Annotated in this window: 39 protein-coding genes, 1 pseudogene and 1 riboswitch; of the genes and pseudogenes, 23 read left to right on the plus strand and 17 right to left on the minus strand. The window is 63.8% G+C overall.

Annotation, left to right across the window (positions count from 1 at the left end; genetic code table 11):
* Positions 1-601: 601 nt before the first annotated feature.
* The 6 genes from M9890_05615 to M9890_05640 all read left to right on the plus strand — a co-directional run bounded on the left by M9890_05615 (position 602) and on the right by M9890_05640 (position 5,863).
* Positions 602-1,141: an LPXTG cell wall anchor domain-containing protein gene (locus M9890_05615; protein MCO5176434.1), complete on the plus strand. Its 540-nt coding sequence runs from the start codon at positions 602-604 to the stop codon at positions 1,139-1,141.
* Between the two features lie 153 nt (positions 1,142-1,294).
* Positions 1,295-1,789, plus strand: a complete 495-nt coding sequence (locus tag M9890_05620) for a cupredoxin domain-containing protein (protein MCO5176435.1) — start codon at positions 1,295-1,297, stop codon at positions 1,787-1,789.
* Between the two features lie 26 nt (positions 1,790-1,815).
* Positions 1,816-2,607 (plus strand): sortase, encoded by a 792-nt coding sequence (locus tag M9890_05625; GenBank protein MCO5176436.1) that lies wholly within the window; start codon positions 1,816-1,818, stop codon positions 2,605-2,607.
* Positions 2,608-2,830: 223 nt separating this feature from the next.
* Complete coding sequence (locus M9890_05630) at positions 2,831-4,057, plus strand: M20 family metallopeptidase (GenBank protein MCO5176437.1); 1,227 nt, start codon at positions 2,831-2,833, stop codon at positions 4,055-4,057.
* 9 nt (positions 4,058-4,066) lie between these two features.
* The gene (locus M9890_05635; protein ID MCO5176438.1) at positions 4,067-5,287 is read left to right on the plus strand and encodes a M20 family metallopeptidase; all 1,221 of its coding nucleotides are present in this window, start codon (positions 4,067-4,069) and stop codon (positions 5,285-5,287) included.
* 57 nt (positions 5,288-5,344) lie between these two features.
* A complete protein-coding gene (locus M9890_05640) occupies positions 5,345-5,863 on the plus strand; it encodes a ClbS/DfsB family four-helix bundle protein (GenBank protein ID MCO5176439.1) in 519 nt (172 codons plus the stop codon).
* Here M9890_05640 and M9890_05645 read toward each other — a convergent pair.
* From M9890_05645 to M9890_05655, 3 genes are all read right to left on the minus strand, one after another.
* On the minus strand, positions 5,860-8,094 hold the full coding sequence (locus M9890_05645; protein MCO5176440.1) for an MMPL family transporter: 2,235 nt from the start codon (positions 8,092-8,094) through the stop codon (positions 5,860-5,862). The two genes, M9890_05640 and M9890_05645, sit on opposite strands and share 4 nt — an antisense overlap.
* Positions 8,095-8,271: 177 nt before the next feature.
* Positions 8,272-9,387, minus strand: a complete 1,116-nt coding sequence (locus M9890_05650; GenBank protein MCO5176441.1) for a TIGR04053 family radical SAM/SPASM domain-containing protein — start codon at positions 9,385-9,387, stop codon at positions 8,272-8,274.
* 127 nt (positions 9,388-9,514) lie between these two features.
* Positions 9,515-14,239, minus strand: a complete 4,725-nt coding sequence (locus tag M9890_05655; protein MCO5176442.1) for a DUF3320 domain-containing protein — start codon at positions 14,237-14,239, stop codon at positions 9,515-9,517.
* 337 nt (positions 14,240-14,576) lie between these two features.
* On the opposite strand from M9890_05655, the gene M9890_05660 reads away from it, so the two are divergent.
* From M9890_05660 to thiS, 6 genes and pseudogenes are all read left to right on the plus strand, one after another.
* On the plus strand, positions 14,577-14,957 hold the full coding sequence (locus tag M9890_05660; GenBank protein MCO5176443.1) for a hypothetical protein: 381 nt from the start codon (positions 14,577-14,579) through the stop codon (positions 14,955-14,957).
* Between the two features lie 31 nt (positions 14,958-14,988).
* A riboswitch (TPP riboswitch) is annotated at positions 14,989-15,099 on the plus strand.
* Between the two features lie 187 nt (positions 15,100-15,286).
* A pseudogene (gene thiD, locus M9890_05665) lies at positions 15,287-16,086 on the plus strand (bifunctional hydroxymethylpyrimidine kinase/phosphomethylpyrimidine kinase).
* A complete protein-coding gene (locus M9890_05670; GenBank protein MCO5176444.1) occupies positions 16,083-16,883 on the plus strand; it encodes a thiazole synthase in 801 nt (266 codons plus the stop codon). Before thiD ends, M9890_05670 begins: the two are co-directional and overlap by 4 nt.
* Positions 16,880-17,512, plus strand: a complete 633-nt coding sequence (gene thiE / locus M9890_05675) for a thiamine phosphate synthase (protein ID MCO5176445.1) — start codon at positions 16,880-16,882, stop codon at positions 17,510-17,512. Before M9890_05670 ends, thiE begins: the two co-directional genes overlap by 4 nt.
* Positions 17,509-18,129 (plus strand): thiamine phosphate synthase, encoded by a 621-nt coding sequence (locus M9890_05680; protein ID MCO5176446.1) that lies wholly within the window; start codon positions 17,509-17,511, stop codon positions 18,127-18,129. The genes thiE and M9890_05680 overlap by 4 nt, the downstream gene beginning before the upstream one ends.
* 10 nt (positions 18,130-18,139) lie before the next feature.
* Complete coding sequence (thiS, locus tag M9890_05685; protein MCO5176447.1) at positions 18,140-18,364, plus strand: sulfur carrier protein ThiS; 225 nt, start codon at positions 18,140-18,142, stop codon at positions 18,362-18,364.
* Positions 18,365-18,409: 45 nt separating this feature from the next.
* Here the strand turns inward: thiS and M9890_05690 are convergent, their stop codons facing one another.
* Entirely contained in the window at positions 18,410-20,041 is a 1,632-nt protein-coding gene (locus tag M9890_05690; protein MCO5176448.1) for a peptide ABC transporter substrate-binding protein, read from the minus strand.
* A 398-nt stretch (positions 20,042-20,439) separates the two neighbouring features.
* Here M9890_05690 and M9890_05695 point away from each other — a divergent pair, with 398 nt between their 5' ends.
* From M9890_05695 to M9890_05720, 6 genes are all read left to right on the plus strand, one after another.
* Positions 20,440-21,165 carry a GntR family transcriptional regulator gene (locus tag M9890_05695; GenBank protein MCO5176449.1) on the plus strand — a complete coding sequence of 242 codons (726 nt, stop codon included), beginning with the start codon at positions 20,440-20,442 and terminating at the stop codon, positions 21,163-21,165.
* The gene (locus M9890_05700) at positions 21,162-22,352 is read left to right on the plus strand and encodes an amidohydrolase family protein (protein ID MCO5176450.1); all 1,191 of its coding nucleotides are present in this window, start codon (positions 21,162-21,164) and stop codon (positions 22,350-22,352) included. The genes M9890_05695 and M9890_05700 overlap by 4 nt, the downstream gene beginning before the upstream one ends.
* Positions 22,353-22,386: 34 nt before the next feature.
* Positions 22,387-23,580, plus strand: coding sequence for an amidohydrolase family protein (locus tag M9890_05705; protein MCO5176451.1), 1,194 nt, complete (start codon positions 22,387-22,389; stop codon positions 23,578-23,580).
* 31 nt (positions 23,581-23,611) lie between these two features.
* Entirely contained in the window at positions 23,612-25,090 is a 1,479-nt protein-coding gene (locus M9890_05710; protein MCO5176452.1) for an amidohydrolase family protein, read from the plus strand.
* A gap of 54 nt (positions 25,091-25,144) precedes the next feature.
* A complete protein-coding gene (locus M9890_05715; protein MCO5176453.1) occupies positions 25,145-27,175 on the plus strand; it encodes a S9 family peptidase in 2,031 nt (676 codons plus the stop codon).
* 89 nt (positions 27,176-27,264) lie between these two features.
* Positions 27,265-28,137 carry a hypothetical protein gene (locus M9890_05720; protein MCO5176454.1) on the plus strand — a complete coding sequence of 291 codons (873 nt, stop codon included), beginning with the start codon at positions 27,265-27,267 and terminating at the stop codon, positions 28,135-28,137.
* Between the two features lie 503 nt (positions 28,138-28,640).
* Here M9890_05720 and M9890_05725 read toward each other — a convergent pair.
* Both M9890_05725 and M9890_05730 read right to left on the minus strand, forming a co-directional pair.
* Positions 28,641-29,564: an aminoglycoside phosphotransferase family protein gene (locus tag M9890_05725; GenBank protein ID MCO5176455.1), complete on the minus strand. Its 924-nt coding sequence runs from the start codon at positions 29,562-29,564 to the stop codon at positions 28,641-28,643.
* Positions 29,564-30,856, minus strand: a complete 1,293-nt coding sequence (locus tag M9890_05730) for an MFS transporter (GenBank protein MCO5176456.1) — start codon at positions 30,854-30,856, stop codon at positions 29,564-29,566. Before M9890_05730 ends, M9890_05725 begins: the two co-directional genes overlap by 1 nt.
* A gap of 196 nt (positions 30,857-31,052) precedes the next feature.
* On the opposite strand from M9890_05730, the gene M9890_05735 reads away from it, so the two are divergent.
* The gene (locus tag M9890_05735) at positions 31,053-32,024 is read left to right on the plus strand and encodes a hypothetical protein (GenBank protein MCO5176457.1); all 972 of its coding nucleotides are present in this window, start codon (positions 31,053-31,055) and stop codon (positions 32,022-32,024) included.
* 53 nt (positions 32,025-32,077) lie between these two features.
* On the opposite strand, the gene M9890_05740 is transcribed toward M9890_05735, so the two are convergent.
* The 3 genes from M9890_05740 to M9890_05750 form a co-directional block, all read right to left on the minus strand.
* Positions 32,078-33,850: an ABC transporter ATP-binding protein/permease gene (locus M9890_05740; protein MCO5176458.1), complete on the minus strand. Its 1,773-nt coding sequence runs from the start codon at positions 33,848-33,850 to the stop codon at positions 32,078-32,080.
* On the minus strand, positions 33,847-35,652 hold the full coding sequence (locus M9890_05745) for an ABC transporter ATP-binding protein/permease (GenBank protein ID MCO5176459.1): 1,806 nt from the start codon (positions 35,650-35,652) through the stop codon (positions 33,847-33,849). The genes M9890_05740 and M9890_05745 overlap by 4 nt, the downstream gene beginning before the upstream one ends.
* A 217-nt stretch (positions 35,653-35,869) precedes the next feature.
* Positions 35,870-36,463 (minus strand): hypothetical protein, encoded by a 594-nt coding sequence (locus M9890_05750; protein MCO5176460.1) that lies wholly within the window; start codon positions 36,461-36,463, stop codon positions 35,870-35,872.
* Positions 36,464-37,526: 1,063 nt separating this feature from the next.
* Between M9890_05750 and M9890_05755 the strand changes: the two genes are divergently transcribed.
* Positions 37,527-38,669 carry a rod shape-determining protein RodA gene (locus tag M9890_05755; protein ID MCO5176461.1) on the plus strand — a complete coding sequence of 381 codons (1,143 nt, stop codon included), beginning with the start codon at positions 37,527-37,529 and terminating at the stop codon, positions 38,667-38,669.
* A gap of 311 nt (positions 38,670-38,980) precedes the next feature.
* Here the strand turns inward: M9890_05755 and M9890_05760 are convergent, their stop codons facing one another.
* Positions 38,981-39,943 (minus strand): NlpC/P60 family protein, encoded by a 963-nt coding sequence (locus M9890_05760; protein MCO5176462.1) that lies wholly within the window; start codon positions 39,941-39,943, stop codon positions 38,981-38,983.
* Between the two features lie 371 nt (positions 39,944-40,314).
* Here M9890_05760 and M9890_05765 point away from each other — a divergent pair, with 371 nt between their 5' ends.
* Positions 40,315-40,938, plus strand: a complete 624-nt coding sequence (locus M9890_05765) for a TetR/AcrR family transcriptional regulator (protein ID MCO5176463.1) — start codon at positions 40,315-40,317, stop codon at positions 40,936-40,938.
* Between the two features lie 161 nt (positions 40,939-41,099).
* Here the strand turns inward: M9890_05765 and cofC are convergent, their stop codons facing one another.
* Both cofC and cofD read right to left on the minus strand, forming a co-directional pair.
* Positions 41,100-41,798 carry a 2-phospho-L-lactate guanylyltransferase gene (gene cofC, locus M9890_05770; GenBank protein MCO5176464.1) on the minus strand — a complete coding sequence of 233 codons (699 nt, stop codon included), beginning with the start codon at positions 41,796-41,798 and terminating at the stop codon, positions 41,100-41,102.
* Positions 41,795-42,757 (minus strand): 2-phospho-L-lactate transferase, encoded by a 963-nt coding sequence (cofD, locus tag M9890_05775; GenBank protein ID MCO5176465.1) that lies wholly within the window; start codon positions 42,755-42,757, stop codon positions 41,795-41,797. Before cofD ends, cofC begins: the two co-directional genes overlap by 4 nt.
* 211 nt (positions 42,758-42,968) lie before the next feature.
* Here cofD and M9890_05780 point away from each other — a divergent pair, with 211 nt between their 5' ends.
* Both M9890_05780 and M9890_05785 read left to right on the plus strand, forming a co-directional pair.
* On the plus strand, positions 42,969-44,099 hold the full coding sequence (locus tag M9890_05780) for an ABC transporter substrate-binding protein (protein ID MCO5176466.1): 1,131 nt from the start codon (positions 42,969-42,971) through the stop codon (positions 44,097-44,099).
* A 106-nt stretch (positions 44,100-44,205) separates the two neighbouring features.
* Positions 44,206-44,505, plus strand: coding sequence for a hypothetical protein (locus M9890_05785; GenBank protein ID MCO5176467.1), 300 nt, complete (start codon positions 44,206-44,208; stop codon positions 44,503-44,505).
* A 64-nt stretch (positions 44,506-44,569) separates the two neighbouring features.
* On the opposite strand, the gene M9890_05790 is transcribed toward M9890_05785, so the two are convergent.
* The 5 genes from M9890_05790 to M9890_05810 all read right to left on the minus strand — a co-directional run.
* Positions 44,570-45,484, minus strand: a complete 915-nt coding sequence (locus tag M9890_05790; protein MCO5176468.1) for an EamA family transporter — start codon at positions 45,482-45,484, stop codon at positions 44,570-44,572.
* Between the two features lie 94 nt (positions 45,485-45,578).
* Positions 45,579-46,253, minus strand: coding sequence for an SCO family protein (locus M9890_05795; protein MCO5176469.1), 675 nt, complete (start codon positions 46,251-46,253; stop codon positions 45,579-45,581).
* A 17-nt stretch (positions 46,254-46,270) separates the two neighbouring features.
* Positions 46,271-46,816, minus strand: a complete 546-nt coding sequence (locus tag M9890_05800; GenBank protein ID MCO5176470.1) for a copper chaperone PCu(A)C — start codon at positions 46,814-46,816, stop codon at positions 46,271-46,273.
* 89 nt (positions 46,817-46,905) lie between these two features.
* Positions 46,906-48,150 (minus strand): iron uptake transporter deferrochelatase/peroxidase subunit, encoded by a 1,245-nt coding sequence (efeB, locus tag M9890_05805; GenBank protein MCO5176471.1) that lies wholly within the window; start codon positions 48,148-48,150, stop codon positions 46,906-46,908.
* 1 nt (position 48,151) lies between these two features.
* A partial coding sequence (locus tag M9890_05810; GenBank protein MCO5176472.1) for an EfeM/EfeO family lipoprotein occupies positions 48,152-48,721 on the minus strand: 570 nt, incomplete at its 5' end.

A 48,721-nucleotide genomic window follows, 5' to 3' on the forward strand; every position in this document is an offset into this window, starting at 1 on the left:
ACTGCTCGCCATTGCTGGCATTGCCGACTCGCTGGACTGGTAACCTCCATGTTCCCCTGTCATCTTGAGGTCGCAACCGAAAGATCTCCCACCCATTCACCGCAGTCCAACGCAGAAGTTCTCACCTGCGCACTCGTAGTGACAGTGGCCACGAGAAGCTGCCGGATGGACACGTTGGCGTTGATCGCCAAGCCCGAGGCCACGCTCAGACTCATCGTCTTACACAATAAGTCAAAGAACTCCTTGACATACTGCGTTCAACGAGCGTACAGTGTCACTATCGGAGAAGGCCAGTGCGCAATCTTCCCGGCCGTCCCCGAAATCGTTTGCAACGTCGATCACGGCTTCATCGCCAAGGCTTCCTGACTCGCGATCACATGCGTGTACAGAGAAGCGCATTGCCCCGGCCGCCGTGAAGATGAGATGGACAGGAGGAGCGTAGAGGGCAAATCGCAGACAACACCAGGTTGGCAGGATGTTTCAAGCGTCCATTGGCAATGAAGCCGATGGGCAGACAACGGCCAGAGCTGGCCGCCATCCTCGCCAATCACCGGATGTGACGTGTGGTTGAAATCAGCGTATTCGAAAGGACAATTCACCCGTGAGACGCCTTGGACTGCTAGTGGGATCCGCCCTGCTTGCCCTCGCTATCGTGTTCCCCGTCGCCGCTGCTGATGGTGATCAGCTGGAAGTTCCGTTTACCGAGCAGAACGACTCGGGCATCACCGGCACCGCGACGTTCGTCGAGCAAGCCGGGAAGACAACCGTCACCGTCGATCTGATCGGCTCCGCGACGGACGTGGAACAGCCCTCCCACATTCACGTCGGCACATGCGACAACCTCGATCCCTTGCCTACCTACCCGCTCAACAACATCGTTGACGGTCACTCAGAGACAGTCGTCGACGTGACGATCGCGACGCTGCTTGCCTCGCCGTTCGCCGTGAACGTGCACAAGTCGGCCGAGGAAATCGACACCTACGTTGCCTGCGCTGAAATCGTCGCCAGCACCAGCGGACAGGTGATGCCTAACACTGGCGGTGGCCAGAACAGCGACACGCTGCCAATTGCCGCGATCGCCGGCCTCGTGCTGATCGCGCTCGGTGGCGGACTGTTCGTCGTTCGCCAGCGCATGGCCTGATAGCGACGCATTCATCGAATGCATGCCGCGCCCGACACTTGCCGAGCGCGGCGCGCTCACCAGATGTGGAGACAATACGTGCGACCCATGAGGCTCCCCAAACCCGTCCGCATCGGAAGGGTACTCACACTCGCGCTGTGCATCGTGACAGCAATGGCGTTCGTCGCCGCCTGTGGTGGCGGCTCAGACGACAAGACGAGTGATGCGCCGACAGCAGTCCCGACGGTGGCTGCCGCCGCGTCACCAACGGAAGCTCCCACCGCGACGCAAGCTGCTGCGACGGTCGAACCGACGATGGAACATGCAACGATGTCTGAATATCCCGTCGAGCAAGCCACGTCCGCAACCAGCGCGGCGACCGTGACTGCGCCGACAACCACGGCAGCGCCAGACTCCAAACAGGTCGAAGTCCAGATCCTCGACTTTAAATTCGAGCCCGCCGTGCTGGAGGTCGAAGCGGGCACAACCGTGACGTTCATCAACAAGGGCGTCGACCACACTGCCACTGCCAAAGACGATCCCTCTATCTTCGATTCCGGCATCCTGCACACCGGAGACTCGTTTAGCGTCACCTTTGACACGCCCGGCATGATCGACTACTGGTGCCTGTTGCATCCGAACATGCTCGGCATGATCATGGTGCGTTAGCCAGAACCATCGTGAGGTAGCGCCTGATGTCGCAACCGCGAGCCGCAGCCATCATCAGAATCGTCGCCGTCCTGCTCATTGGCGCGGGCGTCATCTTGCTCACCGCCGCGCTGCGATCCACCACACACGAAACCGCCGAGATCGCCCGTGAACGCGCCCGATTCGAAGCAATCGGCGCGTTCCAACCCCCGGCGACTGCGGTCAGTGGCGAGTCCCGACCGAGCCCGACGACAACGCCGACCGCCAGCAGCCCTGCACCAACAGGTGCCGACCTCGTCATCTCTGCGCAGATTGGACCGGAGCAAGGAGATCTGTCGGCGTCAGACCCAACAACTCCGGTGCGCACACCCACTCCCCCGGTTGATATGCCCCCGCCAACGCACATCACGATCGCGGCGGTCGGCATCGATACTGATATCGTCGAGGTTGAACCGAAGACCGACAGTGTTGATGGCCAGCTTGTGGAAACCTGGAGCGTCGCGGACTGGGCCGCGGGCCACCACGTCGGTAGCGCTGACCCGGGCGAGAACGGCAATATCGTCCTCGCCGGTCACGACGATGTCCGTGGCGAAGTCTTTCGGGGCCTGCATGACATCGAGCTGGGCGCGGAAGTCCTGCTCACAACACCCGATGGCGTGTATCGCTACGTCGTTGAAGAGATTCATGTTCGCCTTGAGCGCGGCGCGCCACTCTCCGAGCGTCTGGCCACCGGCGTGTTCATCGCACCGATGCCTGAGGAGCGATTGACGCTCATCACCTGCTGGCCATACGGCGTTGACGACCATCGCATCATCGTCGTCGCGAAACCGGCCGACTGATCGGCTCGCACTCCCGCGCAGTGAATCCGCCAGCGGTGACTGCCGCTTCTGTGTCATGGCGATTCGGGCGCGCACGCGATCCGCGTCCGACACAACCCAGCGCAGCCGAGACTCCTCGCATGCGCACCCCACACGACGGTTCAAGAGACGGGCCCACGGCGGGCCATCCCGTGTTAGAGTGCGGCTCATCAGGCTTGTACTCACAGGGAGGAGAGACGCCACGATGGCAGTCGATACACAGACGGACCTGGCAGCGTTGCGCGAGCGCGTTCGGGCAGCGATCACGGGGGAGAAGGATCACGTTGTCGAGGTCGCCGAGACGATCCGGGTGAACCCTGAACTCGGTTACGAAGAACGCATGGCCTCACAGCTCCTGACCGACCACCTCAAGGAGGCTGGCTTCGAGGTCGAGAAGCCCTACAAGGGCATCGAGACTGCTTTCCGCGCGACCCGCAAGGGCAAGGGCGACGGGCCGACAATTGCCGTGCTCGCCGAATACGATGCGCTGGCCGGCATCGGGCATGGCTGCGGCCACAACCTGATCGGCGGCTCCGGCCTCGCTGCGGCGCTCGGACTCGGCGCGGTGATCGACGAAGTCGATGGCACCGTCGTCATCATGGGGACACCGGCTGAAGAGGGCGGCGGCGGCAAGATCAAGCTCGCCGAAGCGGGTGCGTTCGATGATGTCGATGCCGCCGTGATGATCCACCACGCCGGCGACCGCTCCGGCGCGGCGACCGAGTGGCCACAGGGCACCTGCCTCGCCGTCCAGAGCCTCAAGATGGAGTTCTTTGGCAAGCCGGCCCACGCCGCCGCCGACCCATACAACGGCGTCAACGCGCTCAATGCGCTGATCAAAGTGTTCACCGGCATCGACGCGCTGCGCCAGCACATCCGCATGGAGGCACGCATTCACGGCATCATCACCCACGGCGGCGATGCAGCCAACGTCGTGCCAAACCACTCCGCCGGCGAGTTCCTCGTCCGCGCCGACACCCGCGACTATGTCGACGAACTGGTCGAGAAGGTCAAGAACATCGCCCAGGGTGCGGCGCTGATGACCGGCTGCGAGGTGCAGATCGCCGAGGGCGAGATGCACTACGACATGCGCCCGAGCTATGTCATCGGTCGCGTCTATCAGGACAACATGGCGGAGGTCGGCATTGACCTGAGCAAGGGTCGCGAAGGCCGCGGGATGCACTCGACGGACTTCGGCAACGTCTCCTACCTCATTCCTTCAGTCACCGGCTCGTTCGCCATTTCGCACACTCCGATCCCCGGACACTCGCAGCAGGTCGTCGACGCCTCCGGGTCCGAGTTCGGCTACGAGCAGTACGTCAAAGTCTCGACAGCGATGGCACTGACCGTCCTGGATCTCCTGACAAATCCGGAACTTCTACAGGAAGCCAAGGATGCTCACGCTCGCTGGTCTGAACTGTACGAGCGATAAGGGGACGGTGTGGCAAACGACAGAGCTGATGCGCTCCGTGAACGCGTGCGGATCGCAATCGAGAATGAACGCGAGCATCTGGTTGAGGTCGGCGAGACCATCCGGCTAAACCCCGAGCTCGGCTATCAGGAGTTCATCGCCTCGCAAACACTTGCTGACCAGTTGCGCGAGGCGGGCTTCGAGGTAGAGAAGCCGTACAAGGGCATCGAGACATCGTTCCGCGCCACCCGCAAGGGATCTGGCGATGGTCCGACCGTCGCGATCCTGGCCGAGTATGACGCACTGCGTGGGATCGGGCACGGCTGTGGCCACAACCTGATCGGCACCTCCGGCCTGGCAGTCGCGATCGGCCTCGGCGAAGTCATCGACGAGCTCTCCGGCACGATCACCATCATCGGCACGCCAGCAGAAGAGGGCGGCGGCGGCAAGATCAAGCTGCTCGAAGCCGGTGCGTTTGATGACGTTGATGCGGCGCTGATGGTGCATCACATGAGCGACCAGACCGGCTCGGCAGTCAACTGGCCAGACGGCACCAGCCTGGCGACGAACGGCCTGACCTTCGAGTTCTTCGGCAAACCAGCCCACGCTGCCGGCGATCCGTACAACGGCGTCAACGCGCTCAACGCCGTCATCCAGACGTTCGAAGGCATCGATGCGTTGCGCCAGCACCTAACGATGGATTCTCGCATCCACGGCATCATCACCCACGGTGGCGATGCCGCGAACGTCGTGCCGAAGTACGCAGCCTGCACGTTCGGCATCCGCGCCTCGTTCAGCGAGACGGCAGCCGACCTGGCAGCGAAGGTGCGCAAGATCGCGGAGGGTGCCGCGCTCATGACCGGCTGTGAGCTGAAGGTCACCGAGCGCGAGTCGGCTTACGCCGATCGTCGCCCGAGCTACGTCATCGGCCGACGCTACGAAGCCAACATGGTGGCAGCCGGGCTGGATATCAGCAAGCGCCCGAGCGGGCGGATGATGGCCTCGACCGATCTCGGCAATGTCTCGCACAAAATCCCGGCGGTGACCGGCAACTTCGCGATTGCGACGACGCCGATCCCGCACCACTCACAGCAAGTCGTCGAAGCGTCCGGCTCCGAGTTCGGCTACGACCAGATGGTCAAGGTCTCGACCGCGATGGCCTGGACAGCGCTGGACATCCTGCTCGATCCCGCCATCAGCGAGGAAGCCTGGGACGAGCAGAAGCACTGGATGGAACGCTACACAGACTGAGGACGCAGCTGGGGTCGGTGAGCCGGCCCCAGCGCACACGCAACAACAGGAGGCTCCATGCCCGAGCTATCAAGCCGCGCCGACCTGCTGAGCACCTTGCAATCGCTGAGCAACGATATCGACCAGCTTGCCAGTCAGGTCAACCCGGAGTTGGCGGCGCAACCAAACACCTTCGGCGACTGGTCGTTCAAGGACGTCATCGCGCACCTGAACAGCTGGCGGCTGCTGACGGCTGCGCGACTCGAAGCGGGCGTATCCGGCAAGGAACCGGAGCTGCCCTGGCCGTCGCATCTGGACGAAGATCGCGACATCGACGGCCTCAACCGCTGGCTCTATGAGTCGAATCAGGACAAGTCGCTGGACGAGATCATGACCGACTCACGCGCGACGTTTGAGCGCAGCGCGGCGGCGATCAGTGCAATGCCCGAGGATGCTCTCATGCAGGTTGGGCACTTCAGCTGGCTGTCGGGCTATGCTCTCGGGCCGGCTGTCGTTCAAGGTACCTGGGAACATTTTCACATCGACCACGAACCGGAGATTCGCGCGTGGCTCAAGAAGCAGGGGATATCTTCCTAGCTTCCGCCGACCACGTCTGAGTGCTCCGACGCAGTCACTGGAGCACTCAAAGCATCACCTTCCACCCGCAGGTCCGGCAGCCAGCGCAGCCAACGCGGCATGTACCAGTTCCACGAGCCGAGCAGCGCCATCGTCGCCGGCACGAGGATCGTTCGCACGATCGTCGCATCGATGAAAATCGCAACCGCCAGCCCAAAGCCGAGCTGTTGCAGTTCGACAAGCTCGCCCAGGGAGAAGGCGAAGAAAACCACCACCATAATCAACGCCGCGCCGGTGATGATCTTGCCGGTCGATTCCAACCCGATTGCGACCGATTGGCGGTTGTCACCAGTCTGATCGTAATGCTCGCGAATCCGGCTCAGCAGGAAGACATGGTAGTCCATCGAGAGGCCGAAGAGGATGCAGAACAGAAAGATCGGCAGCCAGTTAGTAATGATGTCCGTTTGCCGAAAGCCAACCAGTCCGGTGCCGTAGCCCTTCTGGAACACGAGCACGAGGATGCCGTAGGTCGCGCCGACTGACAGCAGGTTCATCAGGATGGCCTTCAGCGGCACGACTACTGAGCGGAACGCCAGCGTCAGCAGAATGAAGCTCAGGCCGAGGACAAACGCGAAGACGAAAGGCGTGCGATCGGCGACGACCTGATTGAAGTCGTCATTGAAGGCCGGTGTACCACCGACAAGCACGCGGTCTGCGAGATCGCCGAAGGCAGCCGGTACAAGATCACCGCGCAGACGGCGGACCGCGTCCGTCGCCTCTACTGCGGACGCATCGACGGTCAGCGGCGTCGTCAGCAGCGTCAGGTCGCCTGCATCATTCGTTTCCGACTGCACGGGACCAAATGTCGCATCATCAGCCATGCTCGCCGTCAGTTGCTCGACGCCTGCCACCACGGCTGGATCGTCGGCTGGCGCATCAATCACGATCTCGATCGGTGCAATCACTCCGGCGAAGAAATCGCGCGAGACGATGTGATACGCCCGCAGGATTGAGCCTTCGGGGTAATTCTCGACGCCGACGAGACCGGTTCGAAAATCGCGGATCGGCAGTGCCAGGGCAATCAGCAGTCCACCAGCAAGCACGATGCTCATGACCGGGCGGGCCATCACAATGTGGCTGATTCTGGCCCACACACCATGATGCAGTGCTGGATTGTTTGATGCCTGGCGATGGAACGCACGGCGGCGCGGCCAGTTGATCTGGTCGCCCAGTAGCCCCAGTAACGCAGGAACGAGCGTGGCCGACGCGGCGACCGAGATCGCGACAACGATCACGGCTCCGGCACCGACGCTGCGGAAGATTGTCAACGGCATCAGAAACATGCCCAGCAGAGCGATGATGACGGTCGTGCCGGAGAAGACAACCGCCTTCGTGGCCGAGCCACCAGCACGTTCGATCGCATCGTGGCGCTCGAAGCCACGGGCGCGCTCCTCGCGATAGCGCTCAATGATGAACAGCGAGTAGTCGATCCCGACCGCGAGCCCGATCATTGTGATGACGTTCAGGATCAGCGAGGTGAGGTCCATCGCCAGCCCAACGAATGCCGTGACGCCAATTGCGACCGCGATGGCTGCCAGCGCAACGACAAGTGGGACCAACGCGGCGATCAACGCGCCGAAGACGAGAATCAGCACCAGCAATGCCACAGGCAGGCCGAAGATCTCCGCCTGCTCCAGATCTTCTTGTGCACGCCGGTTATAGTCGTGTGAGACACTGAGGTCGCCAACCGTAAGCACCTCTACACCATCGTGCGACTGGCGCAGGACAGTGTCGGTGAACAGCTCCCCGAACGCTTCAACTGCCTTGAGGTCGCCAGTAAGCGTGACCGGAATGATTGTCGAGTGGCGATCTGCCGAGACCAGCAGCGCGGCCTCCGGCGCTCCAGCAGCCTCGGCCTGGATGAAGTTCACTGCCGATGCGACAACGTCCGTTAACGCCAGTAAGTCGGCCGTGGTCTGTTCGACAACCTGCTGGAATACCGGATCGTCAACAGTCAGTGAGGACGAGGTGACGACAACCGTTTCGCCGACGGGCTCGACGCCTTGCATCCGATCCTCAATCAGACGCAGCGCGCGCACCGACTCCGGGTTGTTGGTGAATTCAGCCTGACCGGTCAAGTTGCTCGGCAGCACCGCCTGCGAGACGAGGCCCGCTGCCATTGCGGTGATCCAGAGGATGATGACGAACCACGGTCGCTGAGAGCTCGCACGGGCCAACCGCGCAATCGACATCGGCGCTTCCCTGACTGCTTCGCAACCGGCATTTCCGCCACTCCGGCGCGCAACCAGAAAGGAAGTATCCCATACAGGGTGCCGGGCGGGCCGAGCAGTTACCAGTCCATTTGAGCGTGACTGGATCGAATGGGTGGGGACGTCTCACTGCTGTTCGAAGTGCCTAACCCGCCAGACTCAATCCAGCGCCGGAGCGATTCCTTGCGGCTCATACGCACACGCGGTGTCGCTCTCAAGATAGTCGCCCGTCCGGGCAAAGGCACGCGAGCGTGAGCCGCCGCAGATGGCGCGGAACTCGCAGACGCCGCACTTGCCCTTCAGCAGCGACGGGTCGCGGAGCTCCTGGAAGACGGGGTGGTTGCGGTAGACATCGACAACCGAGTCGGACCGCACATTCCCGGCGACGACCGGCAGGAAGCCGCTCGGGCAGATTTCACCGATATGCGAAATGAAGCAGAACCCGTTGCCGGCGTTGACCGCCCGCGTCGCGCGACCGATGCCATCCGCCGACTGAAAGCCGAGGCCAGCGATCGGTGCGCGCTGGTGCTGCATCAGAACCCGGCGGTAGTGATAGCCCTCAGTCAGCTTCAGGTTCCACGACGCGGTCAGGCTCCGTTCTGCGAGCCACTCGAAGACCTGCTCGTATTCGTCATCCGTCAGCTCATCCAGATCGACGCCGCGCCCGGTCGGCACCAGGCAGAACACCGCCCAGACGACCGCGCCGAGCGATTCGGCCAGGTCGGCCATCTGCTCCATATAGGGCAATGTCCGTGCGCAAAGCGTCGTATGAATCTGGACCGGGATTCCCAGCCGATGCGCGGCGGCGATGATCTCCATCGACCAGCCGAACGAGCCGTCGACGCGCCGAAACGCATCATGGGTTTCGGCGTCCGGCCCGTCCAGGCTGACTGCGATGCGCGACAGGCCAGCCTCTTGCGCCTCGGCCAGCTTGCGCTCGCTGGTCAGCGCTGTGCCGGCCGGAGTCAGCGTGCAGCGCACACCGCTCGCGGTCGCGTGGCGGATCAGGTCGTTCAGGTCGGGGCGACGCATCGGATCGCCGCCGGTCAGGATCAGGACAGGCGGGACGTCGAAGCGCGCGATATCGTCGATGACGCGCAGCGCCTCTTCGGTGCGCAACTCGCGCGGATCGCGGCGCAACTGCGCCTCGGCGCGACAGTGGACGCAGGCGAGATTGCAGGCCCGGGTCAGCTCCCACGCCAGAACAAACGGCTGTCGGTTGAAGTTGCTCTCGGCCAGCACCGGCCGTTGCGGCAGCACAGCAGCGCCACTCATCGCGCAGTCCTTCCCGGGCGTCCATCATCTCAGCGCACGAACCAGCGCAGCACAGTCTGCCTGCGCTGCGCTCTCGCTTGCGATGATGGCGGCTCAGGCTACGTCTACGCTGTGAGATAGATCACAATTACCCAGAATTGCTCGGTTTATCGGCGACGAGGAACGCACCCTGACGGCGCAACGAGCCGTCGGCGATCATGGCTTCGACGAGCGCGTTGATGCTGGCGCGCATTTCGGTTGAGGCTCTGCCGAAGCCCAGCAGGTTCGCCGTTGCCGTCGTCACGTCCTCCTCCTGCAGGCCGTAGGAATCGGCGACGGCGGTCAGGACAGCGCGGTGCAGCTCCTCCGGCGCGATCATGTCCAGCGAGCGATCCCGCGACGGCAGCCCGACCCGGTTGCGCACCGTCGCCTCGGTCATGTTCGGTGCCCAGAGGAAGTCGCCCTGCCGCCGGATCTTGCCGTCTCGAACAGCCGCAGCAACGGCGTTGTTCATCGACATCTGGATCCGGTTCCCGATCCGTCCGCTACCGGCAGCGTCCGCAACGCGCCGCATGGCAACGTCGATGTGCACCGGGCTCTCGACGGCAACAACTTCCGCGAACCAGTCGGCCATGCGTTCAGTCTGGACCTCATGCAGATCCTTGCCGCGCAAGCTCACCTTTGGCTTGGCCACGACGTAGGCCGGCATCGTGCTGGTTGACTGCTCCTCGGCCTCCGGCGCAGCTTCCACTCGCGAAACCGGACCCAGTTGGACCATCGGCGCGACTTCACTCTCCACACCAGTTCGCGCCGCCTCGATCTCAGCGATGAGGTCCTGAAGCTCACGCTCGGGGCTCCGGAACCAGTCGGTACTCCACAGTTGGTAGACGCGCCAGCCAAGACGCTGCAGTACAGATCGTCGCGAGCGGTCGCGGTCGCGCGACGAACGCGCCGCTGCATAGGTCGGGCCATCACACAGGATCGCCATCAGGTAGCGTCCCGGCTGGGCCGGGTCCTTCACAGCCAGGTCGATGTAGAAGCCGGAGGAGCCGACGTGCGGCTCGATCTCGTAGCCCGCCTCCTCCAATGCGGCACGAACGACAGCGTCGAACGGTGCCTCGCTGGATACGCTGGACGACGCGGTCTGCGTCGTGCCCTTCTCGGCAAATCGCAAGAACTCCTTTAGCGCGTGGACACCGCGTGCCGACGTCCGGCTCAGGTCGATATCGTCGGCGGAGAGATTCGTGAAGACTTCGCAGCGCTGTTTGGCGCGGGTAATCAGCACGTTGAGCCGTCGCTCGCCGCCCTCGGCGTTGAGCGGCCCGAAGTTCATCGCCAGCGAGCCATCGGCTGTCTTGCCATAGCCGACGCTAATGAAGATGACATCGCGCTCGTCGCCCTGCACGTTCTCCAGATTCTTGACGAAGAACGGCTCGAACGGATGGTCGGCGAAGAACGACTCGCCCGAATCATCTTCACGACGCAAGCGCTCCAGCTCGTCGATGATCGCGTCGGTCTGCGACAGGCTAAACGCCGCCACCCCGAGAGTCAGGTCGGGCGTCGTGCGCGCGTGCTCCATGACGGCTTCAGCAACGGCGTGCGCCTCGTCGCGGTTCGTCCGCGATCCACCTCGATCGTAGCTCGTGTCGGCGAGATAATGGTAGATCAGCCCGGCATCATGGCGATCGGCGTCCGGGCTGGGGAAGACAACCAGCTTGTTGTCGTAGAACTCGCTGTTCGAGACGGCGATGAGTGACTCGTGCTGGCTGCGGTAGTGCCAGCGCAACATTCGCTGCCGCGCGCCCTGCCCGGCGAACATCTCCAGGATGCTCTCGGTGTTGGCGGTCAGGTCGTCCTCATCCACGTCATCGCGCTCGATGAGCGTGTCGAAGAAGCTGGTTGGTGGCAGCTGCTTGCTGTCACCAACGACCACCGCCTGCTTGCCGCGCACGAGCGCGCCGAAGGCATCCACCGGCTTGACCTGGCTAGCCTCGTCAAAAATGACGAGGTCGAACTTCAGCGTGCCGGGTGGGATGTAGGTTGGGATCGAGAGCGGGCTCATCATGAAGACCGGCTTGATCGCCTGAATCGCATTCCCGGCCCGCGACATCAGTTGCCGCACCGGCATGTGACGCGTCTTCTTGGCGAACTCGCGGCGCAGGATGCCGAGCTGCCCACCAGCCTCGTAGCGCGGCAGGCGCTCCCAGTGATTCAGCGCCAGTCGGGCCCGGTTGAGCTGGAACGTGAGCTGATCCAGCTCGCCGAAGCGTGAGACGGCGAGGTTGTGCGCCGGTGCATCGAACTGTGCCAGCGGCGGCCGCTCGCGAATCGCGCGCTCCAGCAGGACGGCGAACCGTCCGGCACGGACCGCATCGCCCAGCCGCGTACCGGCCTCGTCCCAGCCCGCCGCCGCCTCAGCGACGCCGGCCATGTCCTCCTGCGCGCAGGCCTCAGCCGAGCGATTGAAGCTGACCATCTGGTCGAGGTCGCCGAGCCGATCCTGCCAGCCGGACAGCATCCAGCGGATAGTGTCGAACGACTGCGACTCCAGCGTCGCACCGGCACCGAAACGCCGCGACGCATCGAAATCCAGCAACTTCGTCAGCGCCGCAATGCGCGAATCCCAATCGCTGCGGCACTGCTGCACCGCTGCGGCTGCCGCGCGGATCGGAGCCAGATCGGGCCGCGTCGCCGCGAGCGCCACCGTCCCGCTGGGCAGCTTCCCGGCTGCTTCGTCGGCATGCAGTGCCGACACCCATTCAGCTGCCGGAGAGAGAGCGGCCCAGTCGGATGCAGCGCCCTGCCAGCGTTCCGCGAAGAGTTGCTTACCCAACCCGGCCTGAGCGTCGATCGTCTCGGCATCGCGTTTGGCAGCCAGGATGTCGTCCAGCAACGCAACCTGCGCGTCGATGCCGTCCGGCAGCCCACCCTGAACCAGCCCGGCGAGCTTCGACTTCGCGCCACGATAGCCGCCTGAGATGAACCGCCACCACTTACCGCGCCAGCCGTTGAGCGTCTGGCGCGTCTCCAGTACATCGGCGGTCCACGCCTCGGGGATCAGCGTCGCGGACTGTCGTTGACGAATCTCGGCGTACGCCTGCCCGGTGTCGATCAACCCGCGCACGTCGTCCCGTCGAGCCGACCACTCCGGTGCATCAATCGCGACGCCGGTCAGGTCCGGCGCGGCCAGCAGCCGGTTCGCCGCCGCCAGCTGTTCGTCCGCGTCCTGCAGCGTCATCGGCTCGGGCATCGAGAGCGCTTGCGCAAGCGTGCGCTGGTCGTTGCGCAGCGCGTCGAGCGCAGACGATGCGCCAGGCACCTGCGCGGCAATCTGCTCACGCTCGCTGGGCAGCACGACCGACTTGTGACTGCCCCAGAAAGGGTGATCGGCCGGGCGGCCCATCGCGGCGATGCGCGCCTGTAATTCAGCGACCACTTCATCGCGCCGCGTCGCAGCGGCGGCATCCCAGTCGGCCATCGACGCCTGGTCGAAGCGCGGCCAGGTCGCATCGCCGCGCAGCTTCGCCAGCCGCAGCAGCTCGCCGTAGGTCTGATACGGCGACACACCACTCTCGCCAATCGGGTCGTTGACAGCGCGCGCATAGTCGTTCAACCGCTGGCGTTGCTCGGCCAGCAGCGTGACCTGATTGTCGGCATCTGTTGCAAGTTGCGGCTTGCCCAGCTCCAGCGTGCGTGCCAGCTCGGACAGCACGATGCGCTTGTTCATCTTGTTGCTGTGCAGCTCCAGGCAGGCGTCGCCAAGGCCGATGCTGTCGAGTCTGCGCTTGACCACTTCCAGCGCCGCCAGCTTCTCGGCGACGAACAGGACGGTCTTGCCCTGCCCAATCGCTTCGGAAATGACGTTCGTGATCGTCTGCGACTTGCCGGTACCCGGCGGCCCCTGAATGACGAGGTTCTGCCCGCCGTTGACATCGAGGATCGCCAGCGTCTGGGTGCTGTCCGCGTCCATCACCTCGCGCGCCTTGTCGACCGGCAGCAGCGGATCGATGAACGCATCGTCGGCGATGGCCGGGGCGCTGTCCTTGAAACCATCGTCGGTGAGCAACGGGACGATGATCTCGTGATCTGCCAGACCGCCGGTGTCGGGCCAGGTCGAGACATCGAGGTCGTGGTACATCAGGAAGCGACCGAACGAGAAGAAGCCAACGACCACCGAACCGCCGTCGATCGACCAACGTGACTCAGCCGCGATCGCCTCCTGCCAGGCCGCGAAATACGCGTTGAGGTCAAGATCTTCGACCTCCGGCAGGGGCGGCGCAGTCAGGCGGAAATCAACGCTGAGCTTGGCGGCCAGCGAGAGATTGTCGCCAATGTCATCGCCGGTCCAGCCAATCGTGAACCGCTCACGGGCGTTGCTACGCTGGATATCGACCGGCACGAGCAGCAACGGAGCCTTCCGCGGTGTGTCACTGGTTTGCGTTTCAAACCAGGTCAGCATCCCGAGCGCAACGAACAGCGTGTTGACGCCCTGCTCCTCGATGAACGTGCGCGCTGCGTAGAACGTCGTCAGGAGCCGCGTCTGCAACTCCTCCGGCGAGACGGCTGTTTGGAGAATGGTGTCCTTCTGGCGCTTGCTGATCTGGTCGGGCGTCTCGTCCGCCGGTTGGGGCAATGCATCGCTGGAGGCGTCTGACTCGGCTCCCGGCGCGAATGACATGCGCTTGCCGTCGGTTACCAGAATCCGGAAGACTTCGGCGGCATCCTCATCAACAACCTCAACGCCGCGCGCCTTGAGCGTACGGTAGTTGATCAGGAAGTTGCGCAGTCCGAGATCCAGCAGTTCGCGGCGGGCCAGCTCCAGTCGGTCCTGAACGACGGAGGTCGGCTGAGCCGGTGAAGAATCGGCAACCATGCGGCGGGTGCTCCTTGTGTTCGACTAGTGACGCAGTGTTGTGTGCCCAGATTGTGGCACAGACCGTCCGTACACTGCTGGTGGAGCGCGCATTCGAGAGTTCTTCCACGGGTTGGGCCGGGTCGGACGGGTGGGAGATTCCTTACTGCGGTTCGAAATGACAGGATGCGGGGGTGGCTGCCGGATTGAACCACTCGGCACTGCTGGCGCTGGCAGTGCGGAGCGCAAGCATTCTCCGCGCCATCTCGCGCCGAAATTGACGTCTGTCTTCCCAGCAGCCTATGATCGGTGCAGGCTGAAAGAGTGAACTGCCGACGAGCGGGATGAGGGTGCGCTGATGGGGTCTGCAGGATTGGTCGACCGCGTGCTGTGGGCGATCGCTCGGGCTCCGCGCAATTTGCTGCTCTTCGCGATCGTCTCGCTCGGCACGTTCGCCTACCAGGAGTTGGTGCCCGGCGAGCCGAATTACGGCGAGGCCGGCATACCGTGGGGCTGGGTGCTGATCACCCTCGTTCTTGTCATCCTGCTCTACCGACGGGTGCGGCTGGCCTGGTTCCTCTCGTTGATGCTCAACCTGTTGACAACGATTGTGCTCGTCCTGTTCAGCACCTGGCCGTGGACACCGAAGTACGCCGGCCTCGTCGTCCTGTCGGCGGCGGCCACCGTGCTGCTGGCCAGCTCGGCCGTGCGCCGCTACATGGACGAAAAGCCGTTCTAACGCGCGAACTCGGCGTGCTACACTTTCTACAGACGGATGCCAGGGGTGCGCGAGATCGCGCTGAGAGTGCGGGGCTAAGCCCGCTGACCCTCCGAACCTGATCTGGGTCATACCAGCGAAGGGACGGCATCGACAACCAGCCTCACCAGGGCGCCGTCGACCCATACGGGTCGCGGCGTTTGTGTTTCCAGACAGGTGCAGGCAGGTGTCCACGCAGAGGGCGCACTTCCCTGGCATGTACGAAACCGGCAACGGTCGGTTTTCGCCCGCCGAGGGAGGTGCATGTGCCCAATCTTCTGCCGACCATCAGTCGGCGCATCCCCGCCGCAATGACGATTGCCGGTTCCGACTCCGGGGCCGGTGCCGGAATTCAGGCCGATCTCAAGGCGTTCGCCGCGCATGGCGTCTACGGCACGTCGGTCATCACCGCCGTGACGGCGCAGAATACGCTCGGCGTGCAGTCGTTCGCTGCGCTCGATCCCGGCTGGTCGCCGCCCAGCTCGAGGCGGTGGTACAGGACATTCGGCCGGTCGCAGCCAAGACCGGCATGCTGGCGACCGCCGGTATCGTTCGTGTCATCGTCGAGGCGCTCGACCGCTATCCCAACCTGCCGGTCGTCATCGACCCGGTCGCGAACGCCAAGAGCGGCGATGCGCTGATCGACGCCGAAGCGCTCGCCGTCCTGCGCAACGAGCTGCTACCACGCGCGCGGCTCATCACGCCGAATCTGCCGGAGGCTACGGCACTGACCGGCATCCGGGCCGAGACGCCCGACGACATGCCGCGCGTTGGCGAGGCGCTGCTGGCGCTTGGAGTCGGGGCCGTCGTCGTCAAGGGTGGCCACCTGATCGACCGCGCCGACGATCTGTTTATGGATGGCAACCGCAGCGAGTGGCTGCGTGCGCCGCGCGTCATCACGCGCTGCACGCACGGCACCGGCTGCACCTTCAGCGCCGCAATCGCCGCCAATCTGGCGCTCGGTCACGAGCTGTTCGAGGCAGTGACCGCCGCAAAGAGCTACCTGACACAGGCACTGATCGCCGGCTACGAGGTCGGCGATGGACATTCCCCGGTCGATCACTTCTTCGCCGGAACACGCTTCCCAAGCACTGAAAGGGTCATCGCATGACAACAACCACACCGGCCACGGCGGTCGATACGCCGCTCATCATCGGCGGCAAGGAGTTCACCTCGCGGCTGCTGGTCGGCACCGGCAAGTACCGCAACAACGAGGAGATGCTCGGCGCGTTCGAGGCCTCCGGCACGCAGATCATCACCGTCGCACTGCGCCGGATCGACTTCGATGATCCCAAGAGCCGCAGCGTCCTGGAGGACGTCGACTGGACCCGATTCCAGATTCTGCCGAATACAGCTGGCTGCGCGACAGCCGAGGAGGCGATCCGCGTCGCCCGGCTGGCCCGAGCAATGGGTCTGTCCGACTGGATCAAGCTCGAAGTAATCCCCGACCCCGTCTATCTCTTCCCCGACCCGATCGGCACGCTGAGCGCCGCCGAGACACTAGTGAAGGAGGGCTTCACCGTCCTGCCCTACTTCAACGATGATCCGATTCTGGCCCGGCGACTGGAGGAGGTCGGCTGCGCAACCGTCATGCCGCTGGCCGCGCCGATCGGCTCCGGGCAGGGGCTGGTGCACTTCGACCGCATCCGGATGATCATCGAGCAGGCGAATGTGCCGGTCGTCGTCGATGCTGGCATCGGCGTGCCCAGCGACGCCTCGAAGGCGATGGAGCTTGGAGCAGACGCCTGCCTGGTGAATTCGGCGATCGCGCTGGCCGACAACCCGGTCGCGATGGCGCGCGCAATGGCCCTCGGCGTCGAAGCTGGTCGTGCTGCTTACCATGCCGGCCGGATGGCCCAGCGACCGACCGCCTCACCGAGCAGCCCGACCAGCGGAGTCGTCAGATGACGAGCGAGCAATTGGCAGCGCTGCGCTGCTATCTCGTGACCGACGTCCGCGCCGGTAGCGTCGAGCGGCTGATCGAGATTTGCCAGGCAGCGATCGAGGGCGGTGTGACGACTGTGCAGTTACGGGCGAAGGGCTGGACGGACAAGCAGTTGCTTGAAGCCGCCAACGCGCTTGTGCCGATCTGCCGGGCAGCCGGAGCGTTGCTGGTCGTGAACGACCGGGTCGACATCGCGTTGGCAGCCGGAGCCGATGGTGTTCATCTTGGCGTCGATGACTTGCCTGTTGCAGCCGCCCGGCGGCTGCTCGGCCCCAACGCGCTGATCGGCTACTCGCCCGAGACGCCGGGCGACCGCATCCAGGCAGAGCGAGACGGCGCGGACTATCTGGGCGTCGGGCCGGTCTATGGCACAACGACGAAGGACGATGCCGGGTCCGCCATCGGGCTAGACGGCATTCGCAGCGCGGTCGCCGCGTCGCCGCTGCCCGTTGTCGGCATCGGCGGGATCGGTATCGATACTGCCAGGCCGGTCATTGAAGCCGGGGCAGTCGGCGTCGCGCTGGTCGGCGCGGTCTTCCTGAGCGACGACCCGCGCACAGCGGCCACACGTCTGCAGAGAGCGCTCGGATGAACGGTTGTGCGATCCCGCGCCTGCACCTCGTCGGCCCGCTCGATGCGGTCAGCGACGCTGCCTTCGTCGAGATCGCGACGGCAGCCGCCTGCGGTGGCATCAACGCGGTCCACGTTCGCCTGCCGGGTCGTCCAGCTGCTGATGTCCTGGACATCACACGGCAGTTGAAGTCGAGCCTTCCGACTTCGACGGCGCTGATCGTCAACGACCGCGTCGACGTGGCATTGGCGGCGGGGGCAGTTGGCGTCCAGTTGGGCGAGCGCTCGTTGCCGGTTGACGCGGCGAGATCAGTAGCGGGCACTCGACTCCTGCTGGGTCGCTCGATCCACGACGTCGACGGAGCGCGCTCAGCGGCAGCGCTGGGTGCCGACTACCTGCTGGCCGGCAACGTCTATGCGACCGACAGCCACCCCGGCGCTGCCGGACGTGGTCTCAACTGGCTGAGTGAGATCGTGGACGTAGTGCCAATTCCAGTGATCGCCATCGGCGGTATCACCGCTGACTGCATCGCCGACGTCATGGCGGCTGGCGCGCACGGCATCGCCGTCGGTCGAGAGATCCTGCTCGCCACCGACCCACCCGCAGCCGCCCGACACCTTCGTGACAAGCTCAAATGAGGAGAGGCTCATGCAGCACACCAACGAACACATCATCACGCTAACGCTCAACGGGCGACCAACCGAAGTCGCCCCCGGCACCTCGCTGGGCAAGTTGCTCGACGATCAGGGCATCATCCGCCGCATGATCGCGATCGAGTACAACGGCGAAATCCTGCCGCGCCACCGCTACGACGAGACCATCCTCGGCGACGGCGACGAGCTGGAAGTCGTCCAGATGGTCGGCGGTGGATGAGATGGAAACGGGCTGCGTGGTTGCGCAGCCCGTCTGCGCATCACATTACTCCTCGCGGTGCCAGTTCTTGAGATCCCAGGTTGAACTCGCCCAGGGCGTGCCTTCAAAGCCGCGCAGGTTCGCGCGCGCCGCCGTCACGGAATTGCGATGCACGAGCGTGATCTCGGCGTAGTCATTCACCACCAGATCATTGAGCTGCACAATCAGGTCGATTTGCTTGTCGATATCAAGCTCAACGCGGGCCAGGTCGTGCAGTCGGTCGAACTCAGGATTCTGGTAGCGCGTCGTGTTCTGGCCCGACCATGCGTTCGACTTCTGCGCAATGTTGTCTGACCGATACTGATCGAGCCAGGTGACGAGATACGGGCCGGTCGGGTTGTCGGTATACATCTGGATGTCAGCGTAGAAGTGGCCGTAGGTGTCCGGATTGCCGGCATCCGACGAGAAGAATACCGATGCATCGATGCTCTTCAACTCGACAACAAAGCCGAGCTTTTCGAGGTCCTGCTTAATGATCTCCTGCGTCTTCTGGCGGACGGAGTTGATCGTCGTCTGAAAGACCAGAGAGCCACCAGAGAAATCGACGCTCTCCAGCAGCGCTGCGGCCTTGTCGAGGTTGTATTCCCACGTTGTGTTTGGCGATACGAAGTTCTCCGGGGCGTTCACAATGTTGGCTGAGACCTGCCCGCCCGGACCGTAGAGCTGCTCGACGATGGTGTCGCGCTGCGCTGCCAGCGCGATGGCGTTCCGAATCTCGAGATGCTGGAACAACGGATGCCTGGTCGACGGCTCGGAACGAGCGCCATCGACTTCCGTATTCGGATCGGCGAAGTTCAAGCACATCCGCTCGGAGCCAGAGCCGGGATTTCGGACAATCACGCCAACACCGCTGGCAGCCATTTGCTCCAGAATCGATGGCTCCAGTTGCAGGTTCGCCGCCCAGTCCCCTTCTCCGCTGCTCAGCACGGCGCGGGCGGTACCGGCAGCGTCTCCGCCACCCTTCATTTCCACTGCATCGAAGTAGGGCTTCCCCGCATCCCAATAGCCTTCGTAGCGGTCGTACAGCACAACGTCGCCCGGGCGGAATTCGCGCACCTTAAATGGGCCGGTGCCAATCGGCATGAGATTTGCCGGCGCATTGCGCGCGTCCTCACCGATGTAATCTCCGAACACATGTTCCGGAAGAATCATGCCGTTTCCGCCGGTGAAGATGTCCAGCCAGCCCGGGTTTGGCTCAGTGAACAACACCTTGACCGTATATGGATCGATGATTTCGATGTCTGCGACAGTGGCGTATGTGGAAGCGCTCGTGGCTGCCGTTGCTTCGTCAACGGCGTACTGCCAGGTGAACTTCACATCCTCGGCATCAAACGGCTCACCATCGTGCCAGGTGACACCCTGCCGCAGCTTCCAGGTCACGCTCATACCGTCCGCCGCGACGCTGCCGTCATCGAGCGATGGAACTTCTGCGGCGAGCAAAGGCACGCCTTCGCCGCTGCGGCTGAAATCGGCTAGCGGTTCATAGCACACACGTGAGGCGTCTGTGTCTTTCCCACCGAGCGAGAAATGCGGGTTGATGACCGTCGGTGCCTGCCACCAGAGCAAGCGCAATTCGCCACCGCCACCGGCCTGTTCCGGCGCGACAGTAGGAGAAGCTGCAGATTCAGCGGTCGCCATTGTCTCAGTGGATTCGCTGGAGCTGCTCCCCGAAGGTACAGAGATTACCGCTGTCTCTGTCGCTTCCTCGGGCGCGCTTGTCGGCGCGCTCTCAGACGGCGCGCTCGCTGGTTCATCGTCGCCGCCGCAAGCAGCCAGCATCCCTGCCAGAAGGGGCGCACTCAGACCAAGGGCAGTTCCTCGGCGCAGTACCTGACGACGATCAAGCCGTGTCTGAGCGAACGTGCGGAGATGGTTGACGTGCAGATCGGGATGTTCCGCCATGAAAGACCTCCGTGAATCTATAAGACATCATCTAATATACTAGTAGTCATGCTAGATAACATCTGTTATGATCATCGTCAAGTGTCACGCAGAAGTGACGCGCTCACTTCGATCTATCGTCAAGGGAGACGTGGATGCCGATTCCACTGGAGGTGCCTCGTGAACCGACAGACGCGCCGGCTCGGGAAACCGTCCTGAATTACTTGCGACACTGGATCGTGGACGGCACGCTCCAGCCCGGCGAGATCATTCGCGACAGCGAAATTGCCGAGCGTTTCAGTGTGTCGCGCACTCCGGTTCGCGAGGCGCTTCTGCAGTTGCGCTTCGAGGGACTGGTCGTGATGAAGCCGAAAGGCTGGACGCAGGTGAAGCCGCTCGATCCCAGCCAGATCGAGGCTCACCTCCGAGTTGTCGATGAGCTGGAGGCGCTGGCGGCGCGACTCGCCGCCGAAACGCCCGACCCCGACCTGTCCCTTGCCGAAGCGGCGAATGTCGAGCTGGAAGCATTGCTCGAACGCAGCGCGAAATCAGCGAACCCGGAGATCGACTGGCAGCTGATCGCGATGAACGACCGGTTCCACGACGCCATTATCGATATCTCCGGCAATATGGTGCTGGCCGAAGCATTAAGGCCGATCAAGGCACGCATGCGACGCTACGAACAACTCTACTTTGACCGTGCCACACCAATCGACCGCAACTCGGTCGCCCAGCACAACAGATTGCTGGATGCGATTCGGGCCGGCGACGGCAATACTGCTGCGGCAGTTGCTCGACTCAATCTCGCCAACTCGCCTGTTCGGACCCGTTCGAGTATCCGACGAATCCGAGTCGACGCTGCCGAGGGGATTGGCGCATGAGCGACCTGCAACTCCACAACCTGGTGCTTCCCGACGGCAGCCGGCCATCAATCCGCATCACTGACGGTCGCATTGCCACGATAGATTCGTCAATCAACACAGACGAAGCAATCGGCGAGCAGATTGATCTCGACGGCGGGCTGCTCCTGCCAGCTTTCATTGATGGTCACGTTCATCTCGACAAGACATACCTCGGTGACGCCTGGCACGATCACGAAGCGGCGGCATCGCTCGTCGAACACGTCGCGAATGAGCGGCAGCTGCGACCCCGACTTGCATCGGTCGAGCAGCGCGCAGCGGCGCTCATTGAGCGTGCGCTTGTCAACGGGACGACGATCATCCGCACCCATGCAGACATCGACCCCGATGCCGGTCTGTCGAACCTGACCGGCACTCTGAGCGTGCGGGAGTGCTTCAGGGATCAGGTGACAATCCAGGTCGTCGCCTTTCCGCAAAGCGGCATCCTGACATCGTCGGGCACCGATGAGTTGCTGGATGAGGCGCTGCGCTCCGGAGCGGACCTGATCGGCGGACTCGATCCAGCAGGTTTCGACGGCGATGCCAACGGCCACCTTGATGTCGTCTTCGGTCTGGCTGAGCGACATGGCGTCGGCGTCGATATCCACTTGCACGACACCGGCCCGACTGGACTGGCGGAGCTATCCGAGATCGCTGATCGGACAACCGCGCTCGGGATGCAGGGGCGCGTTACCGTCGGACATGCCTACGCGCTCGGGACTGAGCCGCAAGCCGCAGTGCTGCCCGTCGCCGAGGCACTGGCGAGTGCCGGTGTCTCGATTATGACGACCGCGCCCGGAAGTCACGCATTCCCGCCAATCCTCATGTTGAGAGAAGTCGGCGTCAATGTCTTCGTTGCCAATGACAATATCCGCGATTGCTGGGCACCATACGGCGACGCCGACATGCTGGAGCGCATGATGCTGGTCGCCTACCGCTCCGGCTTCGTCACCGACGCGCAGCTCTCGCTGGCGTTCGATATCGGAACGAACGCCGCAGCAAAGGCACTCGGAATCGATGGCTACGGACTGAACGTCGGCGATTGGGCCGACTTTGTCGTGGTCGACGCTGAGCACATTCCCGAGGCTGTCGTCGCGCGTCCGCCGCGACGCATGGTGTTCCGGCATGGACGGCTGATCGCCCGCGACGGCGCACTCGTCAAGGGCTAACGAACTCACAGGCGTTTGGATGAGAGGGAGACTGATGACACGCGACATGCTGGTCCAGAATGTTCGGCCGCAGAACTCCGACGCAATCGATATCCTCGTTCGAGACGGCAGGATCACCGAAACGGGAACGAACCTGGCGGCACCCGACGGCGTCGAGGTAATCGACGGCGGGAATCGGCTGCTCTTCCCGGGCCTGATCGATGCACACACCCACATGGACAAGACACTGCTGGGGCTCGGCTGGTACCGCAATGAGGTCGGCCCGACCCTGATGGACAAGATCGAGAACGAGCGCGCACTGCGCCGCGAACGCGGCATCGATTCGTACCAGCAGTCCAGCCGCCACGCGCGCCGCGCCATTGCCGACGGAACGAGCCACATTCGTACATTTGTCGATATCGACACCGAGATCAATCTCAAGGGGTTCGAGGGCACGGCGCGGATGCGTGAGGACTTCAAGGACTCTCTCGATGTCCAGATCGTGGCCTTCCCGCAGAGCGGCATGCTTGTCCGACCAGGCACGGTTGAGCTACTGGAAGAGGCGCTGAAGCAGGGTGCTGACGTCATCGGCGGGCTCGACCCATCGTCGGTCGATCGCGACCCTGCGAAGCACCTCGACGTGATCTTCGGACTGGCCGAGAAGTACGATCGCGACATCGATATCCACCTGCACGAGCCGGGCGAACTTGGCGCGTTTTCAATTGAGCTCATCGCCGAGCGGACCAAAGCGCTGGGCTGGCAGGGTCGCGTCGTCATCAGCCACGCCATCGCGCTCGGCCAGGTGGATGACGCCTACCTCGATCGCCTGATCGCGCTGCTGCTGGAGAACGACATCACGATCATGAGCCACGGTCCGAGTGGCCTGCGCCCGGTCCCATCGGTGATGCGGTTGCGCAATGCTGGCGTTCGTATGTGCACCGGCAACGACGGAATTCGCGACGCTTGGGGGCCGCTCAACATGCCGGACATGCTCCTGCGCGCGTTCATCCTCGCCTATCGCAACAACCTGCGGCGCGATGACCAGATCGAGGAAGTTCTCGACATCGCGACCTATGGCGGCGCGCGCGTCGTCGGCGACACAAGCTACGGACTCGAGTCGGGCTGCTGGGCGGACTTCGTCCTCGTCGATGGCGAGACACACATTGAGGCGGTTATCGAACGTCCAAAGCGTCATCTGGTCGTCAAGCATGGCCGCGTCGTCGCGCGGGATGGTGAGTGCCTCGTCTAGCTAGGGGATCTACAACGGTAAGGAGACAGGTGTGACCAGGACGCTGGTGCGTGGACGCTACGTCGTCGCGAGTGACGGCGAGAGCCATCACATCCTCGAAGATGGTGAGGTGGTCTACGACGGCAATACGATCATCTTCACCGGCCACAACTACACGGAGCCAGTCGATGAGGTGATTGACGCGGGCTATGCCATCGTCGGCCCCGGCTTCATCGATCTGGATGCGTTGTTCGACCTCGACTCAACCGTCCTCGGCTTCGACAACCATCCCGGCTGGGCGAAGGGGCGTGTCTGGGCCAGCACCTACGTTGAACGCGGGCCGCGCGATGTCTACACCGCCGACGAGGAGCAGTTCCAGCACGAGTACGCTATGGTCCAGCTGCTGCGCAACGGTATCACGACCGCCCTGCCGATCCGCTCGATCCTCTACCGCGCGTGGGCCGAGACGTATGAGGAGAACGCGCGTGCGGCCGATGCTGCCGCGCGATTGGGCATCAGGATGTACCTCGGCCCGTCGTATCGCACCGGTCTGCCGATGATCTACCCGGACGGCTCGTACGGCATGCACTGGGACGTCGAGCGCGGCATGCGCGGGCTGGATGAGGCGATCCAGTTTGTGCGCGACTACGACGGTGCGCACGATGGCTTGATTCGCGGATTCCTGCAGCCTGACCGTATCGAAGGCTGCACCGAGGAACTGCTGATTCACACTGCCCAGGCATCGGAGGATCTGAACTGCCCTGTCCGGCTGCACTGCTGTCAGGGCGAGCTGGAAGTGCAGCTCGTCGACGAACGCTGGGGCAAGTCGTCGCTGGAGCTGCTCCACGACCTCGGCTTCCTCAGTGAGCGCGCGTTGCTGCCGCATGGTTCGCTGCTCGGTGGGTTACATCCAACACCGGAGCAAAAGGACAAGGAGCTGCGCTGGCTCGCCGATGCCGGGGCGACGATCGTCCACTGTCCGCTGGTCAGCGCACGCGGCGGGGGCGCGATGGACTCATTCCCCCGCTACCACCAGATGGGCGTCAACATTGGCCTGGGCACCGACACCTACCCGCCCGACATGATCCTCAACCTGTTGACCGGCGTCATCGCGACGCGCATCCGCACCGGCGGCCCGACGGTCAGCGCGGCGGACTACTACACCGCCGCGACCATCGACGGCGCGAACGCCATCGGACGACCCGACCTGGGTCGGCTGACACCCGGCGCGCTGGCCGATATCACAATCTTCGATCTGTCGGCATTCCATATGGGCCAGCTCGTGGACCCGATTCAGACGATGGTGCTGAACGGCTCCGGTCGCGACATCACGACCGTCGTCGTGAACGGGCGCACCGTCATGCGCGACCGCATTATTGAGGGCTACGATCTGGATGCGATGCACCAGCAGGCGCAACAGCAATATGACAAGCTGATCGCATCCTACCCGGAGCGTTCTCACCTCCATCCGCCCGTCGAAGAGATCTACACTCCGTCCTTTCCAGTCGTTCGACCCAGCGAACGGGCGTGACCGATAGACGAAATCAGTCTATGATCCGCCCGATGATGGGAGGGAAAGGACACCATGACAACCTCTGAACACGGGCGGCCGCTGAAGCCGGAAGACATCCTGCGCATTCGGACGATTGATGACGCCCAGATCAGCCCGGACGGGCGGCTGGTTGCCTACGCGGTGAAGCGCTCGCTGCACAGCGACACGCAGAACCGCTACGCGTCGGACATCTGGATCGTTGAAGCTGGCGGTGGCACGCCGCGCCATGTGACAGTGAGCGACAGCCGCGATACCTCGCCGCGCTGGCTGCCGGACAGCCAGCGAATCGTCTTCGTCTCGGATCGCTCCGGCGCGCCGCAACTGTATCTCCATGACCTGCGTGGCGGCGAATCGCGCCAGATCACGCGCTTCAATCGCGGCGTATCCGGCCCGGTCGTCTCACCGCTTGGTCGCCGGGTCGCGCTGCTCAGCAGCGAGGGCTTCGGCATGTCCGACGCGGATATGAACGCACCGGGCGGCACGATCCGGCACCTCAAGCGTCTGCGCTACCGCTTCGACGAGGCGGGCTACATCGATGATCGGTTTGGCCAGGTCTGGGTCGTTGACCTGGAGTCGGGAGACGCGCGCCGGGTCACCGGGGCCGATGCGGGCGCAGCCTCACCGGCATGGTCGCCGGATGGCAGCCGGATCGCGTTCATCAGCAATCGACTGAGCGAGGTCGGCTTCGACTCGCAGCTCTATGTTGTCGACGCCAACCATGCGTTGGCGTCCGGTGAGCAAGACAACGCGGTCGCCATCAACGGCGAATTACTGGCAGCAAGCGCTCCTGCCTGGTCGGCGGACGGCTCATCCGTCGCGTTCATCGGTCGGCGAGCCGAAACCCGGGCTGGTGGAAACGCCAGGGTCTTCCTGGCGAGCGCGGACGGTTCCGGCACTCCACGTAGCCTGACCGACGACCTGGATCGTAGCCCAGCCACCGGCTCGTTCAGCGACACCTGGGGCCCACGCGACCACACGCCACTGATCTGGACAACTGATGGCACCGGCGTGCTGTTCACCGCCAGCGACAAGGGCAAGGTCAATGTCTACCGCGCGGCCGCCGACGGTAGCGGCGCAACCAAGGCTGTTGCCGGCGATCGAACGATCGGTTACGTGTCTCAAGCGAACGATGGTCGGCTCGCATTCGCTGCCGCTACATTCACGAACCCGTGCGACATCTATACCTGCGCGGCCGACGGCAGCGAAGAGCAGCGCCTGACGGACCTGAATGGCGGATTTCTCAGCGAGGTCGCCATCCAGCAGCCGGAACATCACCCATTCAAGGCGTTCGATGATCGCTTCGAAGTCGACGCCTGGCTGATCCGACCGGTGGACTTCGACCCGTCGAAGACGTACCCGCTCGTCCAGATCATCCACGGTGGACCGCACTCGATCTTCGGGCACACGTTCTTCTTCGACATGCAGCAGTGGGCCGGTGCTGGCTGGAACGTGCTGTTCGTGAATCCCCGAGCCAGCCAGGGCTACGGCGAAGACTTCGCTACCGCCTGCATTGGAGACTGGGGTGGGGCCGACTGGAAGGAGCAGGAAGCGGCGCTCGATCAGGCCATCGAACGCGGCGGAGTTGATCCGGATCGGCTCGCCGTCACCGGCCTCTCCTACGGCGGATTCATGACCAACTGGATCGTCGGCCAGACGAACCGCTACAAGGTGGCCGTCAGCGAGAACAGCATCTGCAACCTGGTCTCGTTCTTCACCGTTTCCGACATCGGCTGGTACTGGCTGGAGCCGGAGATGGAGAAATCAGTCTGGGACAACCTCGACTGGTACATGGAGCACTCGCCGCTCTACTACATCAAGAACATGCAAACGCCAATGCTCTTCCTGCAGGCCGAGACCGACTGGCGCTGCCCGATCGAGGAAGGTGAGCAGCTCTACACCGCGCTGAAGGCGCGCGGCGTCCCGACCGAGATGGTGCGCTTCCCGGGCGAGAGTCACGTCCAGCTCAGCATCGGCAAGCCGCGCACGCGCGTCGTCCGCCGCCAGGTCACGATGGACTGGATGCGTCGTTATCTCGAAGATGGTGCCGAAGAAGCAACGAGCTAGAGCCCTATCGAACCACCGCGGCACACTGCAACATCTTCTGACGTTCGCATGCCGCGGTGATCAAGTCCTCATAGAGATTGGATCAGCAGATGTCTGCAAATGACACCGTGCCGGATTTCGTTACCCGGTGGCCCAACCTTGCCCAGCCTCGCCTTGGCGCTGAGGTCATTTCGGCGACTGATGAGTTCTTTGCCGCGAAGGAACGGATGATTCAGGCCGAACCGCCCGTCCGGATTCCCGGCAAATTCGATGACCACGGCGGCTGGATGGATGGCTGGGAGACGCGCCGCAAGCGCGGACCGGGCTACGACCACTGCGTCGTCCGGCTGGGCCGCGTGGCGCTGCTGTATGGCGTTGACATCGACACGTCATACTTCACCGGCAACTTCCCGCCATCAGCGTCTATCGACGGACGACTGGATGGCGAATGGACCGAGATCGTGCCACCGACGAATCTCGGCGGCAATGCGCACCACTACGTGGAGGTTGAGCAGCCAGGCCCGTGGCGTGAGCTGCGTCTGAACATCTACCCGGATGGCGGCGTCGCTCGCCAGCGCGTTCACGGTCGATTCGTCTTCGATGCGGCGCAGGAGAGCGGCGATCTCGTTGAGCTGTCCGGCCTGATGCAGGGCGGACGGCCGGTCGCCTGGAGTGACGCGCACTACGGCTGGCCGGGCAAGGTGTTCCTGCCGGATCGCGGCATCAACATGGGCGACGGCTGGGAGACGAGCCGTCGGCGCGTGCCCGGCAACGAATGGTTGATCGCCGGGACGGTCATCCCGGCGCGATCAAGTCGATCGAGACCGACGCCGCCAACAAGGGCAACTACCCGGACACGATCATCATTCAGGCAGCAAACGAGCAGCGCTCAAACCGACACGTCGACGTCACCCAGAGCATGTTCTGGCCAGTGTTGCTGCCGGCAGCAGCCCGGTGCCTCACACAGTCCACACGTTCGCTGACAAGATCGTTGACCCGGCGTGATTACCCACGCCCGGATCAATATCATCCCGGACGGCGGCGTCAGTCGGATCCGGCTGTTCGGCGAGCCGACAGGCTAATTCGGCGCAGGCGTCAATCGATGCAGCCCAACACCGGGGAGCACTACTGCGGTTCGAGATGACAGGAAGAGGGGTTTGCTGCCGGACCGAACTAATCGCCATTGATGGCAATGGCGGCGCTCAGGATCGGCAGCCACCCCCTTGTCCTGTCATCTCGAACCGCAGTGAGAGATCTCCCACCCGCTCGACTCAGTCCAACGCAGGAAAGCTCCTCGCTGTCAGGTGACATCCTGGCGAGGCAAAGGTGCTGTCTAACCCAAAGCGGCTGGGACGCTAGCCGGGCGTATGCGATACGCCCCTACATTTACGGCAATGATGCCGTTTCACGAAACATTGTCGGAGGGATCATAGCGGCGTGTTTGTAGGGGCGTATTGCATACGCCCGGCTAGCCCACGACCCCATCCTAACCGGCAGCCAGCGCCTCGGCGCAAGCGATCGCGGGGAAATCCTCGCCTGTCTCACCTTCAATATCCCACCACGCGGAGAGGACGGCTTGGGCTATCGCCCAGGCTCGGATGCGCTGGCGGTCGAGTTCGAGCCGCTCGGCGAGGACATCAATGCGACGGGAGAGCAGGCGCGCAAGGTTCGGCTCGGACGCGATCTCCGGTATCGGGTTACGCAGCAGCGCGCCAGTCTCGTAGGCCGGCTCGCCGATCGCGCCGTGCGGGTCGATCGCCAGCCAGGGAGCACGCGTCGCCGAGAGGATGTTTTCGTGATGCAGGTCTGCGTGCAGGACGACCGGCTCGGCCATTGACGGCAGCAGCTCGGCGAAATGCGTCTCGGCCCGCTCGACCAGACGCGCGGGCAGTGGGCCGGTGCCGCCATCAAACCGTTCGCGCAGTCGAGCCAGGCCACGCGCCCAATCGGCAACATGCGGGTAGGAGTGCGCTGCGGGGACGGGTCGCCAGATCTGGCGCATGACATCAGCGGCAATCGCCATCGCATCATCGTCGTCCTCGACCGTGCGCAGCGTTGCTCCTGGCTCAATCAACTCCAGCAGCGAGGCAGCCTGCTCGCGCCTCGACTCCAGCAGCCGGACCATGCCGCGACCGTTGCACAGGCGTAGCATGTCAATCGAGACTTGTAGCTCGGGATCGGGAAAGCCGATCTTCAGCATCGCGCGGGTGCCGTCCTCGCGTGTGGCTGGGGCAACCCAGGTGTAGGAGAGATTGGCAATCGGCGGCTCGACGATCAGTCGCCATTCTGCGGCGAGTTGCTCAACGATCTGCGGTAATCGCGCGAGCCAGCCTGTCGCCGGATCAGCGCCGAAGACACCGCGCATCCGCGCCGCGAACTGCTCAGGAATCGCAAATGGGTCGCGGCTCACTATTCGTCCCGCCCGCCTGAGACGGCAACTGCCGGCCCGGCGGCGACGGCTGTTCCGCGCTTGAACGACTCCGGCGCGAGGACCGCGAAGGCCGCGCCGGCAACGACAACCATGATCGCTGTGCCGTAGAGCGCGGCTTCGGTCGAGAAGATGTCGGCAGCGAAGCCGAGGCCGAGCGGGCCGGCAACGTAGCCGAAGTCGGCCAGCATGCGATAGGTACCCATCGCCTGCGCGTTCATGCCCGGCGGTGCCATATCGGCCGCGTAGGCGGTCGGCGCTGCTGCCGCGATACCCGAGGCGCACGCCCAGGTGGCGCAGGCGACGATGAAGCCGGTGAAGCTGCCGGCCAGCGCGAACGCCAACAGGGCGATGCCGCTGATCAGCGTGCTCGGCACGATAACCGCCTTGCGGCCAAATCGATCGACCAGCACGCCACTCGGGTAGGCCAGGATCAGGCCCATGATCGAGATCATCGCCAGGCCGATGCCGATCTGTCCGGCGGTCAGGCCGATTTTGTTTTCGGCCAGCGTCGGAATCAGGGTGAACAAGCCACCCGTGCGGGCGAAGAAGGTCGCGAACGACACGATCGAGATGAGCAGGAAGCCGACTTGTGCCGTTAGCACCCGAATCTGGGTGGCGAACGGCACCGGCTTGGTCTCAACTCCGGCGGAGCTCTCCTGCCGCAGATTGCGCGTTTCAGGCACACGGAACCAGGCCAGAATGGCGACGATTGTGCCGAGGATGGCGTAGATGTAGAACGGCGCTGCCAGCGAGATGTACTCGGCCAGGAAGCCGCCGGGTAATGGCCCGAGCCCGACGGCAAACATGAAGGTGCCCATGTAGATCGACATCATCCGGCCGCGATTGTCCGGCCGCGAGATGTCGGCGATCATCACCTGCGTGCCGGTGATGACCATCGCCGCGCCACCGCCAGCGACGAAGCGCCCGATCAGGAAGACAGTGTAATCTGGCGCAATGGCGCAGATGAGGTTGCCGAGGACAGTGATCGCGCCGCCGAGCGCCAGCGCCTCGCGACGGCCGAAGCGGTCAGCAATGATGCCGGTTGGGACGTTGAGCAGGAAGCGGGCGAGTCCGTAGATCGCGATCGTCAGGCCAATCGCCGTCTTCGAGACACCGAACGACTCGGCGTAGAGCGGCACCACCGGCACGATGCTGCCGAATCCGAGCTGGTTGAACCCGATCAGGACGCAGACCCAGATCAGGATGCGGTTGCGTTGATAGAACGCACGGAGTCCCTTCGACTCCGCGTCCTCTACGTCTAATGTGTTCAATGACTCATCACCATGCATCCATCACCCTCTCAGCATTCCGCCGAGGATAATGCCTGCGCGACATACGCGCTACACTCTTCCACAACCTCACAATGCGGCTTCCCACCAGATCGCAGAGATCGCCATGATCCGCATTGCAACGAAAGGGGCAACCCCAATGCAGCCATTCCGTCTGTTTGCAGCCACTGGTTCTGCGGTGGTGAGACTCAATGTTGATGCCGACGGCCGCGTGGAGGAAATGACATCGCTCGATGGCTCCGGCGCGCAGTGCATCGCTGTCGATCCGCACGACCCGAACCGCGTGTTCGTCGGAACGTTTGACGCCGGCATCTACCGCACGCTTGACGCGGGCGAGACATGGGAGCATGTCAGCCACGGTTTGCCACACCAGCGAGTGCTCTCAATTGCCGTGTCCCCGGCGCGGGCGACCGATGGCGTCAACGCCGTCTATGCCGGGACAGAGCCGAGCCGCCTGTATCGCTCGGACGACAACGGCGCAACCTGGATCGATAGCCCGGCCCTGCCGGAGCTGCCCAGCGCGCCATCCTGGTCATTCCCGCCGCGACCGTGGACAAGTCACGTGCGCTGGATCGCGCCGCACCACGACGACCCCGACCGCATCTACGTCGGCATCGAGCTAGGCGGCGTCATGCGCACGACCGACGGTGGCGTGACCTGGGAGGACCGCAAGCCGAACTCCTACCACGATTCGCACGCAGTGCTGACCCATCGCCACGCGCCGGGCCGCGTCTACGAGGCAGCGGGAGGCGGCGTCGCATTCTCCAACGATGGCGGCGAGACCTGGCGTACGGCAGACGAGGGCATGGATCGCCACTACGTCTGGGGGCTGGCCGTCGACGACGCCAACCCGGACCTCTGGTACGTCTCGGCCAGCTTCTCAGCCCGCGATGCCCACGTCACGAACGGACAGGCAAAGGGCCGCGTCTTCCGCAAGCGCGGGGACGACGACTGGCAGGTGCTCGACCTCGGTACGGACCCACTGCCGTCGATGCCGTACGCGCTGCTCAGTCTGCACGACCGTCCAAACTCGATCGTGGCCGGCATGCACGATGGCAACATCATGGCCAGCTTCGATGCTGGAGAGACGTGGGAGCAGCTCGATGTCCGCCTGCCGTCGCTGCTGGCGTTGAGCGAGGCTCGGGCATAGCTCCCACATCTATGCAGGACTACTCCAGCGACGGTTGCGGCTCCGGCGCTTCTTCAGCCTGCCAGAGAGCCCGCATCTCGCCGCTCGTTGCCAACAGATCCGCGAGACGGCCGCTCGCCTCGACCCGCCCGTCCTTGAGCACGATGATCTGATCGGCGCGTTGCAGCGTGGCGCGTCGGTGCGAGACGGCGAGGTACGTGCGACGGGGATCGGTCAGCAGACGGTCCCCACAGCAGACGCTCGGTTTCGACATCCAGCGCGCTGGAGAGATCGTCGATGACGAATGATCGGCTTGCCGCACCAGCATCCGCGCAGCGGCATGCGCTGCGCCTGGCCGCCGGAGAGCGCGACACCGCGCGTGCCGATCTGCGTCTCCAGTCCTGCCGGTAGCGCCGCGACATCCTGATCCAGCACTGCAGTGCGTAGCGCCTGGCAAGATCCGGCGGCTCGACGTCAAGCCCGAGCAGGATGTTTCGTTCGAGCGTGTCGCTGAATAGTCGCGGCCCCTGCGCGGTGTAGGCCGCGCGCGGCGGCGTCATGAAGTCGGCGGGATCGGCGATCCGCTGGCCGTTCCAGCGCAGCTCGCCACCGTTGAGCGGCAGCAAACCAAGCACCGTGCGCAACAGCGTCGTCTTCCCCGCGCCGATCCTGCCGGTCACAACTGTCAGCGTGCCGCACTGAAGCGTCAGCGAGATATCGCTGACGCCATGCTCCTGACCCGGATGTGTAGCCGAGAGATCGCGGACATCAAGCTGCTCAAGCGGCTCAGCATCCCGGGCGGGATACTGCGCGACTGGCGGCAGCGACCCGCGCAGATACAGCGGCTCATGCTGCACCAACACCGCCTCCGAATCACCGCCGATGATGTGGCGCAAGCGCCGGAACGCGACGCCGGTCTGCTGATAGTGCGCAAGGAAGCGCCCGAGGTCATCGGTGAATCCGGCGATGTAGCCGAGGTAGCTGATGAACAGGACGAAGTCGCCAACGGACAGCGAGCCGTCGCGCAGGCGGCTGGCAGCCAGCAGCATGACCAGGCCGGTGCCGATCGAGACGGTGTTGGCGGTGATCGCCTCCAGCGCCTGCGTCAACAGCCGATCGGCCAGCATCGCCGACCGCCGCCGCTCGCTTAACCGCCGGAAGTGCTCGACGGCGCGGCTTTCAGCACCCGCCACCTGCAGCACGAGCGCCGCGCCGACGATGTCGCCGATGGCCGACGTCACGTCGCTCGTCGCCTGGCTGCTGGCTGCGCGACGTTCACTCAGCGCGTTACTCGCCCGCCGCGCGATGGCAGCGATGATGAGCATTGGCGCGAAGACAACGACCGTCACCCAGATGTCGATGCGCGCCATGATGACGAGCGCCGCCAGCGCGAACAGGCCGGAGCCGATGACATCGTTGATCCAGTCGACGACATCTTCGGCGGCGTAGGCATCGTCGCGGAAGCGACTGATCGTCTCGCCGACCGGCGTCGTCAGCGCGACTGCGCCGGGCCGACCGAGGATGGTCTTCAGCAGGATGCGGCGAATCTGGCCGCTCATCACGAAGCGTGAAAGCGTCTCGGCAAAACCGGCCGCCATCCAGAGAACCGACCGCGCGATGGCGAACAGAACGAGCAGCAGGATCAGCTCGTTCGTGCCGAATGACGTGCCCGACGAGCCGGAGAGGGAGTCGAAGAACTCTCTCGCGATCAGGCCCGGGATGAGCGGCGACAGGTGGATGATCGTCCAGAGTGAGAGGTGCAGGAAATAGAGACCCGGTCGCGCCCGGATCATCGAGATAATATTGCGCCAGGTCGGACGCGTCGCTGTCATCGTTGCCGTGCTCACGACGCCACCTCCGCTCCGGCGATCCGAAGCAGCTCGGAGAAGCGCGATTCCGGATTCGAGGCCAGCGCGATGCGTTCGCCATGCTCACGCACCCGCCCATCCTCCAGCACCAGCACATCATCGGCAAGCGCAATCGTGTCCAGTCGGTGCGCGATCAGGATGCCGGTGCGGCCCTTCAGCAGCCGGGCCAGCGCGTCGTGCAACAACCGCTCGGTGGCGGGATCGAGCCGCGACGACGCCTCGTCGAGAATGACGATGTCGGGGTCGCGCAAGAAGACGCGCGCGCAGGCCAGCAACTGCGCCTCGCCGGCTGACAGGCCAACGCCACCAGTCCCAAGCCGTGTCGACAGACCATCGGGCAAGCCAGCCAGCCAGCCGCCGAGGCCGAGCGATGTCAACAAATCGAGAAGCACATCGTCCGGCACGCGGTCATCGAAGAGCGTCAGGTTGTCGCGCACGCTGGCGTTGAACAGGTGGACCTCCTGGCTCACGACGCCAATGCGGGAGCGCAGCGCGTCGAGGCGCACGGTGCGCGTGTCAACACCGCCAACTCGAACGACACCGAGGCCAGGATCGACGAAGCGGACCAGCAATCGCGTCAGCGTCGTCTTTCCGCTGCCAGTTCGGCCGACGATGCCGAGCACCCTGCCGGCATCGATCCGCACAGTGACATCGTGGAGGACCGGCGAATCGTCAACGTAGGAAAACGAGACGCTATCCATCTCGACCGATAAGGAGCCAGCTGGCAGTTCGCCGAGGCCATCGACGATCTGTGGGACCGTCCCCAGCAGTCCCTCGACCCGCGCGATGCTGGCGTCGGCCTGCTGCAGATCCTGAACCTCGTTACGCAACTGTTCGGCTGGGCGGCTGAGGACGGCGGTGTACTGGAAGACGAGGTAGACCGCGCCGATCGACAGTGCACCGGAGCGGAACTGCATCGCACTGAGCGCGAATGCCGCCGCCGTTCCGAAGGCAAAGAGGAGTTGGCTACTCGCGCCGACCGCGTAGCCCCACATGCTGGAACGTGTCCAGGCGGCCATCCAGGCGCGCATCGTCTCAGCGCAGCGCCGCATGACGAATGACGCTGCGCCGGACGAGCGCACATCCTCGGTGCCGGCCAGGTACTCGCTGAGGAAGCCGTAGAATCCGGCGCTGGCCTCGCGCTCCGCCATCCAGGCCGGGGCGGCGGCTGCGCGTATCCGCAACATGACGACCAGCCCAGCGGCGACGAACGCACTCATGCCCAACCCGACGCGCCAGTCGATGCGCACCAGCAACGCCAGAATCGCCAGGATCAGTAGTGCGTTGCCAATGACATAGACAACAAAGCGCGAGAAGAAGCGCGCCAGAATACTGACATCACCATCAACCCGCTCGATCAATTCACCGGGCGTGTGCGTCGTGTGATAGCTCGCATCCAGCCGCAGGACGTGCGCGAGCAGATCGGCTCGCAGCGCATTCGTGGCGATCCAGCCGATATTCTCAGCCACCCACGCTTCTGCGACTCCGGCGGCCTGCCCAAGCAGGGCAACGACCATTGTCAGCAGCGCCAGCACGAGTAGCCCGCGTAGCGGCTCACCGGCGGACGCGCGGTCAACGAACTCGCTCGCCAGCAACGGCGCGATGACCTGAACGCCGATCGTGCAGATGAGGATCAGGCCGAGCAGCGCGACGCGCGGCCACTCCGAGCGCAGGTAATGCGAAAGCAGCCGCCAGTAGCGGCGAAGCGTCTGGAATTGTTGTGGAATCTGGCGGTTAGTCGCGCCCGCCTGTGCCGAAACCGATGTGTTGGTCGAGGACATACCCGTCACTCTCGTTGAAGAATCGTCGAATCATGTGACCCTTCAACGTAGTCGCCAGCATGTCACCCTCTTTCGGCTATGTGGATAGAAAGCAGATAGTCTACGCAGCTCCGTGCGCTGCGCTCGCGCATCCTAACAGCCGAATCGATCATGCGCAAGCATGGACAAGACCGACCAACCCCGCAGATGAGCGGGACTGGTCGGTGGCTGATACGTGCTATTCGTTGCCCAGCGCATTGGCGTAGAACGCCGCAATGTCGTCGTAGAACTGCTCGCGGCAGGCGTCATCGACGTACATCATGTGCCCGGCTTCGTAGTAGGTGTAGTGGAAGTCATCGCGGCGCAACGCATCCAGCCCGAGGTGGTCCATTGTGTAGCGAATGGCGAAATACGGCGTCGCCAGATCGTAATAGCCTGCGGTGATCAGCACCTTCAGATGCGGGTTGCGGTTGAACGCATTGCGCATCGGCGTGGTGGTATCGAGGTAGCCGTTCTTGACCGAGTCGTACTTCCACTTCTGGAACACGTTCATCGAGAGCGTTTCGTAGACCAGATCGCTCTCGAATTTCAGCGTCTGGCGCAGATACTCGTTGATCATCGCCGTGTACGGCGCGCCGGGGTGGATCATGCTCGGGTCCACTTCCGGTGTCTCGGTCACCGCCAGCGCATCGATGCCGATGAAGCGGCTGTCGATCCGACCAACCGTCCGCTTCTCGTCGCGCAGCAGCTCCTTGCAAAAGCGCATGATCTGGATACGCAGGTTGCTGTTGTCGACGAACTGCTCGCTCAGGCCTTTGTAGGCTGCAACCACTGCACCATGCTCGCGCTCGTCGTCGGTGAGCGCGTCGCCCTTGAACAGCGCCAGCAGATAGTCGTTGCCGCGAACTCCTCATGACCTCGGCGAGCACATCCTCGAGCTCGCGTAATTGCAGTTCAGCCGGCAACCGCTTGTGATACCAGGCGGTCGCGGTGAACGATGGTAGAAACAGGACGTAGGGCAAGTCGTTGTGTCCAGCGGCCCACATGTCGAGCGTCGCGTACGACAGCACCGCCGAGATCAGCGAGATGCCGTTCAGCGCGATCCCGCGATCGATCAGATGGCCGGCTAGCCCGGCGGAACGCAGCGTGCCGTAACTCTCGCCGGCCAGGAAGAGCGGCGACGACCAGCGGCCTGTGCGCGTCAGGTAGAGACGGACGAACTCGCCGAGGGATTCAATGTCGCCGGAGTAACCGTAGTACTTCTCGCCAAGCTCCGGGGTTGCGGCGCGGCTGTAGCCGGTACCGACCGGATCGATGAAGACGATGTCGGTGTCCAGCAGCCACGACTGATCGTTGTCGACGAGCTTGAACGGCGGCGGCGGCATCGTGCCATCCGGGTTCAGCTGGACGCGCTTCGGGCCGAGCGCGCCCATATGCAGCCAGATTGACGATGAGCCTGGTCCGCCGTTGTAGGCAAAGGTCAGCGGGCGGGGAGCGTCACCTTCATCGCCCTCGATCGTGTAGGCGGTATAGAAGACCTGCGCTTCAATCTCGTCCTTGTCGTTGCGCAGCGGCATCAGGCCGACGGTGACGTTGTAGCTCACCGTCTCGCCGCGGATCGTCGCTTCGTGTTGCGTGGTGATCGGCGCTAGCTCTTTCAGCTCCGGTTTGGCTTGTTCCTGCTTTTGCTCGTCGGCCACGGATTGTGTCCTTTCTGTGCCGGGATTGCGCTCCCAGTGCGCACGTGCGCGACTACGATGTCGTTGCGGACATTGTCGCGGACTGTGCCCGCGTTCGCCATCGCTCTATACTAGTCGCTGATCTACTCGTCCGGCCGGGCCTGAAGTCAGGGGACGCTGTTCCGGGCCGGACCATCGTGGAGAGCACAGCACATCATGGCTTCGATCGCAGGAATGCGCGCCGTTCGAGCGCGACCCCGCACCGCCACGCAGTTCGACCCGTTCATGGTCGTCCTTATCGTTGTTCTGAATATCTTCGGTCTGGTGACGATCTGGAGCGCATCCGGCGCGGAAGGCGGCATCATCGGCCAGGAGGTATCGCGCCAGGCGTTTTACTTTGTCGCAGGCATGATCGCGATGTTCACGCTGGCGTCGATCAACTACAAGTACCTGAAGTCATTCGCCGCGATTGCCTACGTCGGCTCGGTCGGATTGCTGTTCACCGTGCTGGCGATCGGTGAAACGATCTCTGGCTCGACACGCTGGTTCTTCCTCGGCCCGATCTCGTTCCAGCCATCGGAGCTGGCCAAGATCGCAACGATCATCGCGCTAGCGGCATTCATCAGTGAACGTCGCCACGAAATGGACCGGCTCTCGAACTTCCTGATCTCGATTGGCATCGTCGCCTTGCCGATGGGCCTGGTCTTCATGCAGCCGGACCTCGGCACAACCGGCGTATTCGCCGCCATTTGGCTCGGTATGATCGTGATGTCCTCAACACGACTGCTCTATCTGGTCGGGCTGGCGCTGCTGGCGATTCCGGGAGTCGCGTTCGCCTGGCTCAGACTGCTGCACGACTACCAGAAGGACCGCCTGATGGTGTCGTTCGATCCTGATCGCGACTATCTTGGTCAGGGCTACAACATCATCCAGGCACGCATCACGATCGGCTCGGCCGGCTGGTTCGGGCACGGGCTGCACGGCGGCAGTCAGGCCGAGTTCAATCTGCTGAAGGTCAGTGAAACCGACTTCATCTTCGCTCATGCGATGAGCATGTTCGGCTTCGTCGGCGGCATCGCGCTGTTCCTCGCCTTCATGCTGCTCTTCTGGCGGATGCTGCGCGCGGTGACGATCGCGCACGATACCTTCGGCCAGCAGCTCGCCATCGGCATCACGTCGATGTTCTTCTTCCAGACGTTCGTGAACATCGGGATGAACCTGGGCATCATGCCGGTTACCGGCATTCCACTGCCATTCATTTCCCTTGGCGGCACAGCGCTGTTCTTCGTGCTGGTGTCATTCGGCATCATCCAGAGCATCATCATCAATCACAGGAAGCTCGGCTTCCAGTCTCTTTGATTGGCCTGTCAGCGCCAAAGTGTCGACCATCCCAACGCGGCAGCCAGCCCTTCCGCCTGCCTTCTTGAGCGCGTTCTCAATGTCGAGCAGTCCGGTCCGGCAGCCAACCCCACCCTCTGTCATCTTGAGGTCGCAACCGAAAGATCTCCCACCCGTTTGACGCAGTCCAACGCAGGGGAGATTTCTCACTGCGGTTCGAAATGACAGGACAAGGGGTTGGCTGTCGGACCGAACTGCTCGACGTTGACAGCCCACTCAAGACGACAGGGGACGGGGATTGCTATCACACCTGACAGCATCACTGCGTTCGGTTACCCGCCAGTCTGCACCCGACCGTAGCCTGCGAGGTGGGCACGCCAGAACGGGGTGTCGAGCTTGTCGATGCGGACGAACTCGCCGACATCCGGCGAGTGGAGCATCATGCCGTTGCCGACGTAGATGCCGACGTGGGTGATGATCGACACCGGCTCGCCACCGGCCAGTGCGTTCGCCTGGCGTCCGACGGGCGTCGTGTTGGCGAAGAAGATCAGGTCGCCGGGCTGCACATCAGCCGGATCGAGCCGCTCGGTGGTATCGAACTGCTCGGCTGCTGTGCGCGCCACCGGAACGCCGAGCTGCGCCCAGGCCCACTGGACGAGGCCGGAGCAGTCGAAGCCGCCCTCTTCGTAGGACTCGCCGCCCCAGACGTAGGGTGTGCCGAGCGCGGTTGTGGCTACGCGGATGATGTCGACTTCGCGAGGGATCAGGCTGTACGGCACAGCGACCGGGCCGACGGCGTAGCCCAGGCTGGCCGTCTGTCGCTCGAACAGGGCGACGTACTCACGACCGGTCAGCCCGTGATCGTCAAGACGCTCGATGACGTTGCCGCGCTCGTCAATGCGATCGGTGTAGGCGGCGGCGACCTGCGACCAGGAACCCCAGCGCTCGTAGAGGCCGGCGAGGATTTGCGCACCGGCATTGAGGTTTGCTGTCGGGTCGAGCAGGTCCACGCTGGCGTCAACACTGTTGTTGCCGGGCTGGACCTGCATCAGTCCCTGCCTGCCGGATGGGCCGACGAGGTTGGCGTCGCCAGCCGACTCGATCATCACAATCGAGGCGACGACCTGCCACGGCACGTTTGCCGCTGCGGCTGCTTGCTGGATCTGGTCTGACCACTGACCGAGGACGACAACGACCCCGGCCGGCTCGGCGCGGGCATCGGTCGCGGGCAGCCCGAGCGGAGCGATGAGTGTGACCAGCAGGAGAATGAGCGGCAGGCCGGCGGCGCGGCGCATGGACGGGTCCGTTCCTGTTCGAGTACCTGCGACGCGGCCAAAGCCAGCATCGGACGACATTGTCTGCCTGGAGGATACCAAGGCCGATCAGCCTGCTGCTGCCAGATGCACAGTATTGTCATGCGCCTGACGCTTGCTCGTTGAGAATGGGCGGGGCGTAGATTGCCGTCGATCGTCAGGATGCTGCATCACGCCTCACCGCCTGCCACTGCGTACATCCTTTCCCGGCTAACTGGTCGAGCGGAACAGACTGACGCTCCGGCGTGTTGTAATTCGTGAAGCGGATTGCGCGACTTTTCGAGACGTTTCGCCCAGTTCGTGATATACTGAATGCGCGTCACCAATATTCGTGCGCGAAGAAGGGCACGGCAATGACGCAAGCACGACAGCGCGGCCGCCCACGACTGGTGAGCGTTGAACAGCGCCAGACCGATCTTCTCGATGCGGCGCTGGAGCTCTTCCTGCAGCAGGGCATTGAGGCGACCACCATTGCGCAGATTGCACGACGGGCCGGTATTGCCAGCGGAACCGTCTATCTCTACGTCGACAACAAAGAGGCGCTGGTCAGCGGTGTGCGGGCGCGCGTCCGACAGGCGATGGCCGGCGAGATCGCGTCACTCATCGACCGCTGGGAGGGCTCGTTCGATACATTGCTCGATGCGGTGGTTGATGCCTCGTTCGATCTGCAGATTGCGTATCAGCGTGAGCTCGATCTGTTCCGTAGACAAGTGCAGCCGGAGGCGATCCGCGGTCTTGCCGAGAGTCGGCGGCAGGCGGTTGTGCCATTCGCGCAAGCCATCCGTCGCGCGGTCGAGCGGGGCGAGGCAGCGGTACCCGGTGGAGATCCCGAGCTGCTCGCCTATCTGATTTCCAGCGCCATCGAAGACGCAGTCTACTCGTGCCTGACGTTCGGCATCCCGTCCGACGTCGACGCGCTGCGGACTGCGGCGCGCGAGATGGCGCACAAGCTCCTGGCGCCGAATGCGGCACCGTAGCCGTCATGAAGGAGGTGCATTGTGAAAGCACCACAACTGAATCAACTCGCATCTGTTGGGACGGCGCGCCTGGTCGGCATCGTGTCGGGCGGGCTCGGGCTGGCGACGCTGGTCACGTCCATCTCACTGCTCGTGCGGCAGTGGCTGCGGACGCCGTTCCCCTATACCCCGGACGAATGGTGGTTTACGTTCGACACACCATCTGAGCAGGATGCTGTGCCGACCGTCGTCTCCAGCGTCCGGTAGTCGTCGGGCGTATCAAGATCCAGATGGGTGCCACGGCGCTCGATGTCGGTGACGGGCACATCGGCCAGCGCCAGGCTGCGGCGGTGCCGACCGGCGCTCCCCAGCCCGAATGCCGGGGCGATGGCATCGGGCGGTGCCAGCAGGAGCGCATTCGTGCCGGTGCCGTGGCGATCCGGCGCGATCACAGCGCTGTCCAGCGAGGCGGCATCGACCAGCGCCCGAATGTCGCTGACCTCCAGCACCGGCAGATCCGGAAGCAGGATCAACAGCCCATCTGCCGCACCGGCGAGCGCCCAGCGTTGCCCCTGGCGCACGGCGGCGTTCAGCCCCTCAGTCTCCTGCAGCAGCACCTCGGCGCGCGAATCCAGACCGGCGGCTTGCAACGCCGGGTCGCGGGTGATGACTGCGACGCGTTCGATTCCTGCACCGGCGACGGCGGCAATGGCCCGATTGAGCAAGCCCAGCGCCAGCGCAGACCGCTCTGTTTCCGATAGTTGGGTCGACAGGCGACTCTTCGGATTCGCCAGCCCGCGGAACGGCAGCAGTGCGAAGAGTCGCAGGCTGGTGCTGCATCGCCCCGACCGTGCTGGATGCTCGACTGCGCAGACTGTCATCGGGCGCTTCGCGATGTCGCGAGTGACTGCGCGAACGCCAGCGTCTCGCGCGCCAGCCGCTCACGGTCGTCGTTGTTCCGCATGATCGAATCGGTCACCAGGACACGCACCCCAAGGTCCTCGATCGCCATAGTCAGATCGCGATCCACCGAATCAATCACCAGTCCATCGGCCAGCCCGGCGTAGATACGGGCAACGCCCAGTGCCGAGACGTCGTGCCCCAGCCCCTGCATCATCGCCGCCGCCGGACCCTTCAGCGCCTCGCCACCGACGATCGGCGAGACGACGACAACCGGTGCGTCGGCATCGTCCAGCGCGGCCCGCATGCCCGGCAACCCCAGGATCGGACCGATCGAGACGAACGGGTTGGACGGGCAGAAGACGATCACCTCCGCGTCGCCGATGGCCGCCAACGCGGCTGGTACGGGCGTCGCGCTTTCGATACCGTCCAGCACGATGCCGTTGACGACATCGGCGTGGTGCCGCGCAACGAAGTACTCCTGAAAATCGAGTCGGCCGTCGGGCGTGTCAATCAGTGTTGCGACACGATCGTCGGTCATCGGGATGAGGTCGGCGGCGATGTCGAGGTTGTGTGCCAGCGTGCCGGTGATCTCGCTCAACGCGGTGCCGGACCGTAGCGCGGCTGTCCGCAGGATGTGGGTAGCGAAGTCGCGGTCGCCGAGCTGGAACCAGGGCTCTTCGCCGTACTGCGCGATCATCCGCAGGGTCGCGAACGTTTCGTCACGAATGCCCCAGCCTGTCTCCGGGTTGGCCAGATCGGAGAGCGTGTACATGACCGTATCCAGGTCGGGCGAGATGTGAAGGCCGTAGAGCTCAAAGTCGTCGGCGGTATTGATAATGACAGCCAACGCGCGAGGGTCGGGCAGGGTGAGCTGCAGGCCGTGGGCGAGCTTCGCCCCGCCAACGCCACCGGCCAGTGCCACGATCCGTCCTGCCATCGCTGAGCCAGCCTCCCGTATCCCATACCCGATCGCCTGATCGCGCCAAATCCTACCGCGAGTCCTCAGGATGGCGCACCTGACCGAACGTTAGCGCACCATCACCGATCACGCTCAGTGCATTATAATCCCGATTGATTCAGTAGGAATTACATGATGCCGTTGTCCGATTGGAGGCGGTGGCTGACTATAGATGGGTTGGGCACAGCACATGTCGCAGCAAGACGGTGACGGACGTGCTGAGATCCTGAGATCCATGCGGCGCTTGACGTCGCGTCGGCGATTCATGCATACCGGCCTCGGCGTCGGGGCCGGTATGCTGCTGGCTGCCTGCGGCGGGGATAACGAACCGACCGCGACGACCGCACCTGACGCATCTGCATCGCCGGCAGCGACGGAGCCGCTCGCCGCCACCGAAGCTTCGGCATCGACGGACGAACCAACCGAGGAGAGTAGCCCGGCTGCATCCAGTGGGTTCCCGATCGAGCTTGAGCACGCGCTTGGCACAACAACGATTCCGGCGCAGCCCGAGCGGATTATCTGTACTGAGGACAACGAGCCACTCGATACATTGCAGGCGATTGGCATTCGCCCAGTCCTGTTCGGCATCACCAGGCAGTACGGTGTGGATCAGCAACCGTGGCGCGATGAGGCATTCATCGACGGCGTCGAGTCGTTCGACTTCAGTACCTACGAGCTCGATCTCGAGCAACTCGCGGCGAAGAATCCTGATCTGATCATCGATGTCTGGACTGAACCGGATATCTTCGAGCAAGAGAGCGGCATCGCGCCGACGCTGGTCCTGAAGGTTGACGATCTGGTCCCGTGGCAGGACATGCAGCGCCTTGTCGGGCAGGCAACCGGTGCGGTCGAGGAATCTGAAGCGTCAATTGCCGAGACCGAGCGCATCCTCGACGAGCAGGCGGCTCGCCTGACTGATCTTGCTGACAAGAAGGTTACCGTCGCCTACGCCTTTGGTGACGAGTTCCTGGTGCAGGGCGCGAACACGACCGGTGCCCGAATTCTGGCGCGCATGGGATTGAACATCGTGTCGCCGAACGATGACGATCTCACCTCGATGTCTCTGGAACGCTGGAACGAGATTAGCGATGCAGACATCATCCTGTCGCTTGCGTTCTTCCCGGAGGACGCGGAAGCTCAGGAGTCGAGCCCGCTGTTCCAATCGTTGCCGGCCGTCGTCAATGGTGGCTATGTGACGTTGGACAATGTCGTTGGTCGGGCCTGGTACCGGGAATCGACGCTCAGCGTCCGCTGGGTCGCGCCGATGCTGGCGGATGCCGTACTGGAAGCGGCTGCCGGGAACGGGAAAAAGCTCAGCTAGCAGGGCAACAGAGACATGTGGACATCGTCGTGCTTGCTCGATTCTGCTAGATTGTCTTGACCGGCGACCGACCGGACAGGGAGAACCAGTATCGAAGGAGGCAACGATGCCCCGAATCCCGAATCCGCCCCGCAAGGGACACCCTGCCAGGCCGCCTCGCAAGAGCGACGAGCAGGCCGACAAGCCGAAGCCACCCGCCCGCTCGTTCGGGCAGTCCGCACCGATGCCTGAGTCGGACGACGCCCTCGAAGATCTGGCGCTTGAGCCGATGCGCGAGAATGGCGACGAGATCGCGCACAAGGCCGAAGCTGCCGTTGCCGAATCGGAGCCTCTCGAGGATCTGACGCTTGAGCCGCATCGCGAGGGCGATGAGAACGGCGAAGCCGAGGGCGAGCAGACCGGCTGACAACGACGCGATGACACCGCCCCTCTGCATCAGTGCCAACACGCACTGATGCAGAGGGGCGCGCTTATCTGGCGCGTGGCAGCAGACGCCGGTGCCAGCCGTAGGCAACGGCGACGCCGGCGACGATCAGGACCATGCCGATCAGCCCGTTGATGCCCAGACCCTCGTTCAGCGCCAGCCAGCCGAGGATGACGCCGACTGGCGGAATGATGTAGGTCACGAGCGAAGCGGGCGTCGCACCAATCTCTCCGATCAGCGCGTAATAGAACAGGTAGGCGATGCCAGTGCCGACGGCACCGAGCACGACCCAGGCAACGATGTTGCCGGTGTGCAGTTCGGCCGGCTTCACCCAGCCCGTGAAGATCGCAAACGGTGCCATGATGACGAGCGCCATCATCAATTGAGCGGTGACGTTCGACACCGGATTGCCGCGGATGTACTGCCGGGCGAAGGCAAACGAGAACCCGTAGCAGACGCTGGAGCCGAGCAGCGCCAGCGTGCCGATTGTGTCGCTGCTGCCGAGGTCCAGCACCGAGCGCCCGGTAAGCAGGATGACGCCGACGAACCCGATCGCCAGTCCCACCACCCGCGTACCGGATAGTCGGTCGTGCCGAAAGACGAGTGCCGAGACCAGCAGCGTGAATAGTGGCGTCGTGGCGCTCAGCACCGCCGCGAGCGCTGATGTGACATGCTGCTCGGCCCAGGTGATGAGGGTGAACGGGATGACGTTCCCGGCGATTGCCATCACTAGCAGCAAGCCCCACGGTCGCCCCCAGGCAGGCAGCCGCTCGCCGCGCACGAGCATGACGCTGCCGAGCAGCAGCAGCCCGAGCGCGAGTCGGACTGCGATCATGACGGTCGGGCTGGCAGCATCGACCAGCACCTTGATGAACAGATACGACGAGCCCCAGATCAACCCCAGCGACAGCAGCCAGAGCACATGCTTCGCCCCGACGTCGCTCGTAGAAGTCGTCTCCAACCGGCTACCCTCCAGCGTCGCAGGATACCTTGTTCGAAGCGTACGTGCGGTGCGACATCTGGCAGCGTGTTTGAAGTGGCGTTGTCCGGCCCGGTCAGAGTAACGACTTCAGGTCGTCGACGATGGTGGATGGTGATGTCTGGAATGGGTAGATGACGCGCAGGCGGCCTTCCGGGTCGATGAGATAGGTGTAGGCCGTGTGGTCGACAGTGTAGTCACCGTCGGCTGCGCCGTCGCCGAGATCGGCGCGCTGGAACTGCAGGAAGTAGTCCTTGCCGACCTCTCGGACGAGATCCTCAGTGCCGGTGAGGCCGATGAAGTTGGGATCGAAGCGTCCGACGTAGTTCGCGATGATGTCGGGCGTGTCGCGCGAGCCGTCGACGCTCACGAAGACGAACGCGACGTTCTGCCCGGCGTCACCGAGGTCCTGCTTGATCGAGCGGAACTCGGCAAGTGTCGTTGGGCAGATGTCCGGGCAGTGGGTGAAGCCGAAGAAGAGCAGCACCGGCTTGCCGTACAGCTCGCTGAGGCTCAGCGGCTGGCCGGTCTGACTGGTGAGCGTGAAGTCCGGCAGCTGCGTTGGCGGCTCAACCACCTGCTTCGTGCCGACACCGGGCAGCTCATCGTTGCCGCGGCCCAGATAGGCCCAGGTCGTGAACCCTGACAGGCCGATGATGAGGCCACCGATCAGGGCCAGCAGCGCGAACCGCACGGCGCGGCTCGGGCCAGCCTGTACCACCTCCGGCGATGTGCTTGTTGTCTCGGACATGCGTCGTCTGTCTTCTCTTACTGGTCGCGGACTTCGACGTTGTCGAACTCCAGCATCAATCCGGAATCGAACATCAGCATCACGTCGATATGGTCACCGGCCTTGAGTGATTTGTGCAAACCCATCAGCATGATGTGCATTCCGCCGGGCGTCATCTCGATCCGCTCACCGGCAGGGACATCGATGCCGTCGACCGGTCGCATCTGCATCGTACCGGCGTTGTCGGTTGTCTCATGGATTTCGGCCATGTCGGCGACATCAGTCTCGACGCTGACGAGCTGCTGATCGGTGTCGCCAGTGTTCTCCAGCGTCAGATAGATGGCGCTTGTCACGGATGAGGAGTGGTCGTGCTCACTCGCAGGCGTTGCGTCGGTGCTGCGATTGTCTTGCTCCGCGTCGCCAATGTCGGCCGGTCGCACCCAGGCATCGACAACGGTGATCCCGCCGCCTTGAGCAAGCGCAGCCGAGTTGTCATCATCCGACCCACCACAGGCGATCGTGCCGAACAGGACGAGCAGCAAGACGGCGACAACGACAGCGCGGCGTGGATAGATTGACGACATAATGTTCCCCGTGCTTGACCGAAGAGCGCCGATCCGCGCCCAGCGTCCAACCTTACTCTTCATTTGGCGACATGACGACTCGGCCCGGACTAGCCGAGCAGCGTTTCGCCGAGGTAGCCGCCATCCTGAACTCCGGGGAAGATGGCATAGGTGCCGCTGCCGGTGTGCTTGATGTATTCGTTCAGCAGGTCGGTCGACAGGCGCTGTTGCAGGACAACGAACTGCGTGCGCGGATCGCGCTGGAAGCAGATGAAGAACAGCCCGGCATCGAGCTGGCCCAGCCGCGTATCCATCCCGTCGGTGAACGAGTAGCCCCGCCGCAGGATGCGCACGCCGGCATTCTCACTCGACGCGGCCAAGCGGATGTGTGCATGTGGATCGATGAGCGGATCGCCCGCGTCGTCTGTGGCGACGAGGTCGACCGTATCGTGCTCGGCCTCCTTGCCGAGTGGTGCGCCGGTGATTTTGGTGCGTCCGAACGTCTGCTCCTGATCGAGCAGTGTCGAACGATCCCAGACCTCGATCAGCATCCGGATGCGGCGTGCGACCATGTAGGAGCCACCGGCCATCCAGTCGGGCGTGTCCCCGGCTGCGGCCCAGACATGCTCGCTCATCGCCGCCTCGTCCTCAGCGAGGATGTTGTTGGTGCCGTCCTTGAAGCCGAAGAGGTTGCGCGGCGTCTCCTGCTCGCGGCTGGTGCTGGCGGTCCGGCCAAACCCGAGCTGCGACCAGCGCATGACCGCCTTGCCGCGTGCGATTCGGGCCAGGTTGCGGACTGCGTGGAACGTCACCTGGGCGTCGTCGGCGCAGGCCTGGACGACGATGTCGCCGCCGCAGCGCGCCGGATCGAGCGCATCACCGGCGAAGACCGGCAAGTCGATGAGTTGCTCGGGACGCTGATTGGCCAGCCCGAAGCGATCTGCCCCGTCCCGCTCGAAGAAGGTCGGGCCGACGCCGACCGTGATCGTGAGGTTTGCAGCTGCGAGGCCGGTCGCCTCGCCGGTGTCGATCGGCGGTGCCCATTGATCGCCTTCGACCGGCCCGACCGGCTCCCCGGCGCACATCAGCGCGGCCGCACGGGTCCAGTTGCGCAAGAGCGCGCGCACATCGTCGAGCTTGTCTGTCGTGAGATCAAACGTCGCGACAAACGCACGCTCCTGCGCGGGCGTGGCAATACCGGCCTGGTGCGCACCGTAGAACGGCACGGCAGCATTGGTCGCTTCTGCGGAATCATCCAGCTGTGTAGCGACGATTCCGCCCGCAACCAGCAGACCGGCACCGGCAGCCCCGGCTGTTCCGAGGAACCGGCGACGTGAGATCCGCCGCCCGGTCATCTCAGGAACCCTGTCCGACAACGATCTCGGCGACTCGCGAGAGCGGTTCGGCGAGCGCGTCGATCACCTGGCTGAGCTTGCGTGTGTCCTCCTCTGTGAGGTCGGTGTACAGCACGTAACTGTCACCATCAGCATAATCTGCCAGCGCCGTATCGACATTGGTGAATGCTTCGGAGATGGTCGTTGCCAGACCCTCGGAGCGTGTCGCCAGGATCGGCTGCACCGCGTCGTAGGCCGCCTGCGAGCCATCGACGTTGGCGGCGAAGTCGATCAGGTCGGTGTGCGAGTAGCGTTCTTCCTCGCCGGTGATCTTCGATGCCGAGACTTCGTTCAGCAGCTCGACCGCGCCGTTGGCGATCTGCTCAACGCTCAGGTTCGAGTCTTCCACCTGCTCGCGGAGCGACTTCACGTCAGCCAGCAGCTTGTCAGCGACTGGCTCCATGCCATCGAGCGAATTATCGACCCACAGTGCCTTCTCGATGACGTGGAAGCCGGTCCACTCGTCGTCCGGCACGTCACCCTCACGTGCATCAATGGCCGGGTCGAGATCGCCGAAGCTCTCGGCAACCGG

This window comes from Thermomicrobiales bacterium (genome assembly GCA_023954495.1).
Lineage (GTDB): Bacteria > Chloroflexota > Chloroflexia > Thermomicrobiales > CFX8 > JAMLIA01.

What these genes read in the sequence shown, in the direction of transcription:
- M9890_05620 (MCO5176435.1), top strand. Translation starts at nt 1,295, where the DNA reads ATGGCGTTCGTCGCCGCCTGTGGTGGCGGCTCAGACGACAAGACGAGT.
- M9890_05625 (MCO5176436.1), top strand. Translation starts at nt 1,816, where the DNA reads ATGTCGCAACCGCGAGCCGCAGCCATCATCAGAATCGTCGCCGTCCTG.
- M9890_05630 (MCO5176437.1), top strand. Translation starts at nt 2,831, where the DNA reads ATGGCAGTCGATACACAGACGGACCTGGCAGCGTTGCGCGAGCGCGTT.
- M9890_05640 (MCO5176439.1), top strand. Translation starts at nt 5,345, where the DNA reads ATGCCCGAGCTATCAAGCCGCGCCGACCTGCTGAGCACCTTGCAATCG.
- M9890_05645 (MCO5176440.1), bottom strand. Translation starts at nt 8,094, where the DNA reads ATGTCGATTGCGCGGTTGGCCCGTGCGAGCTCTCAGCGACCGTGGTTC.
- M9890_05650 (MCO5176441.1), bottom strand. Translation starts at nt 9,387, where the DNA reads ATGAGTGGCGCTGCTGTGCTGCCGCAACGGCCGGTGCTGGCCGAGAGC.
- M9890_05655 (MCO5176442.1), bottom strand. Translation starts at nt 14,239, where the DNA reads ATGGTTGCCGATTCTTCACCGGCTCAGCCGACCTCCGTCGTTCAGGAC.
- M9890_05660 (MCO5176443.1), top strand. Translation starts at nt 14,577, where the DNA reads ATGGGGTCTGCAGGATTGGTCGACCGCGTGCTGTGGGCGATCGCTCGG.
- M9890_05670 (MCO5176444.1), top strand. Translation starts at nt 16,083, where the DNA reads ATGACAACAACCACACCGGCCACGGCGGTCGATACGCCGCTCATCATC.
- thiE (MCO5176445.1), top strand. Translation starts at nt 16,880, where the DNA reads ATGACGAGCGAGCAATTGGCAGCGCTGCGCTGCTATCTCGTGACCGAC.
- M9890_05680 (MCO5176446.1), top strand. Translation starts at nt 17,509, where the DNA reads ATGAACGGTTGTGCGATCCCGCGCCTGCACCTCGTCGGCCCGCTCGAT.
- thiS (MCO5176447.1), top strand. Translation starts at nt 18,140, where the DNA reads ATGCAGCACACCAACGAACACATCATCACGCTAACGCTCAACGGGCGA.
- M9890_05690 (MCO5176448.1), bottom strand. Translation starts at nt 20,041, where the DNA reads ATGGCGACCGCTGAATCTGCAGCTTCTCCTACTGTCGCGCCGGAACAG.
- M9890_05695 (MCO5176449.1), top strand. Translation starts at nt 20,440, where the DNA reads ATGCCGATTCCACTGGAGGTGCCTCGTGAACCGACAGACGCGCCGGCT.
- M9890_05700 (MCO5176450.1), top strand. Translation starts at nt 21,162, where the DNA reads ATGAGCGACCTGCAACTCCACAACCTGGTGCTTCCCGACGGCAGCCGG.
- M9890_05705 (MCO5176451.1), top strand. Translation starts at nt 22,387, where the DNA reads ATGACACGCGACATGCTGGTCCAGAATGTTCGGCCGCAGAACTCCGAC.
- M9890_05715 (MCO5176453.1), top strand. Translation starts at nt 25,145, where the DNA reads ATGACAACCTCTGAACACGGGCGGCCGCTGAAGCCGGAAGACATCCTG.
- M9890_05720 (MCO5176454.1), top strand. Translation starts at nt 27,265, where the DNA reads ATGTCTGCAAATGACACCGTGCCGGATTTCGTTACCCGGTGGCCCAAC.
- M9890_05745 (MCO5176459.1), bottom strand. Translation starts at nt 35,652, where the DNA reads ATGTCCTCGACCAACACATCGGTTTCGGCACAGGCGGGCGCGACTAAC.
- M9890_05755 (MCO5176461.1), top strand. Translation starts at nt 37,527, where the DNA reads ATGGCTTCGATCGCAGGAATGCGCGCCGTTCGAGCGCGACCCCGCACC.
- M9890_05760 (MCO5176462.1), bottom strand. Translation starts at nt 39,943, where the DNA reads ATGCGCCGCGCCGCCGGCCTGCCGCTCATTCTCCTGCTGGTCACACTC.
- M9890_05765 (MCO5176463.1), top strand. Translation starts at nt 40,315, where the DNA reads ATGACGCAAGCACGACAGCGCGGCCGCCCACGACTGGTGAGCGTTGAA.
- cofC (MCO5176464.1), bottom strand. Translation starts at nt 41,798, where the DNA reads ATGACAGTCTGCGCAGTCGAGCATCCAGCACGGTCGGGGCGATGCAGC.
- cofD (MCO5176465.1), bottom strand. Translation starts at nt 42,757, where the DNA reads ATGGCAGGACGGATCGTGGCACTGGCCGGTGGCGTTGGCGGGGCGAAG.
- M9890_05780 (MCO5176466.1), top strand. Translation starts at nt 42,969, where the DNA reads ATGTCGCAGCAAGACGGTGACGGACGTGCTGAGATCCTGAGATCCATG.
- M9890_05785 (MCO5176467.1), top strand. Translation starts at nt 44,206, where the DNA reads ATGCCCCGAATCCCGAATCCGCCCCGCAAGGGACACCCTGCCAGGCCG.
- M9890_05795 (MCO5176469.1), bottom strand. Translation starts at nt 46,253, where the DNA reads ATGTCCGAGACAACAAGCACATCGCCGGAGGTGGTACAGGCTGGCCCG.
- M9890_05800 (MCO5176470.1), bottom strand. Translation starts at nt 46,816, where the DNA reads ATGTCGTCAATCTATCCACGCCGCGCTGTCGTTGTCGCCGTCTTGCTG.
- efeB (MCO5176471.1), bottom strand. Translation starts at nt 48,150, where the DNA reads ATGACCGGGCGGCGGATCTCACGTCGCCGGTTCCTCGGAACAGCCGGG.